Origin of the sequence: Candidatus Planktophila versatilis (assembly GCF_002288105.1) — a bacterium.
Lineage (GTDB): Bacteria > Actinomycetota > Actinomycetes > Nanopelagicales > Nanopelagicaceae > Planktophila > Planktophila versatilis.
This window is the reverse complement of the sequence record NZ_CP016774.1, coordinates 342,878-400,548: the sequence shown is the minus strand read 5'-3', so window position 1 is coordinate 400,548 and position 57,671 is coordinate 342,878. Positions and strand designations below refer to the sequence as shown.

Genomic DNA, 57,671 nt, shown 5'->3' with positions numbered 1-57,671 from the left:
TCGTAGTAAATTCGCTTTAAGAATATGGATTACCAATGAGCAAAAGTGTAATGAAAGCAGAAAAAATTCATGGAGATGCTGAAAACTCAATTGTTATTGCATTAACCGATTCTGGATTTGAGATTGCCGAAGGATGGGGTTCGAAAATTTTTTACCCATGGGCTGATGTTTCAGAGCTTTCAGTAGAGGGACCTGACGCAATTCAAAAGAGAATTACAGCTAGCAGGCTCCTTTTGACCGGCGTTTTTGCATTTGCGTTTAAGAAAAAAACTGGTGAGGCCTTCGCTTTTATTGACTTTAAAAATAGTAACGACCCTATTGTTTTGCGTTTTCCTAAAAAATCAGAGCCAGAAATTAAGGCCTTTTTTGCACCTTTCAAATCCAAGATTTCTAGTACGCCATCGAATAAGCTGGATAATTCTGGCCCTGACACTATTGAACAACTGGAGAAATTGAGTGATTTATTTGAACGGAAACTTATTGATGAAGCTGAGTTTAAAGCTTCTAAGGCAAAGATTTTAGGTTTAACTGACTAGTAAAAGGGATTTTAAGACTGGGTCATTTAGGTGCGAAATCCGATTATTGAGCGTTTGCTAGGCTCATTGCAAACAGAGGTGTGTGATTAGTAGTGCGTAAGACCTTACTTCCCGCTAACACTTAACTACCGCCCGCTAAACGCCGCCAGGATATGAGGCGCTGCCTTCTTATATAAGTTAGCAACTGACATGCCTAAAGATGCCTGGATGTTGTCTTCAAAGGTTTCACCAGTCATCTGGTTTTCTAGAATCTTCTTATAGGCATCAAATCCATACTCGGCAATTACCCATTCATAGAGCAGTGAACCAAGTGGATATGAAGCCTCATGGGCCTCTGAAAATGTGCGCCTATCTTCAATCTTCTTCAAGGCTTTTTCAACGCTCAGCGTTGAAGTCAGCGTTGTGATCAGTTTTAAATGGCTGTAATTCTTTAACTCGGTTATGAAATAGCGGTATAGCTCTAGATACTCTTTCTTGGTATTTGCGGCCATAGCAAAGGAGATGGTGTTTGCTGAGCCTTCTCGGAAGGTGGTTGGGAAGTGCAGGGTGTAGAAATCTAGGCCATCTAAACTCTTATCGGTTCTTGCTTGGAATTTATCTTCAAATGTAGGTCTGAAGTAGTAATCCTGCACTACATGCCAATACTCATGTGGCATCACTTGAATTGCATACTTACGCATCGTTTTGGCAGATGCCTTGCTTGAGGCTAGAACACCGGCGTGACCTGCTAGGACTCCAGGAGGGCCCTCCTTAAACCACGCTGCCAGTCCGAGGTTATGTTCTTGATCCTTGCCTTGGCGCCAAGCTTGAAACCAAGGAAGATGCTCATCTAGAAATTCAGCCAAGATCGGTTGGGTGCGTAAGTATTTTTCATCTTTCTCGGTATACATGTAGATATTGACTACCTCTTTTTTAGCAAAGAGTGAGCCATAGAGTTTGGAGGCATACTCCACTTGGGCGGTATAGAGCTGCTTTAGATCCTTGGGGAAGCTACTGCTGATGTGATAGACCAGCTCGACGTTATCGAGGTTTCCAGAATCTGCTCCCGCGCGGATTTGCGCATACGCCTTTAACTTAGTCTTCTCATAGTTGGCTGCTTGTGAGCTCCAGCTGAGCTTCTTACCGCTTTGTAGGCAGATGTAGTTCACACCAGACGAAGTTGCTACTTGATTCAGTTTCTTGCATTCAGCACCTGGCTTAATCGAAGCAGCAGCTGAGGCGGAGGTGGGTGGAATGGCAATGCTGAGAGCTAAAGCGATTGCAAGCATTGGCTTCATACGCGAAATGGTAGCAATGCGGTGCAAAATGGCAGTCCACGCCTGCCAAGTCTTTATCAGCAGGGTGTAATCATCTTGGTATTACCTAGGGATAGCACTTGATTGTCAGTCCCCACACCTAGGCTGAGGCCATGACTGAATCACCTGCCACCAAGTTCATTGCCGCAATTCTGATCGTTGTTGCTCCCTTTGCTATGGGCGCCTTCTTCTTAGCCTGGGGACCCGCTGGTCAGTATCAATTGACTAATCCGCAGGACGATGGATATGTGCAGCCGCGAGATGTGGGTGGGGTTGTTAGCAAGACAAGTGAGTCAACTGTCTCAGTCTTATGTGATGTTCCAGGTAAAGGAAATATTGGATCGGCGTGGGCGGTCACTCTGAAAGAGGCTGCCTATAAAGATTACAAGCAGGTATACATCACCAATCATCATGTGGTGGCGGACTGTATTGGTAAAGAGAAGTACTTAAGTGTTGCCCGGGCATATAAGAAGCCGGTTGCTGCGCGCATTGTGACTTTAGATAAAGAGAATGATCTAGCCGTGATTGTCTCTGATTTGAAGGTGCCATCACTGAAGATTTCAGAGAACCCGCCATTTCCGGGCTATTGGGTAATGACTTCCGGAAGTGCTGATGCCTATGAAGGTTCGGTTACTTTCGGTGCCGTCCTGAATACAAATGAGAGTGAGATTCTCTTTACCGCCAACGTTTCACAGGGCAATAGCGGAGGACCACTTGTTGATAACGAGGGCTTTGTCATTGGCACAGTCAGCTGGATTTCAAAAGTAGAGCAGTACAACGGGGCGAAGATGATTGATGCCATGTGCTCAAAGATTCTTAAATGTGATGGTGAGTATTACTGGGAGTGGTAATCACTTTTTCTTCAAAGTGACCGGAACGCTCACAACTTTCTTGTTCTTGGTTGTTACTTTAATTTGGTAATTACCCGTCTTGGTTCCCTTCGGAAACTCAACGCTTACTTTTCCTTTACTTGAAATCGTTACTTTGATTCCCTTAATTACCTGACCTTTTGAATCTACTACCTTTGCTGTGGCACCAGAAATTTTCACATTTTTTGGAAGAGATGTAGAAACAGTGGATTTGGTTGTTATCGGAACTGGTTTGGGTTGCACCGTTGAAGGCTTAGGTGATGGGCTAACTAAAGGTTTTGGAGTTGGCGTAGGTGCGATTGCCGGTGATGATGAAGGTGCTGGTGAGGCAGATGCACTCGCACTTGGTGATGGTGATGCACTGGCACTTGGTGATGGTGATGCACTCGCACTTGGTGATGGTGAGGGCGAGGCAAGAACCGGGGCTCCGCCGCCTCCGCCGCCTCCTCCGCCGCCTCCTCCACCTGAACCACTACTTCCTTGACTAGAGGCTTGAACTGCCGGTGTTACTCCTTCGATATCTACTCCAGCAGGTTCAAGAGATCGTGCGCCAGAACCAATAACGTTTTTTGCCAGAACTTGAGCTGAGTAAGTTCCAGCAGAGAGACCATTAAACAAAGCTGAAGTAGCTGCTACATCGGTTACTTGTAACGTCTGAAGATCTGCGCCACTTTGGCGCAGAAAGACTTCAAACCCTGTGAGTACCGAACCGCCATTGCCTGGCGTATCCCAGGTGACGCGCAGCTGGTCTTTGGTCGATGTTTTAGCGACAACCAATCCGCTTACTTGACTCGGAACGCTAGGAAGCGTTGTCTCGTCAGAATTAGCTGACGCTGTTCCTTCTGCCGTTACTCCATTGATTGCACGTACATTGAACTTTACTTTCGCACCGCTAGCTAAATCATTGAATTGGGCGCTGTATGTGGTCGCATTCGTGGTCTGAGTGCGCCCAGAATTTGCTTCAGTGACTACGTATGACGTAATTGCAGCTCCGCCATCAGAAGGTGGCGCAGCCCATCTGGCGGTCGCATCAAGTAATGACGTTGAGTGTGTCGGTTTGTTAGGTGTGGATGGCGAAGTAATCGGCATCGCGGTGACCGCACTAGACCATGCGCTGACCGCTGAACTGGAAATAGCACGAATCTTAAATGAGTAGGTGGTTCCACCCTGCAATCCGCTGACGACCGAACTTGCAGTTGATTGCCCAAGTGCTCCGGTCAGAGTTCCAACCTGAACACCATTCAAAATAGTTTGAATTGCATAACCATTATCTGCACCAGTTACTGGTGACCAAGTGACTGTCACAGAACCCTCGTTGTAATCACCCCCACGGTTACCCGTCGTTGCAAGCCCACCAGGAACATCAAGTGCGACCGCACTGGGTAAGGCAGAGAAGAGCGAGAAAACAATGACTAAGGAAAGGGTTGTGGTTAATTTTGCTCTCATGCAGTTGTGACCGTGACCGCGTTACTACTTGTTCCGTTAGGCGTAAGGGTTGTTGTTCCTAGTTGGCCAGTTGATGGATCTACGGCGTTAATTGTCCAGCTCACCCCAGAAGTAAGGTTGAGCGTGAATGAGCCGTCATTCTTTGAAATCGTCTTCACTGTTGTTTCACCTGCGGCAGTCGCAGTAATAAAGGCGCAGGCAATATTGGCAGCCGAGGAATTCTTTGCTAAGCCCTGGACATTTCCGGCAGCTAGCGTGATTGTCGATTCCAGAACACCCGTGGCCGGGACCGTAATACTCGTGATCGTACGCACTCCACTTCGTTCATTGGCTGGTTGAATTTCTAAAGTGTACGTACCCGGCGTTAACGAGAAACTGATTTTTCCAAGTTGAGAGATCCAACCCTTACCAGTATCCACATAATTTCCATTCGAATCCTTCACATGTAAATAACCATTGTGATTAGGACGTCCCTCTAAGTCATTAATGATCAATTTAACGTTGGAAGTATTCAGTGCGATATTTATCGTTGTTATTCCGGATGCTCCGACAGTTACTGTCTCAGAGGTTGCCTTGGAATAGCCAACGGAGTCCCAACGTGGGTTTGCAATCACGCGATAGACACCAGCACTTACATTGAGACCAAAGGTTCCATCTTGGCGAATGGTTTCACAACCACTCCAACCCCAGTTGGCCCCATCCTGTTTCTCAGCGCAGACCGACCCCCACATTGCCGCACTGGAAGGTGCCACAGTTCCCCGAAGATTAGATTCAGTGAGGGCGAAGTTAAAAGTTGTAGCACCAGAGACCACAATGTCTGAGGTTGAAACTCTTGAAAGTCCAGAGATTAACGAATCGACCTGATAAATCTCGATTCGGTACGTTCCATTTGGCAGGTATGTCGAGTAACTTCCGTCTGCGAATACGGTGATGTACTTATTAATCCAATTGTAATTCGCACCGTTCTTCTTGAGAATATAACCGTAAGCGGCGCCGTAGTACTGTGGTTGACCATTGAGTTTTGAGTTATCGACAGCGGCAACTAAGTTGGTAACAACCCCTGATAGGTTTGGTGCTGCCAAGGTCACATTCACAGTGACCTGCGTAGATGCAAAAGTGAAGTCTTCGGAAGGAGTTTCAACTACTCCACTAGAGCGCCATCCCGGTGAAACAATGAGTCGATAAGTGCCCGGATCAACCTGAAGTCGATACGTGCCATCTTCTTGAATTTGGCTTCCGAACGTTGTCCAATCCCAATAATCTCCATTCTTCTTCTCCACCCGGACATAGCCTCCGGCAGAGTTTGCAATGGAAGAAATGGTGCCTCGGACGTTTCCTTCACTCAAACTAAAGCTGATGTTTGATGTGGTGCCAGTAACTACAGTGAATGAATCAGAGACAGTTTTTGTTACTCCGGTTGCGTCATAACGAGGGTAGGCAACAACTCTTGTTAATCCGGGATCAACTTTCATTGCATAACTACCGTCAGATTTGATGTTCGAATTAGTGGCAACACCAGGCGCTCCAGTCCATCCCGACCAACCACACTTACATGCGTACTGTTCTGCATGTACCCAACCAAATGCAGACTTTTCAACTGGACTGACTACACCAGCCACGTTAGGTGCTTCGAGAGTTACATCCACTACGACATTAGAGCCACCAATCGTGAAATCAGTTGTCTCAGTTCGAACCACCCCGGTTGCATCTTCTCGAGGGAAAACTTGCAGTCTGTATTTACCACTCGGCAGCTGAAGTGCGTATTTTCCGAGATCCGAAATATTTGCACGATAATTTGTCCACTGCGTATAAGAGCCGTCAGTTTTGAGCGCCTGAATCCATCCGCCCGCGGACTTTGCGATGTCACTGACTGTCCCCGAAAGATTCCCAGTAGAAAGAGTGATATTCACAATCTTAGTGTCGCTTGAAATAACAAATTCATCTGAAGTCGTTGTTGTATAAGGAGAATCCATTTTTATATCGGAGATATACCCACCCTTGCCTCCGTACAAGACTGACGCAGGTGTCACAACTACTCGATAGGTTCCATTTTCAACTTTGAATCCATAATCACCGTAGTAGTCGAGTCTCTTACAGCGTATGGAGAAGAAATTATCCCCTTCCTTTCTCTCTATACACGCTTGGCCCTGCACCGCATCAGCTCTAGGAGTGACCGATCCCGAAACATTCGGCGTATCTAATGCAAAAGTAAGAGGGATGGGGAAATCAGCCGAAGAAGGCATGTCGAAGGCATTTGAAATTGTTTCAACATATCGCCCTCCGTGTGGCTCAAACCGCAATCGGTATTTTCCATTTGGTAGATAAGCTTCAACAATTCCAGCATCATTCACCTGCGTCCATTCGTAATGCTGGAAATAACCTTGAGACTGCAGTTTCTCGATTGCGACTTGAACCCCACGCGTATATTCGGCAGGGGTGACGGTGACGGAAAAGTTTGAATTGGGAAGAGTGAAATTAACAGTATTGGATCCGCTGACTACGGTAAATGAATCTGATTGCAGTTGGAAAACTCCCGTGGCTTCCCAGCCTGGATGCACAATAGCTCGGTAAGTCCCGAGCGGTAAGTAGACAGAGTACTGCCCTGCTTGATTAATTGAGAATGTAGTACCGGCATATTCCCATCGGCCACCGACGAGTACTTCGATGTTTCCGTATCCGTCCTTCGATTTATTCGTGGGATTTACAGTTCCGGATACATTTGCGGCTTGCAATGTGAGGTCCACGACTTGCGGAGTTGAAGAAACCGTGACCACATCAGAGGTCACACCAAAATAGTTACTCCACTGACCTGCCGGATTGGGTTTAAATTTATATTTTCCTGCCGGCAGCAACATTGAATAAGTGCCATCACCTCGGATGGGTGCCCAGTCGTCGAAGTCCTGTCCAGTTTCAGCATCCCGCCAAGCCACATAGACGCTGCCGTATGCGGCTCGATTTGTGGGCGACACAGTGCCTGTGACATTCGCAGTTCTAAGAGTTATATCTGCAACTACATTGGTGTTACCCACAACGAATTCAGCGCTTGGAGATCGCACAAAGGATCCATCCCCCGATTCAGCCCAGATTCGGTATGTACCCGGTGCGAGTGCAAGTGAGTATTTACCATCCTCGTCAATTTTTGCGCCTATATTTAGGCGTTTCCAATAGACCTTAACGCCTGTAATTTTCTGCTCTGGGTATACCCAACCATTGTCAGAATCTGACGCCGGTGAAACTGTTCCTGAAACATTGCCTGCAGCGAGCGTCACATTAACTGTCTGCGCAGCGCCAGTGACAAGTAAAGATGCTAAAACTGTTAACCCTGCTGTTGGAGATGACTCTCCCGGTGAGATTGTCACGCTATACGTGCCTGCAGGTGCCGAAACAAAGCCTATTCCTTGTTCACTTATCCAGCCAGAATACTCATTACCAGTTGAATCAGTCAGCGAAATATTTCCCCACTTCGAATTCTCAGTGGGAGAAACAACAAATTTCAAATTAGCTTTTTCAAGGGAGAGCGTTCGCACAACATCGGATCCACCTTGAGTAACAGTGAACTCTTGGCCTTGCGTAAGAACATAACCATCTCCGTTTTCATTAGGATGGATTTTTAATCGGTAGGTTCCTGGCTCAAGGAAAAGGTTTACTTTGCCGTCAGGTCCGACCATGGCTCCGTCCAGGTAATTGAAATAGGTGCCCTTTAAGGGATGCGTCATTTTTTCTTCCACATTAACCCAGCTGCCGCGAGCATTTATTGCTGGCTCAACTGTGTATATGACATTGGCATCGGTAGAAATCGCAAAGTTGATGGTTAGCTGTGAGGAGGCGACCGTGAAAGAATCTGAATAAGTACTGACAAATCCAGTTGAATTGTTACCATCCATGTTGGGTACTACTGCAAGCCGGTAAGTACCAACTGGCAAATTCATTGCGAATTGGCCCGCATTGTTTGTCGAAAAGCCATCTTTGACTGTTCGCCAATTGGTTGATGTTCCATCGGAAATCCTGGATTGAACGCGTCCGTTAACATCTGCTTTTGATGTTATCCCCGAAATAGTACCTACTACGTTCGGTGTAGCAATGGTTATCGGTACTGTTTGCAAGGTACTCGTTGCCGTTACCGCAGAAGAGAAGGAAATATCACCATTGCACTTTCCTTCAAGATCGAAGGAATACCCGACTGGAAGAGATAAATTCACGGTTCCAGTTTCATTCATTTGGGCCCATAATCCGAATTTATCGGACGTACCTATCGTCGAAGATTTTACGTTAATAGATCCGCTTGAACAGGCAAGTGGATTGGAAACATCGACCTTAAAGTTTGCTGCCGTCAATGAGAAATTCTTTGTGATAGCGGTACTTGTTACAGTAAATGAATCTGTTCCTGATAGATATCCAGAACCAGTCGATCCAAACTGTGCCCAGATTCTGACATCTGATCCACTAGCTTCACCTAAATTGATTTTGTAGCCCTGGCCCTTATAAAGATCCTTGGTATAGGAAGTAGTTATCTCAACCCATTCACCAGAAATATATTTCTCGGCCCAAGCAATTCCGTAAGAATCATCAGGAATACCGCTAATTGTTCCAGTTACAACAGTTGGTGCGGCGGAGGCCTGGTTCGAGGATGAAAGGCCGAATAGTAAGGATACGAATAGGGTTAAAATCGAATAGAACAAGACTCGGAAGAAGGAGAAAGGAGAGACTTTCGAACTCATATGCCTCCTTTTAACGTCACCACTGTAGGGCTAGATACTCACCAAGTAAGAGCAGACTCGGGTGTGCAAATAGGATTTTCCACCATGCCGAGTCCTATTTCAATGGGGCAGCCCCGGTATCACCCCCAATTTAATCCAATCCCTGTTCATGACAACACACCCACTTAACCTGACACTTCGGACAATAATGTGATGACCTGTTACCAAAAGCAATCCTTCTAATCCCCCGACCACACCGTGGACATGGCTCACCTTCTTGGCCGTAAGCAGCTAAGGATGTTTCAAAGAATCCACTCTCGCCATTGACGTTGATATAGAGCGCATCAAATGAGGTGAACCCAATTCCTTGCCTTCTACTTGAAATCTTTCTTCAATGGATCGGAGACAGAGCCTATGCAGTGCCATTCAATTTCTTTATATAACTGCTTCACATCACCGTTAAGTATCGCCGCCAATAAGTGGGCGTGATTGGGGGCTTGTTCGGCAAGGACTGGGTGTGGGCCGACTCGATAAAGCTCTAAACGAATCCGTGACATAACACTTTTCCATAAATGAAAAGTCTGCTGCGTAGCTGCAGTTTGCATCACGATCATGTGGAATTTCATATCAGCTTCACTTACCGAGTCAATATCCTTCTTTTTGGCACCTTTACGCATGATCTCAATTTGCTCATTGAGTGTCTCAATGACTTCTGGGGTGAATTTCTTCGCCGCGTGTTTCAAGGCAAACTTTTCCAAAACAACACGGGCTGGCAGTAACATCTCAAGATATTCTTCTTTGGTAATTTGAGTGACAAAGACTCCACGATTCGGAAAATGCTCAATTAGCCCTTCGCTCTCAAGATCGCGCATCGCCTCACGAACTGGGCCTGGGCTACATTCAAACTTCTTACCTACTTCATTCTGCTTTAGTTGCGTGCCAGGCTTTAACTTTCCTGAAACAATCGCCTCACGCAACATATGAGCGACATGGGTGCGCTGGGATAGGTTGTTACCACTAGATAATTTGAAGAAATCGGTAGACACCTTTTTACTCTACCAGGTTGAATAAGGAAACGACTTATCGCCAATTTTTTCTGACCACCCTCCATCTAATTCAAGCCTGCTATCGGCACAGGGTTGGAATCTGACGACGCTCGGGATGCATTAATTGCCCAGCGCAAGTTGCCTAGCCATTACGCATAGCTAGCAACGTGTGTGATATCTATTCCGCTAATTGCCTGAGTGGCAGATCCCCCGCGACTGAATAAATAGCGGGTGAAAATAACTCCAACTACGCCGGTATCTGCTTTGACCGCAACCAAAGTATGGACAGCGCTTACAGGTTCAAGTTCTGCCCTCCAGCCCCCTTCGTGCCTGGCTCCATGCGTAGCCGCGAGCCTGGCCTCGGGTATTTGGGCAGCTTTTCGTCAGAATTATGTAGGGCAAATCCAGCTAAATCTTATTGACAGATTATAGATAATCTGCGAATCTCCTTCCACTTATCGATCCGAGTCCCCTCTTGGATAGAAGAGGTGACACCGGTCTTGGTTTGGCTCGATGTCACATGTGTTGCTCTCGGGAATCTACTAACTTCAAAGTAAGGAAAGGGTAAAAATGAAAATGAAATTTCTTGCTCAAAATAAATTCGCTAAAACGGCAATCATCGGATTTGCAACTATAGGTTTGGTAGTAGGGCTCTCCCCTACGATCGCCCAAGCTGCTACCGATGCTCCAGCCGCAGTTCAGCCAGATAAAGAGTATTTTAAAAAGCTTGGATGGGATATTGAAGCCAATTCAAGCCCAGATATGGCTTGTTCCGATACCTCCTTAAAAAGAGTGATGAGCCGTGGATTAAAACTTGGAATTTACCAAGACATTCCATTCTTTAATATCCAATCAGGCAAAGAGACTACTGGTGTCGATTGGGACATAAACATGGCAGTTGCGAAATACCTCGGTATTAAAAATGTTAAGTCCGTGGTACTCCAGTGGCCAGAAATGGTTCCAAGTCTTCTTTCAAAGAAGATTGACATTATTGGTGGAAATATCCACGGTAACCCAGATCGATATAAGAACTTTGCATTTACCGCTCCAGCATGGTGGTATGCAACTGTTGTTGTTGCACAAAAGGGAAATCCAAAGGGTATTAAAGCTTGGGCAGATCTGACCAAGCCTGGTATCAAATTGGGCGTTGTCGCTGGAACACAAGCCGCAGCATGGGCAAAGGATGCCAAGATTGCCGATGTGAGTCAGTTTACAACCGGAGCATTGCAATTTGCCGCACTTGCAGCTGGTCGCATTGACGCAGTAGTTGAGGCCGAACCACCAAGCGTCGTCTTCATCACTGAAAACCCTAAAGCGGATGTACAAATACTTAAGGGAATGAAAGATGTTCCGTCCGCAGTGTGGGCAAACTACGCTCGTTACGGTACCCGTTTCCAAGACTGCACGCTCAATATGGCATATTCAAGAGCACTTGGTGAACTGATTATGCACGGTGTGATTGGTCGAATTCTCGAAAAGCATGGCTTCGCAGCATCTGAGAATATCTTCGAACCAGAGCACAATCCGGCGTTCTAAAGATAGTAACCAGCCACAGGCGCAAGCCTGTGGCTGGTTCTTTCAATCTCACGCATTCTGACGATATCTAGAGATGGGGAAATCTTGGAATTTTTTGATTTAATAAAACCTGAAATAGCTTTAGATGCGCTACCGACCATCCTGACAGGTTTGCTTATTACTCTCTTAGTGACATTACTTTGTGGAATTTTTAGTTTAACTCTTGGGGTACTAGTCGCATTTGGCCGGAAATCAAAGAGTAGAGCTCTTCGGCTATCGCTCGGAGCCTATGTTCAGGTTTTTAGATCAACGCCTTTTCTGCTTCAGCTAGTTTATATCTACTTTGTACTGCCTTTTTTTGGTCTCGAGATTCCGCCTCTACCTGCCGGTATCCTCGCTTTAACCCTGCATTACACCGCTTACTTATGTGAAGTGTATAGAGGAGCTATCGAAGCTGTCCCCAAGGGGCAGACTGATGCTGCAAAGGCCTTAGGTATGCGCAATAGAGTAATCATGGTGCGTGTCATCATGCCGCAAGCAATTAGAACAATCATCCCCGCGCTTTGTAATTATATGGTCTCCTTAATGAAAGATACTTCTCTGCTTTCTGTCGTCACAGTTCAGGAGATGATGTTCAGAGGTCAAATTTATGCAGCTGAGACTTATGATTATTTCACCATTTATACAATGGTTTTTCTGATTTATTTTGCCGTAGGTTTTCCTGGAGTCAAATTAGTTGACTACTTAGAGAAGAGAATGAAAAAGGGTTACGCCTCTAGAGGCGTTGTGACATCTTCTGAAGAAACTCTGATTGCCGGAGGAGAAAAGCGATGATCAAAATAGATAACCTCTGCAAAAGTTTCGGAAAAGATGAGGTCTTAAAGGATATTTGCTTGACAATTGATAAAGGTCAAGTTTTAGGCATTATCGGCCCATCTGGTAGTGGTAAATCAACCTTACTTCGCTGCATCAATAACTTGGAATTCCCCACCAGCGGCACGATTCGTATCAATGGAAAGTTGGCTTACCGAGATGAGTCTGGAAAGGGTTTCTCAGAGACCGAGATATCTGCTACTCGCAGTAAGGTCGGGATGGTCTTTCAACATTTCAACCTTTTCCCACATATGTCCGTTTTACAAAATGTTGTTGCAGGTCCAAAACATGTGCTGGGTCTGAATGAAAAAGAGTTCCGTGAGGAAGCTATAGCACTTCTAGAATCTGTTGGATTAGCAGAAAAGCGGGATCAATTTCCTGAACAGTTATCCGGTGGCCAACAGCAAAGGGTGGCGATTGCTCGTGCTCTTGCCATGAAACCTGATGTCATGTTATTTGACGAAGTGACAAGCGCGCTTGACCCTGAATTGGTGGGAGAAGTTTTGGGCGTACTTCGAAAGCTATCTGAAGCAGGAATGACAATGCTTATCGTTACCCACGAGATGGGCTTCGTTCGCCAAGTTGCAGATCGTGTGATTTTTATGGACGCAGGTAGAATTGTGGAAGAGAATAGTCCAGCGGAATTCTTTGACAATCCTCAAAACGAACGGACGAAGTCATTCTTGGCTTCAGTACTATCGCACACTGATTAAGGCATGTGGATCTAGGTAGGCGTTAAATAAGTTTGTAAAGCACTTAAGGGCTCAGAATGGAGGTTGGTAAATGAATAAGATAGTTCGAGTTGAGGCATTTCCGATGCAATACCCGGAGCCAAACAATGACAACAAGATCAGATATGTCACGCTGACTCGCATTGAAACCTCTGACGGAATCGTTGGATGGGGAGAGTGTATTTCGCAGTGGCCTGAAGCCGCACTGGCCGTAAAAACAATTATTGATGCAGGCTTTGCCAAACTCTTAATGGGAGAAGATGGAACTCAAGTAGGTCGTCTCTGGCAAAAAATGCGAAATCATGCATATTGGCATGGACATGGGGGCATTGTCTCTTTTGCAATCTCAGCCCTAGATATAGCTCTCTGGGATATTGCGGGCAAAGCCGCCGGGCTGCCGGTTTCAGCAATGCTGGGTGGAACGTTAATGGAGAAAGTTCCCTCTTGTGCTTCAGTGATTCTGAATACTCTGGATTTAGGAGCCTTACAAGAAGAGTTCACTAGCTATCGCGAACGTGGTTTCTCTGCCGTTAAGGGTGGTTGGGGGCAAGTTCCGGAAGCGGGATTTGGCACAAACCGAGTTCGAGATATGAAAGTTGCCCGTACTGTCCGCGAGGCAATTGGCCCAGATATGGGAATGGCGATAGATGTCTCTGCTCTTGCAAAATGGAGTGCAAGTCACGCTGCCACAATGGCGGAAGATTTACTAGAAGTAAATCTGACCTGGTTTGAAGATGCGCTACATCACGACGATCATGACGGCTATCGACAAATGAAGTCAAGAGTTCCCACTGCCCTTGCCACTGGAGAACGCTGCTGGACCTTGCATGACTATCAACGCTTAGTGCGTAGTAAGGCCATTGATATCATTTTGGTTGATCCTGGACGCGTTGAAGGAATCAGCGGAATGAAAGCCATCGTTGATGATGCCCTCACCCAAAGAGTGCGTTTTGTGCCTCATTCTTGGTCCAGTGCCATCAATACTGCCGCCTCACTTCACGTCTATGCGGCCTCCACAAATGGAGAGGTCTTTGAGCTAAAGCCAGCACCATCTCCTATGCAACATGAATTAGTTGAGAACCCCATTGAACAAAAAGATGGCTGGATTGCTGTACCCAACACTCCTGGTTTGGGTATAACCATCGATGAAAAAGCAGTAAAGAAGTATCTCTACCAAGGCTAACTCCACAAAGGGGATCACAACATGACCATCGCAACAAACCGAAAGGTTCTCATCACTGGGGGCGCTTCCGGCTTCGGGCTTGATATCGCTCGGGAAATGATCTCTGCGGGTGCCAAAGTTGCCCTGGTTGATAACTCGGCTCCGAATCTAGCCTTAGCGGTAAAGGAGTTAGGCTCCAATGCAATCTCTATTGAAGCTGATGTCAGGAATCAGGCAGAGCTCATAGCTGCAGTCGAGCGTGTAAATAAGGAGTTCAAGGGATTGGACACCTTGGTGATTTCCGCTGGCGTTATACATATCAAGCCAATGAATGAAGTCAGTGAAGCAGATTGGGATCTCACCCTTGATGTAAACCTAAAAGGTGCTTTTTTTGCCATTCAAGCCGCATCTAAACACCTCATTGATAGCGGTCGAGGACGAATAGTTGCAATCTCTTCAGATGCCGGCAAACGAGGCTATGCTCAAGTTCAAGCCTACTGTGCCTCAAAATTTGGGCTTATTGGTTTGATTGAATCATCTGCAATCGAATTGGCGCCTACTCAAGTCACGGTCAATTGCGTCTGCCCCGTGGGAGTTCCAACCACAGGAATGGGCCAACAAGTAGCAAATTGGAAATCTCAAACTGGGAATATATCTGTAGAGCAAGTTAAATCTGCGGCAGCTGCTGCCTTTCCATTGGGGCGCAATCCCACTGAAGCTGATGTCACAAAGACTGTTACTTTCTTTATTTCAGATGAAGCAGCATTTCTTACCGGCTGCGCGCTAGATGTAGATGGTGGAGCTCATTTAGGTTATATGCCGGCAGTCGCTAAGAATTAGCACAAACTGGGGCTAAGACTCGCGACATTACTAAATGGTCTACTGATCTAACCAACAATTGTGCATTTTGCGAGTGCATCCTCGTTAATCTCAACACCAAGACCGGGCGCTGTTGGCAAGATAATTTTGCCCTGATCAAACTTAAACAGATAATCGCTATTTAGAATCCGTTTCAGGGGTGAGTACATCTCTTCTGGTGTGAGAGGCGGAAAAACAAGTGCAACTTCCATCATCCGACAACTTGGAATAGTTGCAGCAACTTGTAAAGATGCCGCTAAATCTGGGCCGTTGGTGCCATGCAGGATGCAGTCAGTACCGTAAGCCTGTGCCAGCGCTCCCACCAACCGAGTTGGCCAGATGCCACCAGCAATACAGACATCAGGCTGAATGATGTCCACTGCTCTAGTGGAGATGTATTCGAGAAAAATTGATAAATCATATGTCCACTCACCACCGGTGATAGGTATCTCGACCTCCTTAGCCAAGCGCCGGTAGGAATCTAGATCATCTTGAGCAAATGGCTCTTCCAGCCAAGTTACATCTAATTCTTGGAATCTCATTGCAGCATCAAGTGCCTCTTTATAACTCCAAACCCATCCGGGGTAATGAGCGGTGCGGTCAATCATCAATTCTATTTTGTCGCGACCACCCACCAATTCGCGAATTTTTCTTACTACTTCGACATCAATTAATGGATTTTGCCGCCAGCTACGGAACTTAAACTTTCGATGCCCCATTGCGTAATAGATGGCAATTTGCTCTGCCTGTTGATCAGGTGAAAGGTGTGACTGATCATCTTTACCCGGCCACACACAGGTAAGGTAATAATCCATTGATTCTTTTGTCGAACCTAAAAGATTGCGCACGGGAACTCCCGCGACTTTGCCAGAGATATCCCACAGTGCATTTTCTAAGCTAGCAAATCCTTTAAGCAGGCCGGCGCCAAGAATTTCAATGATATTTCGAGGATCTTTGCCAATTAAACCGGGTTTGATTTCTTTGATGAGCGATTCATTATCAACATCACAAAATCCATACCCAGTAACTCCTTCGTCAGTTAAGACTTGGGTAATGCGAATGCGGGTGTAACGATAATCAGCCGAGTTAGATGGTGCCATCTCATAGATGGCACTTTTGATCTCAGTAATTTTCATAAGTTTTTTACTTGAGAGACGGCAATTTTCCCAAGTGATGCACTTTGGTAGGCAAGTTCTAACGCTTCTACTGTCAGCGCACCCAGCTCACCGGGTGCTCGATTAGCTTGCAGATTACCTAGCGCGACATCAACTAGCGCATTTGCGGCGGCAAAGTTATCTACTGCTCCAGCATTAGGAGGTAGTTTCATATTTATCTCTGTTCCATCGACGTACCAAAAATAGGCACATTCGCGATGGAGATCAATTAAGAATTGTCCTTGATCGCCAATGGCTCGTACCTGTAATTCGTCCTTGTTCTGCCATGCACCCATATGGCTAGATCCGCCCGAGAGTGTGCCAATGGCACCATTTGAAAACTTATAGGAAATTGCATCATGGAGTTCAACGGGTGCATTCCGTGGTGAACTCATAAAGGCAAAGGCTTCAGCGACTCGTTGCGGTTGCAGGCGAAAAGCTAAACCGAGTGCATGAGATAACTGTGCCTGACCATAGCCGCCGCCGGAGTTCTTTGGATTGGTCCAGGTATCTTGCTCAGGAACTTGTTCAGTAGAAGCTCCCGGATATGGTCCGAGGTTGGCCAACAACTCCCGAGTTTGTGTTGCCATTTGCATACTCATTTGTTCTAGTTCGCCGATGCCCTTACGTTGGAGCTGTTCATATGCTTGCTGAACCATTGGCATGTAGTTCCAGCTAAATCCTACGAGCAACTCTCGCTTCACTTCCTTCGCAATCTTTACTAGATCCCAGCTCTGCGCTGCAGAAATTGTCATTGGTTTTTCGCATAGTACGTGGGCTCCGGAACGAAGGGCGGCCGCTGCATGCTCATGATGAAGGTTGGGCGGGGAAGCGACGATGATTACATCCAGCTCTTGATTTACTACATCCATATAATCTTCAGAGGCAATGCCTACCGAAAATTCCTGCTTTAGGCTGGCGAGCAATTGGTCACCTTTTCGACACACTGCGACTATCTCAACATCATCTCGATCCCGCAAAGCAGGCAGATGAGCCACTGCTGCCCAAGAGCCAGCACCGATGACGCCTGCTCGAATCTTGCTCACTCTCTTGAATTCTTCATTTTAAGATGCCATACCTCAGGGACATTGATCAAGCCACCATTTTCACCAGCAGCATTTTTAATGACATGTATTAGGGATGCATTCCACTTATGTTCAACATCGAAGGTAGCCATCTTTTCTAAAACCGTCTCTATATCCGGTTCGCATTCGGCATAGCCCACAGCAAGCTCTCCCAGCCTAAATAGTGAGTAATTTCTAAAGCCAGCGGCTGCCACAGCTTCCTCCATTTCTGGCCAAATATCATCGTGCCTTTGGTCGTATTCTGACCCAGCATCTTCAAACAAATGAATAAGGAAACATAATCTTTCCATCATTTACGACTTATCACGAGAGGAATTATGCAGTTCTCCCCAGATGATTGCGCCCATGAGAACGCAACCTTTCACTGGGAGTTGCCAATAAGAAGGTACACCGATCAGGATAAGTCCATTAGCTAAAATTGCTAGAACGACTATCGCTAAAAAGGTTCCAACAAGCCTTCCTTTGCCACCACTGAGACTTGCTCCGCCAAGAATTACCGCAGTTATCATGTCTAGTTCTGCTCCGATATTTGCACTTGGCTCAGCCTGTCCGGTGCGAGCTACCGTGACGTATCCGGCCAATGCGGCGGTAGTGCCAGAGAATGCATAAAAAACCAGGGTCCATCGATTAACAAAAATACCTGCTAGTCGAGCCGCCCTAGAATTAGATCCGATGGCGTACACATACCTGCCAAAGTGTGTTCGCGGCATGAGGAATCCGACACTTAAAAAGAGAGTGACAAATATCCAGACCGTCAAGGGAACACCAAATAGAGAATCTGTGCCAATTGCTAGGAAGGAAGAGTTAGAAACAATCACAGCATCTCCACCACTGATGATGTATGCCAAGCCCCTTACGATAGAGAGCATCGCTAGCGTTGCGATTAAGGGATTGATTCGGAGGTAGCCGATGACAAAACCATTGAGTAATCCAATGACGCAGCCAAGCATCAGGGCTAGCACTACACCAACTAGGTTGGATTGACCTTGGTTGATGACAAAAGCGGCCAACATTCCAGAAGCTGCCATCACTGAACCAACGGAAAGGTCAAAGCCGCCAGAAATAATTACAATTGTGGCGCCAATAGATCCGATACCAATAATGACCATTGCCCGGCCGATATTGGAAAAATTAGTTGAACTAAAGAAATATGGAGATAGGCTCGCAAAAATAATCAGCTCCAGGATTAGCGCAACAAGGAGACCAAAGCCTGTTGGGCCTAAGAACTTCTTAATTGACCGCAAAATTTTTGGAGACTTCTCAAATCTATTGAGCGCTGCAGTGTTCATCCTCACAAGATCTCCTCGCCACTCAAAGCCGTTTGCATAATTGACATCAAATCAGAGGGTTTAGTATCAGCGGGCTTAATCTCAGCGCTAATTTTGCCTTCTCTCATTGCAACAATGCGGTCACAAACAGCTATCAGATCTGTAAATCTGTGACTAATAAAGACGACCGAAATTCCCTTTTTCTTCAGATTCTTCACTAGATCCAATAAAAGATGGATCTTTGTATTTGATAGCGCTGCTGTCGGTTCATCCATAAGAAGGAGTTTTGGTGAGAACTGTAGGGCTCTAGCCACTGAAATAAGTTGCCGCTGTCCACCCGACATCGATCCAACTAGCTGATCTGGAGCGATATCAGCCCCTAGCTCTGCCAGAGCCGCTCTCGCTTCTTGCATCATGCCGTGACGATCTAGCAATCGAGCAATGCCTATGTTTTTCGTAGATTCTCTGCCAAGGAAAATGTTTGAAGCAACATCAAGATCATTACATAGGGCCAAATCTTGGTAGATAATTTCTATTCCTGCAGCTCGGGCATCTTGTGGATTTTTAAATGTTACCGGAGCGCCATTGAAGAAGATTTCTCCCCCAGAAGGTGCATAAACACCGGCAAGAATTTTCATAAGGGTGGATTTGCCCGCCCCGTTGTCCCCAATCAATCCTAAAGATTCATTGGGGTCAACGTGGAAGTCGATTGAACTCAGGACGCTAACACTCCCAAAACTTTTTGAGAGGTTAGCAGTCCTGAGTATCGGGTGTTCTGTCACTTGTATACAGTGCCAATCGTGTCATGGTCTAGGAATGTGTGTTCCATATGTATTTCCTGTGGAACAGCTTTTCCAGCCATAACATCTAGTGCAATGCTGACTAAATAGTCACCATATTTTTCAGGGTAATAGGCCGCGCATCCTAAGAATCTATTCTCTGATGCAGGAGCCATCTTTACGACAGCAATGCCAACAGAGTCGCAACCTTGACCGACGACCATTCCATCTCTCTTTGTAGCAACGAATGCTTTAGCCATTCCGTTTGCTCGCTCATCGTCGATTGTCCCTGAGAGAATATGTTTAGCTTCTGGGTGTGCAGTTAACCAGTCTGTCGTCACTGTGATTGCTTGATCTGCTGTTCCAGCAGATAGTCGCATACGGTCTATCCGATCAGCAGGCAATGCACCGCAAACTTCTTGTACTCCATCAGCGAATCCGACGAGTCGCAAATCTGCCGCTTCGCCCTCTTCTAGGTTCTCTCCCATGAAGACCCAAACATCCTTACAGTCCCAGTTTGCTTTTGCATACTCTCCTGCTGCTTTTCCTCCAACAACTCCAGAGGCATAGTTACTAGCACCGAAGAAAACTGCATTTGGATGGGAAACATCGATAGAAGCTGCTGGAATCTTGGCCTTATCAAAAATAGCCATGATCGCTGCAGCCGCGCCGCCTTGCCAGTTTCCGGCAATTACAAAATCAGGCTTTTGACTTGCAAGAATCTCAGCACATGAAATTGCTTTCTCAGGCTTGAACTCTGCATCACAATAGATGAGTTTCAAACCAAGATCTTTGGAGAGCTTGGCAATACCTTTGGCAATCGGAATGGCAAATGGATTAGTTGCCCAACCATCCATGTGTGCAAGGGTAAAAGTCTTATCTGGCTTCACTAGATTAACTACATAGGACTGAGCATCGCCTTCTGTAGGTGTGTACTTAGCTGTTGCAAAATCATATTTCCAGAGCTTAAGTTCCTCAGGAAGGAGTGCTCCCGGAATTCCACCGGTAAGAACCGGGGTATACGCTCCAGCCTCTTCTGTAGAACCTGCATTTTCATCTGACGAACCTGAACCGCAACCGGTTAGCGCCAATAGTGTTAGCACAACCCCAATACCAACTATAGATTTATATTTTTTCACAGATACGACCCTTTCCGACTCGTGGAATCGTTACTCTAACCCTCGGCTCTGCGTATGAGTCAAGAGATTTCCAACTTTTTTATCAACTATCTACTATTTTCGAAAGACTACGGGTATTTGGTCAGGATAGAAGCAGGTTCGGATTTGGCATGTAGGGCAGGCGCCGTAGCGCTACTCGTGGTGCCTGGGCGCTATAAATCAAGGGGGTGCGCTCTAAGGCTAGGTCCGCACCTGACACTTCGGACAATAATGTGAGGACCTGTTACCAAAGGCAATTCTTCTAATCCCCCGACCACACCGTGGACATGGCTCACCTTCTTGGCCGTAGGCAGCTAAGGATGTTTCAAAGAATCCGCTCTCGCCATTGACGTTGATATACATGGCATCAAATGAGGTGCCGCCTACTTCTACCGCCTCTGCCATCACTTGCACGGCCGCATCTACGAGTGAGCCAATCTTCTTCACACTTAACTCACATGCGGGGATCTCTGGGTGAATCTTTGCTCGCCATAAGGATTCATCAGCATAGATATTGCCGACCCCACTCATAATCTCTTGATTCAGGATCACACTCTTAATCGCTGCTTTGCGAGCTTTCATTCTGGCTATCACCGCGCTGCGATCAAAGGCTGCATCAAAGGGATCTAGTGCGATGTGGCGGGCAGATTGTGGGATGCCATCGGTTAACTGCTCTACCGATAACCAACCAAAGGTGCGCTGATCTCTAAAGAGCAGCTCCTGCTTTTTAAATCCTTTACTTAACTCAAAGTGCGCCCGCACATGGCCTGGTGCTGGGCGATCCTTGCGTGCTACTAGAAACTGACCCGACATTCCTAAGTGGGCAACCAGTGCGAGCTCGCGATCGAGTTCAAACCATAAGAACTTACCGCGGCGATTAATGCCCTTAATATGCGCGCCAACAACAGCTGAAAGTGGTTGCAGCGATGCTGGCTTTACTACTCGGGGATGAAGGCCTTCGGCACTTTTGAATCGGTAGCCGATCAGAAAATGAGCCAATCCTCTGCGTACTGTTTCAACCTCAGGCAGCTCTGGCATGTGGGTAATCCAATTACAGATTGTGTCGTGGTGCAATTTCTGGAGGGCTATTCGTCAGGTAAGCCTGATAGCCTGCAATTGCGTTAAGGGGCTGTTTCAAACACTGAACTACAAGATAAAGACCTCATCAGAAATGGTGGGGTCTTTTTCCTTTGTTTGCTTAGAGTCTTGGTGAGAAGGGATAAAAGAAAGATTACTTCTCTAGTGGTCCCAAACGATAGGAACTGAGCTGGGCTGCAGGACGTGACTGATTGCCATGCTTTGCTGAAAATGCGCTACTTCCATCAGTGCCACATAGACCAACGATTGCACCCGATCCACCTGGGTGGGAATTAATCCATTTTGTTAAGTCATAGACAGAGTCATCGATAACAGACCAGCAGTTGCTGGCAGAGTTATTGGCACGTACTTGTGCCATGGTGTATCCGACCTTTGTTGGTGCTGGTGCTGGTGCTGGAGTTGATGTTGCAGCTGCACTTGGCGTTGGTGTTGGTGTTGTAGCAGGAGCCGGAGTTAGGGAAGGTGTTGGTTTAGCCCCACGCAATACTTCACCAGGTATCTCTTTTACTCCCACAGACAGAATGATGGAAGCTTTTCTTTTGGCTGTCACTAGAAAGCTATATTCACCGGCTTCTGCTACCGCCTGATATCTGGCAAGGTAGAGGTAATTAACTCCACTGTAGGGGAACTTTGTCCGCTCAGTGAACTTGATCGTGAGCGATGTTCCTTTGGGACTAGTCATCACAAGAGTAGGTAGTTGAGTTGGGCGAAGAGAGTTCTCTGGTTTCTTATCAACAATGAGATATTCAACGCTTAGGCCATCTCCTTGGGCAAAAGCTGCCCGAAAGCCTTTCTTCTCTCCTGCCTTGCTAAAGGCTGCGCGAACTGCATATGAAATAGTTCCATCAACTAGGAGTGGACCTTTGGCAGCAGTGGTATCTGTTTTAAGTAAATCAACGGGTTGATGCGCATAGGCGGGTGCACTTGCCATGAAGGCTAATACCAGCACTGTGATGAGCAGTTTGCGCATGGGAAGACGATACCTGAAGATTCTCGCCTTTACTGGTTCAAATTATTGGCTCTGCCAGTGGAGCGCAAAAAATCCCCACTCACTCTGTGGCCCGATTGCACCAAGAATGAGCGGGGATTTTCTACTGCTTTAGATTATGGCAACCAGGTAAAGCGACCTTCTCCGGTTGTCTTGCTATAGCGTGCATCACTTGCTGGTATCTCTGGTAACCCTGCGCTGTTCTTAGCAAAGCTTAAGAGATAGTCATAGAGTGCCTGCTCATAGGAGATTCCGAATCCGACCTTGGTCAATTTCTGGAATGTTGGATAGTTATCTCCACCATCGGCAGTGAACTGATTGGTGACAATTGTGACCGCCGGCGCACCCGCAACAACTGCTCCATCTTTCACAAGAGCGCGGCCATCACTGAGTGTGATCTCCTTTACTCGCTTGCCAGGTGTAGTAATTGTTCCGGCATATGCATCTCCGGTTGGAGTTGAGATCACAGTTGCACTCTCAGTTCTTGAGCACGATACCTTCATGCCACTAAATTGAAGGAACTGTCCGCCACCTGAGGTGCTGACCGAACATGATCTTTCGAATATCTCTTTCATATCTGTTGCGCTGACATTTGTCACCGCGACCAGGCGATTATCGAATGGAAGTAGATCAAAGGTATTGCCTCGGTTAATTGCCCCGACTACACCTGTAGTAGGCAGTGTGGTTCCACCACCTTGTCTGATTCCGCCACCGTTTTGCACAGCAACAAGTGGATTAGCAGTTCCAGCAGCAGGCAAACCAGCTGCCGCAGCTCTACTGGAGTAAGCCTGCACGAATGAGTCAGCAACTAGATTGCCACCATTGGTCTCAGCAGTTCTGACACCCAAGACAGTTGCACTGCCGCGATCTGTGGCCAGAACAATCTGACTTGAGGCAATTGGCTTAGCAAATCCGGTTAGGCAGGTGTTGAGTGGCTTTTCCACTGCTTCCACGATGCGCTTATCTGGAGCGACTGCATCAGTCACGCCAAGTGCGCCCGCAACTGATGAATAAGGGATAACTCTTCGTGGATATGAAGTGGTCTTGTTATATGAGGACAGCTTGCCATCGGCATCGAATGAGATATCAAAGCGACCGAGGTAGTTGTAGTTGCCCTTGGTGGTGATAAGTGGAACATCGACACCATTAGCATCCTTAACCATCTCTGGGTACTTACCAACAGGCTTACCTTCACCTGGAATGAGCTGAATACTCTCAGCAACATCTGGGCTGGTGAGAAGGTCATCGCCACCGCCGGCGACCGCAACATCTACATTCTTTAGTAGCGCTACTAGCTCCTTGTCATAGGCAACGCCCTGCAGATGGCTCACCAAGATAATCTTATTGACACCCTGTGCTTCTAGCGCCTCTACCTGCTTGTTTAGTAGTGCCGCTGTGGCTGGAATGTCTATCGTTGTGACTTTAGTTGTTCCTGGTGAGGAGATTGTGCGAAGAGTTGGAGTCACCGCGCTTACTACTCCAAAAATGGCTCCAGTTGTGTAATCCTTGTGTATATATGACTGTCCGACTTTCTTGCCAGTGTGCCGTGCCCGAATAATCTGTCCTGACTTTGAGGTCATGGGTGAAAGATCAGCGTTCTTAGAAAAATCTAAGTTACCAGAAAGGAACTGGTAGCGAAGTTTTTGGGTGAAGGAATTGATGTAACGGTTAAGAAATCCGGTTCCGTAATCAAATTCATGATTTCCCAAGATGTGCGCGTCATACGGCATCATTGATTGCGCCAGTCCGTCATAAACAGGGATAGTTGAAGCACTGTTTGCTGGATCTGAACAAATTAGATTTTTACTAGCAAGAAAAGAGTCTCCGGCATAGAGTGAGACCACGGCGTTGCCTCTATTCTTAGCTGAGCTAATTTCTCGTTTCATCACAGTTGAAAATGCTGCCGCACTGCCGTAAATCAATTTACCTTGGGGCAGTGTGTATGACTGCTCAGGTAGGAGTGCGGACTCACCATCGTTATTATGTAAAATAGTCAGAGTTACAGGGCTTCCGGTATCTGTAAACGTGCTTGCATCTGCAAGTGACATCGGAGCAACTAGTGCAGTCACTGCTAATGCCGCAATGGCATTCTTGATTTTCAAAGTATCCTCCATGAGATTTAAGTGGTTTTTAGCAAGTGAGAGGCTAACTTTCAAGCATGATTGCTTTCCGGTGACTTTGGTGAACAGAATTTGAACTCTTAGTGACAAATGAGGTTAAATCATGGCTACCCCCGGCCTGTGAAACCTCTGCGAATCAATCCTTCCCCTCTAATTCAAAGGCCTCCTCCACGCTGTGACCTCGAGCGCAGTGACCTACCATTGCCCTCATGTCCAAGAAAGATGCACTCAAGCGGATTATCTATATCCCATTCGACCACCTGCATCGCAACTTTGGCGCCTTAAAAGAGGCCAACCCAGCCACTGATCTGATTGCCATGGTCGAAAGTGCCCGCATGACAACTGGGCGCAATTGGCATCAAGAGCGGCTCTTCTTTCTCATCTCTAGTGCTCGCCACTTCGCACAATCATTAGAGACCGAAGGCTTCACAGTGGAATACGTTAAAGCGCCGACCACGATCGCTGGCTTGAAAGAGATTGCAAAGAAATATGCAGCACTTCCCGTCATCTGCGCCGAGCCAAGCTCTTTTAGGCATTATGAAGCGCTTCAAAGCTATGGCGCAGAATTTGTTGACAATGATTTCTTCTTAACTCCTCGCCCGCTCTTTACTCAATGGGCTGATGAGCAAAAGTCTTATTTGATGGAGAACTTCTATCGCAAGCAGCGCACCCGGCTAAATGTTCTGATGGATGGCAAAGAGCCCGAAGGTGGTGCGTGGAATTTTGATAAAGAGAATCGGCTGCCACCGCCTAAGAAATATGAGGGACCGGCATATCTAGAACACAAGCGAGATAAGATTGATCTTGAAGTAGCGAGTGAACTTTCATTTACCGTCACCCCAACCTGGGCCACTACTCGCAAGGGCGCACTGAAGGTGCTGCAAAACTTTATTGACAACCACTTCGCTGAATTCGGTCCGCTCGAAGATGCCATGACAACTGATAACTGGGCGCTGCATCATTCACTTCTCTCTCCTTATCTGAACAATGGCCTCTTGCATCCCAGTGAAGTCATTCACGCTGCGATGAAGGCATTTAAGACAGGTGCTATTCCAATTGCATCAGCTGAAGGTTTCATCCGCCAGCTCATTGGCTGGCGCGAGTATGTCAATGGTATGTATTGGTTTCTTGGCCCTGATTACCGCAATAACAATCAGTTAGCTGCCACCAGAAAACTACTGCCGCTCTTTTCTGACCCGTCTGCCACGCAGATGAATTGCATGAAAGAGATTGTGGGCGATATCCAAGATCGCGCCTGGGTGCATCACATTCCACGGCTGATGGTGATCTCAAACTTAGCGCTAGTTACTGGCACAAACCCGCAGGAATTCCTTGATTGGATGCGCGAAGTTTTTATCGATGCCACCGAGTGGGTGATGGTGCCCAATGTGATTGGTATGGGAGTGCATGCCGATGGCGGGGCGATGATGACTAAGCCCTATGCCGCAGGTGGTGCCTATATCTCTCGTATGTCTAACTACTGCAAACCATGCGTCTATGACCCAAAGTTACGAGTCGGCGCTAAGGCCTGTCCCTTTACGACTTTGTATTGGGATTTTCTCGATCGTCATAAAGAAACTTTTGCTAAAAACCATCGCATGAGCCAACAGGTGTATGGACTCAATCGCTTAAGTGATCTGCCAGAGCTGAAAATGCGGGCGAAGGAAGTACTTAAAGGGTTAGAGCAAGGAAGGATTTAGTTTTCTAAAATCCTGGAAAGAGCCTTGACCGGCCATGAGTTTCTATGTCCGGCCACCCAGCGATAGCCAGTGCGACCAATGGGGCCAGAAAGAGTAAGCAGCGCTGAAAGAACTCTGTTACCTCGCACTTTAAGTAAGAAGGCAACTGCTTGCGCACCGCTATAGCGCTTGACTTCGGTGATCACAAAGACCTCACGCGAACATTGCTCTGTGCTCAACTGGAATTGAGCGAGGTCTGCGGTGTGAAAATCTAGCGCGGTAATGGTTAATTTCTTACTTACCCAAGAAATGGAGTTTTTACATAACTGGCACTGGCCATCATAAATGACTGTTATCTCAACCATCTTTGAGTCACCCCATATCTTCACGCTCCAGAATTCTAACTCACCTAGTGAGTTCAAGGCGAGTAGAATCTAATCAGTGCGAATGGAGAACTGAAAATGCAATTACGTGAATTAAGCGATATTAAAAAGTTTGACCTTAATCTGATTACATTTTTGAATAAGGTGAGTTTGCCCGCGCTTCGAATCTCACTTGGTATTGTCTTCATTTGGTTTGGCGTGCTGAAAGTTTTCGGTGATAGCCCGGCTAATGATCTCATTACAAAAACCGTCTACTGGTTTAACCCAGATATTTTCATTCCCATTTTGGGTATTTGGGAGGCCGCAATCGGCCTCTGTCTGCTGGTGCCTTCATTTATCCGAGTTGGGCTATTTCTGCTTGCCCTACAAATGCCCGGCACCTTCTTACCGCTGGTACTGCTCCCCGAGGTCTGTTTTATAGAAATACCTTTTAACTTAACTCTCGAAGGTCAGTACATCGTCAAGAACTTGGTTCTGATTGGAGCAGCGATGGCAGTGGGAGGCAGACTTACCCCCATATTAAATGCGAAGAAAAGTACTTAGTTATTCTTCACAAATTCAGAGGCATGTGGAAAGCCAGCAGCCTCTAACTTCACAGCTAAATCTTCTTTGACGGCCTTTACGACCTTATGTGTTCCATCGCAATTCTTCTCTTCATCTCTGGTGTGACCGCACTGACAAGCGCCCATGATTTCCTTCTTTCCTAATTAGTCTTTCCTGATTCACTACTGGCCGATACTACAGCTACTTGCCTGCTTTACATTTCTCGGAACAATATTTCACATTCTCCCAATCACGGGCCCACTTCTTTCGCCATTCAAACTCCAAATTGCATCGAAGGCAGACTTTGGGGGCAAATCCGTTCTTGGTCTTTGCTTTCATATCTTTAGCTACCGCTTTAACGCTTTAATAATTGACCAAGCCCAATAGAACAATCCAAATTGCAGAGGTAGCCGTGCGAAAGCGATGAGTGGATATGGCATCGGGCGATCACGCCAATCGATAGCCATCTTGATATTTGCAGGATAGACGGCGATAAAGAGAAAGAGTGCGGCATAGACAGCAAGCAGTCGAATAGATATTGTGCCGATCTTCATTGATAGTGGCGCTAGCAGTGCCAGGCCAATTGCAATCTCTGCCGCGCCACTTAAGTATGTCCAAAGGCGTGGGCCGCCAGGTAGGAATGCCGGAACGATGGCATCAAGTGATTTAGGAGCGATGAAGTGGGCAATACCAGCGATGAGCAGCATCGCTGCCAGGGCGCGGGTTGCCAGGGTCATGGGCAGAGCATAGTTCTGACCTGATGTCAGTGCCCAGATCTAGAGTCAGCTCATGTTCAACTGGTTTCGACATAAGGCGATGGATCGTGAGTTAACGCAGATCCTGGATAGACATCAACAGGTGCGCCGTGATGCCACCGATATTCGTGAATATCTCTTACGAGTTCTAGCTGATAATCGCAATGACTCTGAAAAGTTTAGTGATGAGGCACTTGAGCGAGCAGCCGAGCTGATTGAACAAGTGGGTCCGGGCGCTTTTTATTGGATGACAGATATAGCAGCGCAGATGGTCTTGTTATCAGAGGCCACACTGCGCGGCTTTGCTACCAACGTCAGCGTTGAGTTAGGTGCTGCGGCAACTGCCGAAGAGATAGTGGAGAAGGTGGTGCAACTGCCGTAGTTAGCTTTCGACGGCAGAGTGAGCATGGTTTCTCGTGGAAAAGGGATTCTCAGGAAATATTAGTAAGCCATGTTGCCCTTTTTCCCAAGAAGTCGGGTAGGTGGCTGTAATAATTTCGGCATGCCTTCACTCGAGGGCGAGCCAACTCGGAGGTTATGTGAAGATGCTAGAAGGACTTATTGAAAAGATTATCTTTGCCAGTCGCTGGTTACTTGCTCCCCTGTATTTAGGACTCGCACTTGCCCTAGTACCAATCTTGTTCCGCTTCTTTGACGCCTTCTGGCACATGATTACTCACCTGACAGATCTCACAACCGGAGAAGTAACTCTTGAAGTACTTGAACTTCTCGACACAGTGCTACTGGCCAACTTGATCATCATCGTGCTCTTTGCTGGGTATGAAAACTTTGTTTCGAAGATGGCAATTGCGGAAGGCTCTGAAGATCGGCCACACTGGATGGGTCACGTTGATTTCAGCGGCCTCAAGATCAAGCTCATTGGCTCGTTAGTTGCAATCTCAGTCATTGAGCTTCTCAAAGACTTTATGCAAGAAGGAACTTATGATGCCAAGCGTGAAGGATGGCGCATTGGTATTCATATGACATTCGTTGTCTCCGGAGTGCTCTTTGCGCTCATGGATATGATGGCTGATCGGCATAAGTCGCAGCGTTAGAATTCACTTATGGCCACACAAAGCGGGGATCGCTCCGCCTTCTTTCCTGCAATAGAGAAGAAGTATGGCCAGCCGATGTCTTATTGGTTTGGGCGCCTTAAAGAGCTGGATGCAGATAAATATCCAGCCCAGATTGCCTACTTGCGGCAAGAGCATGGCTTTAGTCAGGCACACGCCAATGCAGTGGTGATGTCACACCGAGGTTCGAGTACTTCAAAGCTGTTTACCACTCTGACAAGTTATCTCGAGCCGCACGATGCGGTGAAGAAGAAGACGGTGAAGGCAATCTTTAAAGCAATACAGGTGAAATATCCCGAAATGAAAGTCGTCATTGCTTGGAATCACCCAATGCTTAAGTTAGGCGAAGATTACATTCTGGGTGTTTCAGTATTGAAAAACCATCTTCTAATTGGTCCGTGGGGTGATGGAATCATCGCTAAGTTCGCACCTAAGCTCACAGAATACAAAGTAAATAAGAAGACGATTCAGGTTCCCGTTGATTGGGATGTCGATGCCAAGTTATTGGTTGATATTGCAAAGACTCGTGTTGCCCAGCTGTAACTGAATTAGCTGTGCGCCACAGTCTTTGAACGTATCTCGCCAATGCCCTCAATACCGGTAATCACTTCTTGGCCTGCACGTAGGTACTTAGGTGGTTTAAAGCCAAATCCCACACCTTCTGGAGTTCCAGTGTTGATGATATCTCCTGGGTGTAGCTCCATAAATTGGCTGACATACCAAACAATGTGACTGATTCCGTAAATTAGATCGCTAGTGCGTGAATCTTGGCGCTTCTCGCCATCAACCGTGCAATACACGCGCACATCATCAGGTTCGAACTCATCGCCAGTAACAATGACAGGCCCCATCGGGTTATAGGTTGGAAACGATTTACCCTTAACCCATTGTCCGGCCCGCTCAATTTGCCAGTGGCGTTCGCTGACATCTTGACCTATGGAGTATCCAAGAATGTAGTCGCGAGCTTCTGCTTCACTCTTTAAATACAGCGCGCGCTTTCCAATCACAATGGCAAGTTCTACTTCGTAATCAGTAGCTGTTGAATTCGGTGGAATAACGATGTCGTCATTGGGTCCTACTAAACAATCGGGCGCCTTCATGAATACAACAGGCTCTGGTGGTGGTGTCATTCCTGATTCAGCGGCATGGCGCGCATAGTTAAGTCCAATGCAAATGAGCTTGGTGGGGCGTGCTACTGGGCTGCCAATACGCAGGCCTGCAATATCAAATGACTCTAGGAGGGAGAGATCTGCTGAGCGCACTTTTTTAAGCGCTCCGGCTTCCAGCTCATCTCGATTCCAATCTTTAATCAGAGAATCGACATAGACAGCTTTGTTATCGCTGATCATTACCGCTGGGCGCTCGGAACCAATTTTACCAAATCTTGCTATCTTCATACTTTTACTCTACATCAACACTTTGAAAAAACCTAGAAAATAAAATTAGCTAAATATCTTTCCAGGATTCAAAATGCCGTTGGGGTCAAGGGTAGCCTTAATCGCGCGCATCACCGCAACCGAAGCCGCACCCGCTTCTTCTACCAATGAATCAATCTTGCCGGCACCAATTCCATGTTCGCCCGTGCACGTGCCCCCCATTGCAATAATCTGAGAAGTCATCTCATGGGTGAGTTCACGTATCTGTTCTAACTCTTCTGGCTTTGTGGGATCGGTAATGATAAACGAGTGGAAATTACCATCTGCCACATGTCCCAGAATTGAGAAGGGGAAACCAGATTCCTTGAGTAATTTCTCTGATACCGCAACAGCTTGTGCTAGTTTTGAAAGTGGAACAGCGGCGTCAGTACTGATGCCACGCTTTCCTGGGTGTGCTGCAATTCCTGCCCAATAGGCATTATGACGCGCTTGCCACAATTTTCTGCGTTCGCCCTCTTCGGTCGTCCACTTAAAGTCAGTTCCACCAAATTCACTGGTGATTTCTTGCACCAACTGTGCATCTTCTTCCACACCACGCGGAGAACCATGAAATTCAAAGAGCAATGTGGGCGCTTCCTGAAGAGATATTCCGTCGTGGCTATTCACATTTCTAATCGACTGCGCATCAAGAAATTCACAGCGCGCGATGGCAACACCTGATCGCACAATGGCAATCGCTGCTTGCACGCCATCTTCCAGGGAGGCAAAGCAAGAAACGGCAGAAGCCATCTTCTCTGGAATTCCAAAGAGACGTAAGGTAATTTCGGTAATGACCGCCAACGTTCCTTCGGAGCCAACAATCAGACGGGTAAGGTCATAGCCGGCGGAGAGCTTTCGGGTCTCGCGCCCCACTTCTAAAATCGTTCCATCTGCAAGTACCGCAGTGAGCTTTAATACGTTTTCTCGCATGGAGCCATAACGCACCGTTGTTGTTCCAGCTGCTCCTGTTGATGCCATTCCACCGATAGTGGCATCGGCGCCAGGATCTACCGAGAAGAACAAGCCTTCGGAAGATAACTTCTTATTCAGCGCCATACGCTTGACGCCCGCTTGTACTTTGACGGTCAAGTCATCCGGAGAAATGGCAAGAATCTGATCCATCTCACTTAGATCCAGTGAAATTCCGCCAAAGAGTGGAAGGACGTGACCTTCTAAGGAAGAGCCAACACCGAATGCGACAACCGGAATCTGCTCTTGATTGCAATATGCAAGGACCTTTGAAACTTCTTCAGTGGATTTAACGGTGACGACTGCCGATGGTTGCACTGGCGGGAATGCTGATTCATCGCGCCCATGTGCATCAAGCACAGATTGATTTTGTGAGATTCGCCCACTCACTAGCAATGAGAGGGCAGCAACTTGTTCGGCGTTAAGGTCAACGCGCGCTGTTATCGCCAATGCAATCTCATCTCCGTAGATGTTAGTGCCTTACTGTAGCCCCGAAGGGATTCGAACCCTCGTAGCTGACTTGAGAAGCCAGAGTCCTAGGCCGCTAGACGACGGGGCCGTGCCAAAAAATAACTAGGACAAACATATTTAGTTGTATTAGCTGGGGTACCAGGACTCGAACCTAGACTTACTGAACCAGAATCAGCAGGGCTGCCAATTACCCCATACCCCAATATTAAATTATTTCCATGTGGCAAGGTAGGAAGTTTACCCCACCATCACGCCAGAAATTACAGAGCCAGAGCTGCAGAAATACGAGTCAGGCAGGCCTCTTTACCAAGTAACTCCATCGATTCAAATAAAGGTGGGGAGATGGTGCTACCTGTTGTTGCAATACGAAGTGCGGTAAATGCAATACGTGGCTTGAGTCCTAACTCCTCGATCAGCGAGGTGCGCAGAGCGCCTTCAATCGATTCGTGGTTCCAATCAGCCAAGGCTTCTAGCTCTTTCTTTGAGCGCTTAAGAATATCTTTGGCTGCATCATCACTGATCTTTGCCACCGCATCTGGGTCAACTGCAAACTCTTTCACAAAGAGGAAACGTAGCAGCGCTGGCGCCTCATCGAGCTTAACGATGCGCTCTTGAATCAGAGGTAGCGCCTGCTTTACCAACTCGATTTCTTCAGCACTTCCGGCAATCACGTTGGCTTTTATCAAGAAGGGCAGGGTCCAGGTGGTGAACTCTTCGAGTGAGAGCGCACGGATTTTATCGCCGTTAATCGCCTCCAGCTTTTTCATATCAAAGCGAGCAGGTGATGAGTGCACTTTTTCGACAGTGAAGAGCTCGGTGAGTTCTTTCATGGAGATATTTTCCCGATCATCGCCAGGTGACCAACCAAGCAGTGCTAAGTAATTACAGATTGCTTCTGGCAAATAACCTTGTTCGCGATACCAGGCGATAGAGACTTCACCGTTTCGCTTAGAGAGCTTGGCATTATCTTGACCCATCACAAAGGGAAGGTGGGCAAAGACGGGGTAATCATCTAACTTCACGCCCATCGCCTGATAAACGCGAATCTGGCGCGGGGTTGATGAAAGTAAATCTTCTCCGCGCAGCACATGGGTAACACCCATGAGGATGTCATCGATAGCAACGGCCAAGGTGTAAAGAGGTGAACCATCTGCGCGCACTAAGACGAAGTCCGGCACAAACTTATGATCGAAGGTGACATCTCCGCGAATCTCATCAGTAAAGGTGGTGCTGCCATCAGGCATCCGCATACGCACTACCGCTTCTCGGCCCTGTGCCTTAAAGGCGGCAATCTGCTCGGTAGTTAAATCGCGACAGTGTCCGTTATAGCCCGGTGCCACATTTGCTTTGCGCTGTCCTTCGCGCACCGCTTCTAACTCATCCGGTGAGCAGTAGCAGTGATAGGCATCGCCTTGGGTAAGAAACTTCTGCGCCCACTCGGCATAGATATCAAGTCGCTGTGATTGCAGGTAAGGACCATTAGCCCCACCTACCTCTGGACCTTCATCCCACTGCAAGCCAAGCCATTTAAGTGTGTCGATGGCAGCCTGAATGTATTCATCAGTAACGCGAGTGGTGTCGGTATCTTCAATCCGGAATAAGAATGTGCCACCAGTGTGACGGGCATATGCCCAATCAAAGAGTGCGGTGCGAATATTTCCAACGTGTAAGTCTCCCGTTGGCGATGGCGCAAAGCGAACTTTTACGGCTCTCTTTGTACTCATAGTCGCGCACTCACTTTATTTGTTAACTCGCCCAGGCCCTCAATAGAAACTGTGACGGTAGATTTTTCAGGTAGCGGACCAATTCCAGCAGGTGTTCCAGTAATGATCACATCTCCAGGTAGCAGGGTCATCACTTGGGTAACGAAGTGCACGATATCTTCAATACCGAACATCATCTGTGAAATTGATGCGTCCTGCTTGATTTCACCATTAACAGTCAGCGAGATGCGCTGGGTACCAGGCACAAACTCAGTTTCAATCCATGGGCCTAAGGGACAGAAGGTGTCGAATGATTTAGCACGAGTCCATTGTCCATCGCGCTTTTGTAGCTCACGCGTAGTCACATCATTTGCCATGGTGTAGCCAAAGATCACATCTTTCACGCGCTCCTTCGGAACCTCTTTACACACTCGACCAATAACTATTGCCAGCTCTGCTTCGTAATCAATCGTTGGCGCCATCGCCGGCCAGACAATGGTGTCGCCGGGGCCAATGACAGATGTATTTGGTTTTAAGAAGATGATGGGTTCTGTCGGAACTTCACTGCCCATTTCAGCGGCGTGGTCGGCATAGTTCTTTCCCACGCAGACAATCTTTGAGCGCGGGATGACCGGGGCCAACAGGCGCACCTTTGCCAGCTCCACTCTTGCTGCCGTTTTTTGAATACCGTGATAAATCGGATCTCCGGAAATGATTGTTATCTGATCATCATCTTCCAGAATTCCAAAGAGTGGGTCGTTTCCTAGTCCAGCATCAGGTGAAGGAGTAAATCGAACGACGCGCATTGGACAATCTTATCTTTTCCTAGCGCCAGATGCCTAAAGCGAGATAACTTCTCCGCTTACTGCAACGAAAAATACGGTCGCACTTGGTGTGAAGTCTTTAATTGCCTTCACATTTTCAGGCCTTGATCCAGTTGCCACCACGCTTTCAATTCCAGAAATTCCAGATGCGAGGGCAACTGTGAGCACAGCTTCAAAGGCATCGAGGTTCAGTGATGGTGATGTGACATTGACTGCCACATAGGTGCGCCCGGTTGAATCACGCAGCGCTGCCGCTTGTTCGGCTCCACTGCGAGCAAGAGTTGATGTGGCAAGGGTGACCAGCTTTGCATCTTCTGGATTATTCATGCTCATCAACCTCCTTATCCAGCCGCTCAATAATAACTGAGCTAATTCGGCGACGGCGACCTAAGGGGCGCTCAGAGGTAATGGAGTAACCATGTAAGTTGATGGTCGAACCAGCAATCGGAACGCGGCCAAGTTTTTCAGCCATATATCCGCCCACAGTATCTACATCTTCAAACTCATCGCGGTCCATCTCAATTTTAAGTTCATCGGCTAAATCTTCAATATGCATCGAAGCCTTAGCGCGCGCCTTTGTCTCTGATATCCAGTTAAATTCTTCAATGCCATCGTCATATTCATCGGCAATCTCGCCCACGATTTCTTCAATAATATCTTCAATGGTGATGATGCCCGCGGTGCCACCGTATTCATCAACCACGATTGCTAAGTGAATCTGATCGCGCTGCATCTCTTTAAGTAGCTCTGCCGCCTCTTTATTTTCCGGAACAAAGACAGCCGGGCGTATGTGTTGCTCTACTTTTTCAGTGGTCTCAGCTTCATGGTGATCCAGCGCACGCTTAGCTAAATCTTTCACATAGGCAATGCCAATGATGTTATCGATGTTTTCACCGGTGACTGGAATACGTGAATACCCAGAGCGCAGCGCCAATGAAAGTGCTTGGCGCAGTGATTTATCTCGTTCAATCCAGACCATATCTGTGCGGTGGACCATCAGTTCGCGCACCAAGGTGTCACCTAACTCAAATACATTTTGTAGCATCTCGTGCTCATCAGATTCCACCAGGCCTTGAACGTGGGCGTGATCCATCAGTTCTCGGAACTCGTTCTCGTTGGTAAATAGGCCCCACTTAAATCCTTTATCGGGAGTAATGAGATTACCGAGTGCAATCACACCCTTAGCAATCGGGGTGTAGATAAATGCCAGGGCAAGGCTGATGCTCTTTCGAACTTGGTTCACTTCTGTGACCACTCCTTCACAATCTTCTCTTGCAGGGCAAACATTACTTTCTCTTCATCAGGATCTGCGTGGTCATAACCAAGGATGTGAAGCAGACCATGGGTAGCAAGGATATAGATTTCTGCTTCAGTGCTGTGACCAGCATCTTTTGCTTGCTTAGCTGCAACAGCTGGTGCAATGACAATGTCACCAAGAGTCACAATCTCACCATCATGTTCTGGAAGATCCATCGGAAAAGAGAGCACATCGGTCGGTCCAGATTCATCCATCCATTTGATGTGGAGCTCTTCCATCTCGGTGACATCAACAAAGGTCAGTGAGATTGCGCAATCAGGGTGGAGTTCCATATAGGTGATACCAAAATTAAGAAGTGAATGCATCTGCTTTTCTGGCACCAAAGCCCCAGAACGATTTGTTAACTCAACGCTCATGACAGGACTTAGTTGCTACGAAGTGAACGAGGAGCCGATTTGGTTGCATCATAGGCATCGTAGGCCTTCACAATGTCACCAATAAGTCGGTGTCGAACTACGTCATCTGCAGTGAGCTCCATAAAGGAGATGTCATCAACGCCATTTAAGATGTCGCGAATAATGGCAAGACCGGAACGCTGACCGTTGGGAAGATCGGTCTGAGTGACATCGCCGGTAATGACCATCTTGGAACCAAAGCCCAGGCGGGTTAAGAACATCTTCATCTGTTCTGGCGTTGTGTTCTGTGCTTCATCCAAAATAATAAATGAGTCGTTCAACGTGCGACCACGCATAAAGGCAAGCGGTGCTACCTCAATCACACCTGATTGCATCAGGCGCGGGATTGAATCGATATCAATCATGTCGTGTAGCGCATCAAAGAGTGGGCGCAGATAGGGATCAATTTTTTCATTGAGCGTTCCAGGCAAGAAGCCAAGCTTCTCTCCTGCCTCCACAGCAGGACGTGACAAAATGATGCGGTTAACCTTCTTCGCTTGCAGCGCAGCAACAGCCTTTGCCATTGCAAGGTATGTCTTTCCGGTTCCAGCTGGGCCAATTCCAAAGGTGATGGTGTTTTCTTCAATCGCATCGACATAGAGCTTTTGATTGGCAGTCTTGGGTCTAATCGTGCGACCGCGATTAGAGACAATATTAAGTGAGAGCACTTCACCCGGGCTCTGCTCTGGGATCGCTTCTAACATGGCAATGCTGCGCGAGACCGCATCCACATTTAGTGTTTGACCGGAGCGAATAACGACCATCATCTCGGTAATGAGCTTTTCCATCGCAATGCAATCGATATGAGGACCGCGCAAGGTAATTTCATTGCCGCGCACGGTGACATTTACGGAAGGAAATGCGGCTTCGATTGCCAACATATTTGCATCGCTTATTCCGAGCAGTGAAACCATCGAGATGGCGGGAGGTACTGTGATCAACAGGCGTTCCATATAACTGAAAATCTATCGTTAATAGGGTGAATTCACCACACAGAAAGCGCTGTGTTGATGGCAGAAAGTGCGGCTAACCCAGCATGGGCCGAGCGCAGAATTGGGCGCCCCATGAGCGCAACCTTTGCACCAGCTGCTGCAAAAGCATCGATTTCATCATCTGTTAACCCACCTTCGGGTCCAATAATGATGGCAATCTTCTTCGCCCCTGGAACTATCACTTCGGAAAGTTTCATCGTGGCGCTCTCATGAAAAACAACTGCCAAATCAACCTTGGCAATCTCATCGATGATGTTGGCAGTCGTTGCCACCCCAACAACGGCTGGAATCCGAAAGCGGCGTGATTGTTTACTTGCCTCACGGGCGGTGTTCTGCAACTTATCTATTTTGTCATCAGATTTTCCAATACTTCGCGCTGCTTTCCACATCACAATGCGATCGGCGCCCCCTTCGGTGCAGAGTTCAATTGCTTCCTTGATGCGATCACCCTTAGGGATCGCTTGAATGATGGTGAAGGTAGTTTCAAGTGGCTCCTGGAATCCGGATTCAAGGACAATAACTGTCAGATGTTTCTTATGTACTTCCAGAATCTCAACGTGGGACCAGTTACCTTTACCATCACTTAAGTTGAAGTAACCACCGCTTTGCATACGCAGCACGCGAATAGCGTGGTTGGCATCCTCGTTCGCAAATTCATACTTGGTGCCCACTGTGGTGGGCAAATCATCAACAAAGAAAAGAGTGAGCACTTAGCGACCGAATGAATCTCTAAATTTAGTAAAGAGACCCTCTTTATGTCCCTTAATCTTCACATCGCCCGCTTTTTCACCACGTGATTGTGCAAATTCCTTAAGTAACTTCTCTTGCTCTCTCGATAACTTATGCGGGGTTGCGATATCAACATGGACAATCAAGTCCCCACGTGTGGTGGTGCGAAGGCGAGTCATGCCCTTGCCTTTAATGGGAAGTGTGGCACCGCTCTGCGTGCCCGCCTTTATTTGTAGGTCGACCGGGCCTTCAAGGGTTTCCACCTTCACGGTTGTGCCAAGGGCAGCTGCCGCAAAGGAAACTTCAATAGCGATATGTAAGTTATCGCCATCACGCAGTAAGAAGTCGTGGTCAGTCTCCACAATTTCGACATAGAGATCTCCTGCTGGCCCCCCACCGGCGCCTACTTCTCCGCGTCCTGCCATCTGAATTCGGTTTCCAGTTTCAACACCGGCTGGGATTTTCACATTAATAGTCTGGCGAGCACGTACTCGGCCATCACCAGCACATTCCCGACAAGGATCGGTAATCACCGAACCGTAGGCAGAACAGTTATTACATGGACGAGATGTCATCACTTGACCAAGGAATGACTTCTGCACAAACTGTGTTTCACCACGACCTTTACATACCGGACACATCGATGGCGCGCTGTTATTGGCGGTTCCCTGCCCGGTGCACTTCTGACAGACAACAGCTGACTCCAAGGTAATTTCGCGCTCCACCCCAAAGCACGCTTCAAAGAGATCGACTTCAATGCGAATTAAGGCATCTTGTCCTTGGCGCATACGTGGACGTGGTCCGCGGTTACCACCGCCACCAAAGAATGCATCCATGATGTCGCTAAATCCGCCACCAAAACCACCTTGGGCGCCCATGTCATATTGCTGACGCTTTTGTGGATCACTTAAGGTGTCATAGGCAGCAGTTACCTCTTTAAATTTATTCTGAACTTCTGGATCAGGATTAACATCCGGGTGTAGTTCGCGGGCAATCTTTCGATAGGCCTTCTTAATATCATCTTGTGATGCACCGTGATCAAGACCAAGCAAGCCGTAGTAATCAGCCATTACCTTGAGCCCTCAGTGATATATCGACCGATATAGCGAGCAACAGCTGAGACTGCCGAAATTGATCCTGCATAATCCATACGAGTGGGACCGATAATTCCTAGCGCCCCCATTGGTGATTCGCCTTGGCCATAGCCAACTGTGACAAGCGAAGTTGTCTGCAAGTTTGCTTCGTGCTGTTCACTTCCAATAGTCACGTGCACAGTGGGGTGAGCATCGCTAAGCAGGCGCAGCAAAACTACCTGCTCTTCTAGCGCTTCTAGAATGGGAGAAAGGGTGGAACCTAAATCATCACCTGAGCGGGCAAGGTTTGCCGTTCCTGAGATAGCCATCATGTCGCGGCCGTGAGAATCACCAAGAATTGGGTACTGCACAACTGCTACCTGCTTGGTGATATCTGCAAGTAACTTCGCACTGCGCTTTACAACGTCATCTAGATCGTGTGCGCCACCAAGAAACGTTTCAATGGCGCGACGTTCGGCGGTGGATAGTGGCTTAATAGTTGATAACTTATCGACGAAGAGTCGGTATCCCAGATCTGTTGGTATGCGCCCGGCGCTGGTGTGAGGCTGGGTAATAAAGCCTTCTTCTTCCAGTACTGCCATCTCATTACGAATAGTTGCTGGGCTGATGCCAAGGGCGCGTTTATCGGCAATCGCCTTTGAGCCCACCGGTTCTTGGGTCTCTACATATTCATCAACGATTGCTCGAAGAATCTCTAGGCGTCTATCGGTAGTCATGAGGTCTCAATCTTAACCGGTGCGCCTTAGCGGAGCATTTCATGTGTCAGGCGGTCGGCAATCAAGCGACCTGTCGGGGTCAGCGCCAGCGCATCGTGCTTTTCAATCACATGCCCGCTCTTGATGTACTCCATCGTGCGCTCGTATTGCGCCACAGTCAGTGCTGCCTTCTTCACACCTTCTGGCATGCGAAGTGCGAGCATGATGTATTCAGATTTTCTCTGATCATCAGTTAACATTTCCGAATCTTTAATTGGTGAATCACCGGCAAAGACCTTCTCTTTATAAGCATTTGGATGTTTCACATTCCAGAATCGTTTACTATCAATATGAGAATGTGCACCTGGGCCAAGTCCCCACCAGTTATTGGATTTCCAGTACGCAATATTGTGTCGACATTGATGGCCAGGCTTTGACCAATTTGAAAGTTCATACCACTTCAAACCTTTTTGTAAGCACTGTTGATCAATAAGTAAATACATATCAGCCATCAAATCATCATCAGGCATGGTGTATTCACCGCGTTTAATCTGGGCAGCTAACTTTGTGCCTTCTTCCACAATGAGTGCGTAAGCACTGATGTGGTCGATATCAAGCGAGAGCGCTTCTTTGATAGTTGCTGCCCAATCAGCCAATGACTCTCTGGGGCTGCCATAAATCAGATCGACTGAAACGGAAGAAAATCCTGCTGCGCGCGCCATATCAACAGCCTTGCGAACATTCTCCGGATTGTGGGTGCGATCTAGAACTTTTAACACTTCTGGATTAGATGATTGCATACCGAAGGAGATGCGATTAAATCCTGCAGCAATCAGCTGATCCAACTTTTCTTGCGTCACTGAATCTGGATTTGCCTCAAGGGTAATCTCACAATCTTCGGTGAGGCCATTACGCTCTTTAATCGCGGTAATAACCCGGCCTAAATCTTTCGGTGGTAGCAGTGATGGAGTTCCGCCACCAAAGAAGATTGTCGGCACTTCATCTCGTGGGGCTGCTGCCAATTCTTTGAGCACGGCATCGATGTAATCACCGGAGACTATTTCTAGCGTTGCCCCATCTTGGAGCTCTGATGGTGTGTAGGTATTGAAGTCGCAATACCCGCAGCGCCTAACGCAATAGGGAATATGGACGTAAAATGAAAGATGCATCATGGTCATCATCTCATCTTCCTCGTAAAAGCAAAATCTGGAGCACTGTCCAAGTTCATAGACTTAAATCAGTCTGCACCATAAATAGTGCGTGCTCTCACATGAGTTCAATTAGGACTGCGGTTCTTGAATCCACATTTTCACTGATGATAGTCGTTCTGGGTGCCAACTCTTTGGATAATAGATGGATCCCTCAACCTTGAAAGATTGATTCGGATAAATGGGTCCATTAATGAAAATGGTGTCCCCGCCCACGATTGCATCATAGGGATCCAAAAATAAAATATAAACCATGCAGCTGTAGTTGTCGTTCTTGCATCGAATAACATCAGGGTAAAGATTAGTGGCCTGAGCTGAATAGCGTAAAGAGTATCGATCGCTACCTTCATCCTTAACCACAGGAGCAGTCAATTCAATCAGTTTTGCTGTAGAACCCCTAGGGCTGTCGTTGCACTTAATTTTGTAAGACCAGCCAGAAAGTTCTTTCGATTCAAAATCTTTCCCGATTCCCACTAACTGTCCCGCCGGAATTCTACTAATTTCAAGCAAAACATCCTCTGACGTTCCATCGGTGTAGCGCAAATTTGCAGTGATTAAAACTAAGGTTGCGTCTCGATCGGGAGAGCTATTCCTGACATAAAAGCCCATTTTCCTTTGAATGGTAGTTTCTTCCTCATATGTGCGAGTCCAAGAATTACTTTTTGAAGATTCAACAGTGCATGTGGCTGGAACATCTTGTCTTACTGGCGGCTCCCCTTGCCAAGAAATTAAATTGGGAACCTTTCCACTTTGATTCAAGATTACAGCATCACAACGCACCCACTTATTTCCCAAGTTCCACTGCGGCTCAGATGGAAAGCTAAAAATGAAATAATTTTGAGTTATAGATGTAGATGGCTTGTACGACATCGGTTCACATATACTTTTTGCAACGGCAAGAACATTTTCATCCGTATCCTGATACACATCAATAGGAGAACTCCAAACCTGCACCCTATATGTTTCCGCCGTATGTGACAGTTGGCAATTTACCGGTTGGTCGGAAACATTTTTAAACATCGCTTGATCCCAGCCATAGTTAAAGCAATCACCAACTTTTGGCTGGTAGTACAACGGTGAGATGCTTGGTTTTGGTGTGGGAGTAGATTTTGTCTCGACTATAATTTGTGCCCAAAGTAATTTTTTGCCTGTTTTAACACAGGTGAACTTCTTGCCTTGCGAGTTTATAGTCTGGCCCTTCGTTGCGCACTTGGCCCCTGTTTTGACTGCGGCACTTGCGGGCAGTGCCAATGACGCAGCTATAAAGGTTACGACTAAAAATAAAACAAAGTTCTTCTTCATGCCTGTAAGAGTACCCAGCCCTATTGGATTTGTCAGCCCCACTCCTAAGATTTGTCTGCAAAAAAGTATCAGCTTTCTTTACAAGAACTGTGTTCATACTCGTATCGTTTCGCATCTATCTCTCTTGTGTGTGAAATAAAGTCGCAATACCCGCAGCGTCTTACGCAGTAGGGAATATGAACGTAGAACGAAAGCATCACTTTAGGATTCGAGCTTGCGCGCTGCTTTAATCTTGGCGATATCAGCATCGGTGGCAAGGGCAGCGACGAAGGCTTCCTGTGGAACTTCAACGCGTCCCACCATCTTCATCCGCTTCTTACCTTCCTTCTGCTTCTCCAGAAGTTTGCGCTTACGTGAAATATCTCCGCCATAACACTTTGCCAGAACATCTTTACGGATCGCACGAATAGATTCACGGGCAATAATGCGAGAGCCAATCGCTGCCTGAATAGGAACTTCAAATTGCTGACGTGGAATGAGTTCGCGTAATTTGCCGGTCATCATCACACCATAGGAGTAGGCCTTATCGCGGTGAACAATGGCGCTAAAAGCATCAACTGCCTCACCTTGTAACAAGATATCGACCTTGACCAAGTTACCTTCTTCATCACCGAGCTCTTCATAATCAAGGGAGGCATAGCCTCGTGTGCGACTCTTTAGTTGATCAAAGAAGTCAAAGACGATTTCAGCAAGGGGCAAGGTATAACGAATCTCAACCCGGTCTTCTGAGATGTAATCCATACCGAGCAAGACGCCACGGCGCTCTTGGCAGAGCTCCATGATGGCGCCAATAAATTCAGCCGGTGCCAGAATCGTTGACTTCACAATTGGCTCTTTCACGCTATTGATCTTGCCATCAGGAAATTCAGAAGGATTGGTCACAACAAACTCTTTGCCATCTTCCATTGTCACGCGATAGACCACGTTTGGCGCCGTTGAAATAAGATTCAGTTTTGCTTCACGCTCTAAACGTTCGCGCACAATTTCCATATGCAATAGGCCAAGGAAGCCGCAACGGAAACCAAAGCCGAGAGCGGCAGAACTCTCTGGTTCATAGACCAGGGCGGCATCGTTGAGTTGTAATTTCTCTAACGCATCTCGCAGCACTGGAAAATCTGCGCCATCAAGTGGGAAGAGACCAGAGAAGACCATGGGTTTCGGATCTTTATAACCACCCAGTGGATCTTTCGTTGGCCGCACAAAATTAGTAATCGTGTCACCCACACGTGATTGGCGCACATCTTTTACGCCAGTAATTAAATATCCCACCTCGCCCACACCCAGACCCTTAGATGGCAACGGTTCTGGTGAAATCACGCCTACCTCTAGTGCCTCATGTTTAACACCAGTAGAAAACATTTGAATCTGCTCGCGCGGCTTAATGTGTCCATCGACAACGCGAACATAAGTAACAACACCTCGATATGAGTCATAGACAGAATCAAAGATCAGTGCGCGCGCTGGAGCATCTGGATCTCCCACAGGTGCCGGAATTTGAGCAATGATTTGATCAAGAAGATCGGCAACGCCATCGCCCGTCTTTCCAGAAACGCGCAATACATCTTCTACTTTGCAACCAATCAGGCCAGCAAGTTCTGCCGCAAACTTCTCTGGTTGCGCATTAGGTAGATCAATCTTGTTAAGCACCGGAATAATGGTGAGGTTATTTTCCATCGCTAGGTAAAGGTTTGCCAGCGTTTGTGCTTCGATACCTTGCGCGCAATCCACGAGCAGCACCGCACCTTCACAGGCAGCAAGAGAACGAGAAACTTCATAGGTGAAGTCCACGTGACCTGGAGTGTCAATCATGTTCAGGATGTATTCCTGGCCATCAAGTGCGCTGCGCCAGGGCAAGCGAACTGCTTGGGATTTAATGGTGATGCCGCGTTCACGTTCGATATCCATCCGGTCTAGATACTGTGCCCGCATATTGCGTGCTTCTACTACCTCGGTAATTTGGAGCATGCGATCGGCCAACGTTGATTTACCGTGATCGATATGGGCAATGATGCAGAAATTTCGGATCTGCGCTGGATTAGTTGCTGCTGGTTGCGGCGCCTTCGCAATGGATATTGCAGGCACTTATGCGACCTTTATCTTTCTATCGTGAATTGATAGATATGAATTAACGTGCGCCGGCTTTAGCAGCAGCCTTAGCCATAGAAGACTTCTTATTTGCAGCAGCGTTCTTATGAAGAACACCCTTTGCAACTGCAATATCAAGAGCCTTTGAAGCTGCGCGTAGTTCAGCAGTTGTTGTTGCAGCATCACCTTTGGCAACTGCGTCGCGGAACTTGCGGACAGCAGTCTTGATAGATGATGAGACAGACTTGTTGCGAAGGTATGCCTTCTCGTTTGTCTTAATACGCTTGATCTGCGACTTGATATTTGCCACGTTGATAGCTCCGTCTGTGTGTTTTTAGCCAAACCTTGTGATTTGTGCAGAGGGGTAGGTTATCAGCGCAGGGGTATCAGCCCAAAATCGAGAAATTGGGCCTTAAATTAGCGCGCAGCGCGAGCGGCGGCGATGGTCGCCAGCGCCTTTTCCAGGGCAAATATCGGATCCGATGCCGCCCCCTTCACATCGGCATCTGCCTTAGCAATTGCTTCAACGGCCGTTGCTATTCCTCGAGGTGTCCAGGATTGCAACTGACGACGGGCTTTATCAATCTGCCATGGCGCCATTCCTAGTTGGCCCGCTAATTCAAATGATTTGCTTCCCTTATTTGTGCCAGAGACTTTAGCCAAACTACGCAGCGATGATGCGATGGCGGATGTGACCATCACTGGATCTGTTCCGGTTTCAAGTGCACTACGCAGAGTGACAAGTGCCACCGGCAGATTGCCATCAATAGTGGCATCGGCAACATCAAATCCCGTTGTTTCAATTCTGCCCTGATGAAATTTATCAACGATTGCTTCATCAATGGCACCTGCTGGTGCATCAAGTGAGATTTGCGAAACGGCTGATTGCAACTCGCGCAGTTCATTACCCAGTGCGTTCACTAAAGCTTTGATGGCACCTGGTGTTGCCTTGCGCCCAGCATCAAGGAATAGATCTTTCACAAAGCTCTCTTTATCAGCCTCTTTCTTCATCGCCTCACAGGCGATGATTTCAGGCTTCACTTTCTTAATTGCATCCAGCAGCGCTTTGCCTTTGACGCCACCTTTATGCACGAAGACCACGGTCATGGTGGGATCCGGGGAATCTAAATAGCGAGTAATTTCATCTTTTGACTCTTCCGGCAAATCTTGCAAATCTTTAATAATCAGCGCGCGGCGTTCGGAAAATAGTGATGGTGCTAGGCCATCTGCGATGTCGCCCACGATGGCATCGGCGGCACTTACTGTTGTGATTTCGGCGTTCTCGTCTTTAAGTTGGGCTAGAAGTTTGGCCAGTGCGCGATCAGCCAGTGCTCCTTCCGGGCCGAGCAGGAGATAGAAAGCGTTCATTTCACCTGCCTCCTAGCTCCAAGAGAAAAATCTAAACCAGCGCTTGCTGCGTTGTAGTGAAAATTGATGGTTTGTTGCTTTGATTGCTACTGCCCCATCAATATCCGTACGCAATACCTTAGCGCCTAACTGCGTCAAGGCCGAGATGGTGGCAGGTGCAGGATGTCCATAGGTATTAGTTGCGCCTACGCTGATGACTGCAATCTGCGGTGAGAGTTCTCGCATCAAGGTGAGATCTTGATAGCGAGAACCATGATGGGCCACTTTATAGATATCTACTTCGCCAATGTGTGAGACCAGTTGGCTCTGCACCGGCGGTTCAATATCACCGGCGGCAAAGAGTGTGAAATCTGGTGAAGTAAAGAGCACCGCAATGCTGGAGTTATTTGGCGTGTATTCACCCGCGCGATCAGGCCACTTCACCTCTATCTTCACATCTTCAATTGTGGCTCGGGTGCCAGCAAATACATCTCCATACCAAGTTGTTCCGATCTTTCTATTCTTTCCCGCACCCGCCAATCCACCCACATGATCCGCGTGGATATGGGTCAATATCAAGAGCGGAATCTCACGTACTCCAAGCTGGCGCAAACACCTATCAATTAATTGTGGATCAGGGCCCACATCAATAACTATTGCGCGGTGGTGCTTCAAATTAATCACCATCGCATCACCTTGGCCAATATCGCAATTAGCAATCTGCCAATCCCCTGCCGGAAATCGCTGCGCCCAGGAAAAGGTAATAACAACGATGAGTAGCGCGATTGCGACCTTCGCTCGACCGAGATAGATAGCAAGAATGAGAACGGCCACAATGAGGAATCCATAGAGCCCAGTCTTTAAGGTGAAGACTGGAAAACCGGCACTCCAGGATGCAACCCAGACAATCCAGATCGCAAGTGGCTTCACGCACAGAATAAGAAGATGCGAAAGCCAGGGTGCAAAGGGTGAGATAAGGGCGGCCATGAATCCAACAATGGTGATGGGAGCAACGGCGGGTGCAGCTAAGACATTGGCAATGATGCTCATGGGGCTGATGTATCCAGATAAAGCCACAATGACTGGCGCACAAAAAGCCATCGCTGCAATGGGGGGTGCTAAGAACTTCGGTTTTATCTTCGGTGCCAGAAGTAATAACCCAGCTGTTGCTAAAACAGAGAGAGCAAAACCAGCATCGCGTGCTTGAAAGGGATCTAAAATCACTACAGCTGCGATAGCAAAGCCCAACGCCGGCAGCGGATCTCGCCCTTGTCTGGTGCCAAATGCAACAAGTAAAACTGCAGCCATGGCTGCGGCGCGCAAGACAGAAGGTGATGGCCGCACAAGTGCGATAAATGCAGCCAGTGCTATCGCAGTTGCAATCAGGCGATAATTAACTTTGCGGAAAACAAATTGCATGCCCCATAGAACAAAGGCTGAAACGATGGCGAAGTTAGCACCACTGACAGCCACCAAGTGGGTAAGACCAGATCTGCGCATCTGGTTCTTAAACTCAACGCTCTGCTTACTAGTATCGCCAATCACCATTCCAGGAATGAGCGCACCAGCATCTTCGCCGCCAGTTGCACTGCGCAGTCCTAGGCGAATACGCGCCAATCCTTTCGCCCAGCGCGAGGGTTGAGTGAGTACTTCAACGCGTTGCTTCACAATCAGTAGAGCTGCAACTCGTCCCTCTTTACTCTCCAACACTTTAGCCTGCACCCGAATCTTCTGACCGGGCAACAAGCTTTCCACGCTTTTATTAGAAACAATGACGCGCGCTGGGATGCGCATGGAATATCTATCATCAACTCGGAGCGCTTGGCCCATAAATGAGTAAGAGATAGGTGCAAAGGAGCTACCAAATACTTTTGGAACCACTCGATTAGGGTCTGTCGTTACCTGTAGTTCAACAGATGTAATCGCGCCCCGGAATTGGTTTATCGCACTGGAATCAAGGGCAGCAATTCTTATCGACATAATCGTTGCACCCAGCACAATGGCGATAAGTAGAACTGCCAAACGCCGCTTGTTAAATAAAATAACTGCGGCAATCACAGCAATAGCTGCCACTACCCAGGTTGGACTCCAACTCTGCGCAAGCGCCCCCACCCACACCGCGCCCCCCAATGCGAGGGCGCGGCTATCAATTAGACGCGCAGCTTCTCTTTGAACTTTGCGAATGTTCCCGCTCCAATTCCGGAAACCTTCATCACATCTTCAATTGCTGTAAATGGACCATTGATCTTTCGGTATGCCACGATGCGATTAGCCAGCACTGGCCCGATTCCATCGAGTGCTTCAAACTCTTTCACTGTTGCCCGATTAATCATCACGGGTCCGTTCTTGCGCACCACCCTCTTTGCCATACCACCGGAGGATGTTGCTGCGGCAAATACATAAATCTGCTCACCATCTTTAAGGATGCGGGCCTGATTAATATCTGAAGTATCAGCCCCTTTCTTCAACCCACCAGCAGCTTTGATTGCCTCCACAACGCGTGAGTTAAGAGGTAATGAATACACACCGGGAGTTATCACCGCCCCTGCAACATCGACGATGATTTCCTGAGTAATTTCTTGCACTTCAAGTGCGATAGGCGCCGCAACAACTTCTTGCGAAGCACCGCGGGCGACAAAGAGGCCGGAGATAAGGAGAACGAGCAGTGCAACCAGTGCCAACGCTCTTTTTTGTGTTGATGAATAGTGGAGATCACTCCACCAGTTATGTGCCTTCTCGAGATATTGATTTTCCATCCGCAGATGGTGGTCTAGATCTAAGTAGGAAAATGGTGAATCGGGTGTGGCTGTTGATTACAGAACGATGTTGACCAATTTCGGTGCGCGAGCAATCACTTTCTTAGGCGTGGCACCCGCTAGCGCCGCCACAACTGAAGGCAAGGCAAGCGCGGCAGCCTCAAAATCAGCATCACCAATTGTTGGTGAAACCTTCATCCGATCAACAATCTTGCCGTTGATTTGAATAACTGCCTCTACTTCATCATCGACCAATAGCGCTGGGTCAACTTCTGGCCAGCCAGCAGTTGCAATCGCTGGTTTGTGTCCAAGTCGCTCCCACATTTCCTCTGCTGTAAAGGGAGCAACGAGTGAGAGCATGATGGCAATTGCCTCTGTGGCTTCGCGCACCGCAGGATCTGCCGGTCCACATCCGGAATCAATTGCCTTACGGGTTGCATTCACTAACTCCATCACACGAGCAACAGCTACGTTAAATCTAAATGATTCAACAGCGAATGCGGCATCGTTCAACGCTTTATGTGTTGCTTTACGCAGACTGATTTCACCTGATGTGAAATCAACTCCGGTAGCTGATGTGACATCTCCTGATAAACGCCAAGCACGGCTTAAGAACTTAACCGAGCCAGATGGTGAAACATCAGACCAATCAACGTCATCTTCTGGTGGACCTGAAAAGACCATTGATAAGCGAATGGCATCGACGCCATGGTTTTCTAGTTCATCAGAGAGGCGCACGAGGTTGCCGCGAGATTTCGACATCGCAGAGCCATCCATGACCACCATGCCTTGGTTAAGCAGGCGCGTAAAGGGCTCAATAAATGAGAGCATCTTCATATCAAAAAGTACTTTGGTAAAAAAGCGCGAATAGAGCAGGTGCAAGATGGCATGAGTTACTCCGCCGACATATTGATCCACAGGCAGCCAGGTATCGATATCGCCACGATTAAATGGTTCGGTCGCATTCGTTGACGATGGATAACGCAGGTAATACCAAGATGAATCAACAAAAGTATCCATGGTGTCGGTATCGCGCATGGCCGGGCCCGCACACTTAGGGCACTTCGTATTAACCCACTCAGTTGCTGCAGCCAGTGGTGATTGACCTTTTGGCTTTAAATCCAGTCCCTTTGCATCAGGCAAGAGCAATGGAAGCTCTGAATCTGGCACAGCTACTTCGCCACATTTATCACAGTGCACGATCGGAATAGGTGTGCCCCAATAACGTTGGCGAGATACAAGCCAATCGCGCAGGCGATAATTACGCGCACTCTTACCAAGTCCATCGGCTTCTAGCTGCTTATTAATTGCGGCAATTGCAGCTGCCTTGGAAAGGCCATTAAGTGAACCAGAGTTAATAATTTTTCCATCACCTGTTGTGGCAATGCCTGTCTCACTTGGATCTTCTTCACCAGTATCAACGACAACCCGCACGGGCAGCTTCATCGCTTTTGCAAAATCAAGGTCGCGCTGATCGTGGGCCGGAACCGCCATGATGGCGCCGGTGCCGTAATCAGCTAAGACATAATCTGATGCCCAGATGGGTAACTTCTCACCATTTACTGGGTTAATTGCAAAGCGCTTGAGGTCAACACCTGATTTAGGTCGGTCTGTCGCTAGGCGATCAATATCTGAAGCCGCTTTAATTTTCTCTAAGTAAGAGGTGAACTCGGCTTCAACTGGTGTGCCACTAGCAAGTTCGGCGGCTAACGCTGAATCTGCAGCAACGACCATAAAGGTTGCGCCATATAACGTATCGGGGCGGGTGGTGTAGATGGTCACGGGTTCGGTGCGACCTTCAATCACGAATTGCACATTGGCACCCTGGGAGCGGCCAATCCAATTGCGCTGCATCATCAGAACTTTCTCCGGCCACTTACCTTCTAACTCAGACATGTCATCGAGTAAGCGATCGGCATAATCAGTAATCTTGAAATACCACTGATTCAATTTCTTCTTGGTTACCGCGGTATCACAACGCTCACAGAGCCCTGCTACTACCTGTTCATTGGCAAGAACTGTCTGACATCCGGGACACCAGTTAACGGCAGAGTCTTTGCGATAGGCCAGGCCACGTTCATGTAATTTGGTAAAGAGCCATTGGTTCCACTTGTAGTACTCGGGATCGCACGTATTAAAGACGCGATCCCAGTCGAATGAACATGCATAGCGACGCATAGATGCTTTCTGCGTTGCGATGTTTTCATAAGTCCAAATACGTGGATCTTCATTACGTTTGATTGCCGCATTTTCGGCCGGCAGCCCAAATGCATCCCAACCAATCGGGTGCATGACGTTAAATCCTTTTTGAATCCAGTAACGAGCAATTACATCGCCGAGTGCATATGCCTCGGCATGGCCCATATGGAGATCACCGGAAGGATAAGGAAACATATCCAAGACATATTTCTTAGGACGCGTATCTTCTTTTCGACCAGATTTAAATGGTTGGAGTGTGTCCCAGATGGGAAGCCACTTCTCTTGCACGTATGCAAAATCGTAGGCCGCGTGTTCGCGTTCAGTACTCACGTGGAGATAAGGGGAATCGAACCCCTAACCTCTTCCATGCCATGGAAGCGCGCTACCAATTGCGCCATATCCCCGTTGTCGTTCAGGAGTGCGAACTTTACCGCACTGAATCCGGGATAACTCCGCCGGATTCTTCACCCATTACAGGCTCTGGAATAGATCCAGCGTTATGTTCAACCAAAAGCCAACCTTTTGGTGATTCTTCCAGAATCGACCATTGCGCATTGGAAAGTCCGCCGATGCGTGACCAGAATGGAATGGGAAGGTCAAGATAGGTGCCAATGATTGTGCGCGCTGTTCCACCATGTGTTGCAACAACAAGTCGTTGATTATTTTTGCCGACAAGGGCGGCGTTAATCGCTGCCACACCACGTGCTCCTACTTCACTGCGACGTTCACCAATTCCACCGGCTGGGTTATCTCCGCCCATCGACCATTGCCGTAAATTATCGAGATCTACTTTACGAATTTCATCACCGGTCAGACCTTCCCAATTTCCGCAGTTGGTCTCGCGCAATCGTGCATCGGTTAATACTTCAAGTCCGGTGAGTTTTACTAGTTCGTGCGCGGTGCTCTGTGCTCGCACTAAATCACTAGCAATAATCATGGTCGGGGTTATAGCTGCCAACATCGGAGCTGCATGCTGTGCTTGAAACTGACCCACTGCGTTGAGTGGAATATCAGTATGTCCCTGAAACTTATTTGCAACGTTCCAATCGGTTTGGCCGTGACGCCAGAGAATTATCTGATTACCCACGTGCAACCTCTTCTTTGACCACTTCTAACTCAATCTTGGGGCAGTCATTCCACAGCCGATCGAGCATGTAGTAACGACGAAGCTCACTGGACTGAATGTGGACAACAAGATCTGAGTAATCAAGCAAAATCCATTCCGCTGTTCCTTCCCGGCGAAGTGGCTTATCACTAGCAAGACGTAACTTCTCTTCCACCTCATCGGCGATCGAATCAACCATCTTGGTATTAGTTGCCGTAACAATTAGGAAGACTTCACTCAGGACAGATTGCTCTGAAAGGTCGAGTGCGACAAGTTCGGTTCCGAATTTGTCGGCGGCAGCGCGAGCGGCAATCTGGGTGCGTTCAACGCAGGCTTTACTTGCTGGCATAGAGATTGTGCTCCTTTATATATGCAGCAACTGCTGCGGGTACTTCATCAGAATGGTGTTCGCGGATCTGGGTTGCCGATACTGCAATAGCAGCGACATCAAGGTTGGGCGTGCCAGGAAAATTTGGGCGATCAATCACAACGAACTCAACCATTTTTTTGAGCTCATCGGCGCGATGCCAGTGATCGATATTGGTATAGGCATCGGTTCCCACAACGACAACGATGGAATCATCTGGGTAGGTCTGCGCAACTGCTTCCACGGTATCAATGGTGTAGCTCGGGCCCTCGCGCAATACTTCAATCGGATTAACTTCCACCTTGCTTTTAATTTCTGGGGCTAAAGAATTAACTGCTAGCTGACACATCTGCCGGCGCTCAGCCCCGGTTGCCTTTGGTTCATGTTCGCGAAGTCGCGGTTGTCCGGCTGGCACAACGAGCAGACGATCAACAATATTGCGCCCAATTAATTGTTCAATGACGTGAACGTGCCCGTTATGAATCGGGTCAAAGGTGCCGCCGTATAGCCCTACTCGCAAGGGCGTTACTTATCTAAGCGAAGAGTGATGTAGAGAAGGAAGCCGAAAATCCCAAATGCAACGAGTCCAAATGCGTAAGGAGGCATTGGAAGTACCCGGGTCGCTTCTTCACTAAGTCTTAACATGGGATGAAGATTACTACTTACCTGCAAGAAGTTCTAAAAAGCGCGCTTCATCGATGATCTTGACGCCTAACTCTTGTGCTTTTGCCAGCTTAGAACCTGGGTCGGCGCCGACTAATACATAGTCCGTCTTTGCAGATACTGACGATGATGGCTTTCCACCATGTGCGGTGATTGTCTCGGCAATCGAATCACGAGTGAAATTCTCTAGCCCGCCGGTTACGACAATGGTGAGTCCGCCCAAGGTTTGCGGCAGATCCGCGCCCTTGGCGTTAACCATCGCCACCCCAGCCTTTGTCCATTGGGTAATGATGTTGCGATGCCAATCAATTTCAAACCACTCAATAACTGATTGCGCAATGACCTCACCCACGCCATCGATGTCGGCAAGTTCTGTGACCGAAGCCTTCGAAATGGCATCCATACTTCCAAAATTCGTGGATAAGGCTTGCGCCGCGGTGGGCCCAACATGGCGAATCGAAAGTGCCACAAGTGTGCGCCAGAGCGGTCTGCTCTTTGCTTCTTCTAACGCTGCCAATAGCTTTTCTAAATTCTTTCCAGCTGTGCCATCTTTTTTAAGAAAGAACTGAGATTTCATCAGCGACTTCTCACTCAAGTTAAAGATGTCGGCTTCATCAGTAATAATCGAATCAGTCAGCAGTGCAACAGCCGCTTCATAGCCCAGCACATCGATATCTAGTGCTGCGCGCGAGCCTATGTAGTAAATACGTTCGCGTAATTGCGCAGGACAACTTCTAGTATTTGGACATCTAATATCCACATCGCCTTCAGTTATAGCGCGTAGTTCAGAAGCGCACTCAGGACAGTGCGTAGGCATCACAAATGCTTTTTCACTTCCCGTGCGCTTATCTCGTACCGGTCCTAGTACTTCTGGGATGACATCTCCTGCTTTGCGAATGATGACAACGTCGCCAATTAATACGCCCTTGCGTTCAATCTCTTCTTGATTGTGCAGGGTGGCATTGGTGACTGTGGAACCCGCCACCTTCACTGGTTCCATAAATGCGAATGGAGTTACGCGCCCGGTGCGACCCACACTGACTCTGATATCCAGTAACTTGGTAGTTACTTCTTCCGGTGGATATTTATAGGCAATTGCCCACTTCGGGGCGCGGGATGTGAAACCGAGTTTTTCTTGCTCTGCCAACGAATCTACTTTGATCACAACGCCATCAATCTCGTGCTCCACATCGTGGCGGTGCAGGTTGTAGTTCTCAATAAATGCCAGAACTTCTGCTCGACTCTTGCACACCTTAAAGCGAGTAGATGTGGGAAGACCTAGGGCTTTCAGCTTTGCATAGGCATCAGATTGGGAAGCAAATGAAATTCCTTCGCAGGCGCCAATACCGTGCACCACGACATCTAGCGCACGAGATGCGGTAATTCTTGGATCTTTCTGGCGCAGCGATCCGGCAGCGCAGTTACGAGGGTTAGCAAAGAGTGGCTTACCTGCTTCTTCTAGTTCTTCATTGAGTTGGTTAAAGGCGGCAACCGGTAAGAAAACTTCACCGCGCACCTCTATCAGTACTGGAATGTTGTTGCCGGACAAAGTATGTGGCAGGCCCTTAATCGTTTTCACATTCAAAGTGACATCTTCACCGGTAGTTCCGTTACCACGCGTAAGTGCGCGGGTGAGCTGTCCGTTTTCATAGAGCAAATTAATTGCCAGGCCATCTACTTTAAGTTCACATAAGAAAGCACCGACTGCAGATTCTTTTTCAACCCGTTCAAACCAGGTATCTAACTCAGCGTCATCAAAAACATTATCTAAACTCATCATCTTTTCGATGTGATCGTGTTGATCAAATGTGGTGGAAAATCCCCCGCCCACACCCAGCGATGGGGAATCTGGTTCAAGTAATTCTGGGTGCTTTGCTTCCAGTGCTGCTAGCTCTTTGAGCAGGGCATCGAATTGGGCATCGGTAATGGTGGGCGCATCTAGTACGTAATATTTAAATTGGTGATCACGGATCTCTTGCGTTAATTCAGTGATGCGATGTCGCGCCTGTGTGCTCATGCGGTCTCGCAGATTGTGGCCGACCCCACGACGCGATCGCCATCGTAGATAACCATTGCTTGCCCTGTAGCTAGTCCAAGAAGAGGTTCATCTAGTTCTGCAACCAGGTGCGCTCCATCTAAGTAATAGGTGCAATCAAGTGCTGCGCCATGTGCGCGCACCTGAACAAAGCCGCGTGTGGGCGCAGCTCCTACCGCTGGACCACAGAAGATAGGTCTCTCACCTCGCATTGAACTCACAGCCAAATCTTCGCGCGCACCTACGACAACCGTATTTGTCACAGGCTCAATCTTTAAGACAAAGCGTGGAGAACCATCAGGGGCGGCAACCGAGAGACCCAGACCTTTACGTTGTCCGATGGTGTAGGTGTAGGCACCGTTATGTTCACCGATTTTCATTCCATCTTGATCAACAATCGGCCCCACTTCACTACCGAGTCGATCACGTAACCAACCTGCGTTATCTCCCGATGGCACAAAGCAAATATCGTGGCTATCTGGTTTCTGCGCTACGGCTAACCCGCGCTTTTCGGCTTCAATCCGGATATCAACTTTTTCAGTATCACCCAATGGAAAAATAGCACCATCAATTTGTTCGCGATTAAGTACTGCCAGAACGTAGGACTGATCCTTCAAAGGATCTACGGCGCGATGTAGCGTGCGCCCAGCATCGCTCTCGCGCGTGCGCGCATAGTGGCCAGTAACAACACCATCAAAGCCCATCGCTTTTGCGCGATCTAGCACGGCGGCAAACTTAATCTTTTCATTACAGCGCAGACAAGGGTTAGGTGTGCGCCCTGCGGCATATTCACTCATGAAGTTTTCAACTACTTCATCATGGAATTCATCGGCCATATCCCAAATATAAAAAGGAATGCCGATGACATCGGCAGCCCTGCGCGCATCATGTGAATCTTCAATCGTGCAGCAACCGCGCGCACCGCTTCGATATTTCTGCGGGTTAGAAGAAAGAGCTAAGTGCACACCGATAACTTCATGTCCGGCCTCTACTGCGCGAGCTGCCGCAACTGCAGAATCAACGCCTCCGCTCATGGCGGCAATAATCTTCATTTCTTACCTACCGCGTTTGCCGCAAGTCCACGTTCAATGACAGTGGGCAAGACCGAGAGCGCATAATCAACATCTGCTTGGGTATTAGTGGCACCAAATGAGAAACGCAGCGAAGATTGCGAGAGGACATCGGTAAGGCCCATCGCCATTAATACATGGCTAGGTCTATGAACACCTGCGGTGCAGGCAGCGCCGGTGGAACAGGAGACTTTCTCTGAATCCATCAGCAACAACAGTGAATCACTCTGTGTTCCAGGAAAAGTAATATTTGAAATTCCAGGTAAGCGCGGTGCACCTTGGCCATTAATTACAGCATCAGGGCGAGCACGTAAGACACCTTCTTCAAAGTCAGTACGTAATTTTGCTACCGCCGATGCATCATAAACACCTGCCGCAATTGCGGCAGCAAGTGCCACAATCGATGGCGCATTTAGGGTTCCACTTCGAATATCGCGCTCTTGTCCCCCACCATGAAGAAGTGCTGGAATCTCAACTGCCCGGCGCAAGATCAGCGCACCAATTCCGAGTGGGCCACCAACTTTGTGGCCACTAATTGTCATGGCATAGAGGCCGAGTTCCTTATAAGAAAGAGGCACCTTAGAAAAACTCTGCACGGCATCGGTATGCACCGGAATACTTCCGGCCACATTTACTACTTCAGCTATCGGTTGCATAACCCCGGTCTCGTTATTGCTATGCATCACAGAGATCAGTGCAATTTCTGAACCGCGCGCGGCAACAAGTGCGCGCAAGAATTCAAGATCAATAATGCCATCGGTTGTCACTGGAATCTGAATCAGTTCGGCGCCTTCATGTTCAACGAGCCAGAGCGCCGGATCTAGAACGGCATGATGTTCGATGCTGGAGATAACAATGACTTTCTTCGGAGAATTCCAGAAGAGACCTTTAATTGCTGCGTTATTTGCCTCTGTGCCAGAACCGGTAAAGATCACTTCACTGGGTTGGCAGTGCACAGCACGTGCAATCTGCTCGCGCGCATCTTCCACATCTTTGCGAGTAGAACGACCTTGCGTATGAAGTGATGAAGGATTACCTAATTTGCGAAGAGCGGTATTCATGGCGCCAATTGCCGATTCACACATCGGCGTAGTGGCCGCGTGATCGAGATAGACGCTCATGGGAGCATTCTAGTTCGTCTGGCCTACTTATCCTTTTCGAGCAACCACGCCTTCGGTGGCCTTAGGTAGCACGTTAAACAAGTCTCCGACTACACCAAAATCTGCGATATCAAAGATGGGCGCTTCTGGATCTTTATTGACCACCACGATTGTCTTAGAAGTCTGCATTCCGGCGCGGTGTTGAATTGCGCCAGAAATTCCGCAGGCAACATAGAGCTGCGGGCTTACTGTCTTTCCGGTCTGTCCCACCTGATGTGAATGTGGATACCAACCAGCATCGGTTGCAGCGCGTGATGCACCTACCGCTGCGCCCAATGAATCTGCAAATGATTCAACGGCCGTGAAGTTGCCATCTGTTCCACGTCCACCTGAGACAACAATGTTGGCTTCGGTTAACTCTGGTCGACCACCCTTTACCGGAGGTTGAGTAGATGAAACCGTTGCTTTCTTTGCATCGGCGCTAATTGTGGCAGTTGCATTTGTAATAGCAGGTGCGCACGATGTGAAATCGGCATCGATGCTATTGGGGCGAACCGTAATAATTGGTGTGCCATGTGAAACTTGTGAATGCACCGTGGTTGATCCACCAAAGACTGATTGTGTGGCACTGCCATCACTTGCAATATCAATGGCATCGGTAATAATCCCAGAATCACAGAGCACTGCCACGCGCCCAGCCATCTCTTTACCGAATGCAT

At 47.8% G+C, this 57,671-nt stretch carries 56 protein-coding genes, 3 tRNA genes and 1 pseudogene (1 of these 60 cut by a window edge); 12 read left to right on the top strand and 48 right to left on the bottom strand.

The window, feature by feature from the left end:
- Positions 1-35: 35 nt before the first annotated feature.
- Entirely contained in the window at positions 36-536 is a 501-nt protein-coding gene (locus A1sIA79_RS06960) for an SHOCT domain-containing protein (RefSeq protein ID WP_223298367.1), read from the top strand.
- 125 nt (positions 537-661) lie between these two features.
- On the opposite strand, the gene A1sIA79_RS02075 is transcribed toward A1sIA79_RS06960, so the two are convergent.
- Positions 662-1,813: a hypothetical protein gene (locus tag A1sIA79_RS02075; protein ID WP_150122975.1), complete on the bottom strand. Its 1,152-nt coding sequence runs from the start codon at positions 1,811-1,813 to the stop codon at positions 662-664.
- Positions 1,814-1,944: 131 nt separating this feature from the next.
- Between A1sIA79_RS02075 and A1sIA79_RS02070 the strand changes: the two genes are divergently transcribed.
- Complete coding sequence (locus A1sIA79_RS02070; protein ID WP_095674580.1) at positions 1,945-2,682, top strand: S1 family peptidase; 738 nt, start codon at positions 1,945-1,947, stop codon at positions 2,680-2,682.
- Here the strand turns inward: A1sIA79_RS02070 and A1sIA79_RS02065 are convergent, their stop codons facing one another.
- From A1sIA79_RS02065 to A1sIA79_RS06995, 5 genes and pseudogenes are all read right to left on the bottom strand, one after another.
- A complete protein-coding gene (locus A1sIA79_RS02065; RefSeq protein WP_095674579.1) occupies positions 2,683-4,146 on the bottom strand; it encodes a fibronectin type III domain-containing protein in 1,464 nt (487 codons plus the stop codon).
- Positions 4,143-8,864 (bottom strand): hypothetical protein, encoded by a 4,722-nt coding sequence (locus A1sIA79_RS02060; RefSeq protein WP_095674578.1) that lies wholly within the window; start codon positions 8,862-8,864, stop codon positions 4,143-4,145. The genes A1sIA79_RS02065 and A1sIA79_RS02060 overlap by 4 nt, the downstream gene beginning before the upstream one ends.
- A gap of 130 nt (positions 8,865-8,994) precedes the next feature.
- Positions 8,995-9,204 (bottom strand): annotated as a pseudogene (locus A1sIA79_RS07010) (zinc finger domain-containing protein); the annotation flags it as partial.
- A 13-nt stretch (positions 9,205-9,217) separates the two neighbouring features.
- Positions 9,218-9,889 (bottom strand): GntR family transcriptional regulator, encoded by a 672-nt coding sequence (locus tag A1sIA79_RS02050; protein ID WP_095674577.1) that lies wholly within the window; start codon positions 9,887-9,889, stop codon positions 9,218-9,220.
- Positions 9,890-10,038: 149 nt separating this feature from the next.
- Entirely contained in the window at positions 10,039-10,167 is a 129-nt protein-coding gene (locus A1sIA79_RS06995; RefSeq protein ID WP_257789623.1) for a hypothetical protein, read from the bottom strand.
- A 292-nt stretch (positions 10,168-10,459) separates the two neighbouring features.
- Between A1sIA79_RS06995 and A1sIA79_RS02045 the strand changes: the two genes are divergently transcribed.
- The 5 genes from A1sIA79_RS02045 (at position 10,460) to A1sIA79_RS02025 (ending at position 15,010) form a co-directional block, all read left to right on the top strand.
- Positions 10,460-11,425, top strand: coding sequence for a substrate-binding periplasmic protein (locus tag A1sIA79_RS02045; protein ID WP_095674576.1), 966 nt, complete (start codon positions 10,460-10,462; stop codon positions 11,423-11,425).
- A gap of 84 nt (positions 11,426-11,509) precedes the next feature.
- Positions 11,510-12,238, top strand: coding sequence for an amino acid ABC transporter permease (locus A1sIA79_RS02040; protein ID WP_190277077.1), 729 nt, complete (start codon positions 11,510-11,512; stop codon positions 12,236-12,238).
- Entirely contained in the window at positions 12,235-12,990 is a 756-nt protein-coding gene (locus A1sIA79_RS02035; RefSeq protein ID WP_095674574.1) for an amino acid ABC transporter ATP-binding protein, read from the top strand. The genes A1sIA79_RS02040 and A1sIA79_RS02035 overlap by 4 nt, the downstream gene beginning before the upstream one ends.
- 70 nt (positions 12,991-13,060) lie before the next feature.
- Complete coding sequence (locus A1sIA79_RS02030; RefSeq protein ID WP_095674573.1) at positions 13,061-14,191, top strand: mandelate racemase/muconate lactonizing enzyme family protein; 1,131 nt, start codon at positions 13,061-13,063, stop codon at positions 14,189-14,191.
- A 21-nt stretch (positions 14,192-14,212) separates the two neighbouring features.
- Positions 14,213-15,010 carry an SDR family NAD(P)-dependent oxidoreductase gene (locus tag A1sIA79_RS02025; RefSeq protein ID WP_095674572.1) on the top strand — a complete coding sequence of 266 codons (798 nt, stop codon included), beginning with the start codon at positions 14,213-14,215 and terminating at the stop codon, positions 15,008-15,010.
- A 47-nt stretch (positions 15,011-15,057) separates the two neighbouring features.
- Here the strand turns inward: A1sIA79_RS02025 and A1sIA79_RS02020 are convergent, their stop codons facing one another.
- The 9 genes from A1sIA79_RS02020 to A1sIA79_RS01980 form a co-directional block, all read right to left on the bottom strand.
- A complete protein-coding gene (locus A1sIA79_RS02020) occupies positions 15,058-16,164 on the bottom strand; it encodes a mandelate racemase/muconate lactonizing enzyme family protein (protein WP_095674571.1) in 1,107 nt (368 codons plus the stop codon).
- On the bottom strand, positions 16,161-17,228 hold the full coding sequence (locus A1sIA79_RS02015) for a Gfo/Idh/MocA family protein (RefSeq protein WP_095674570.1): 1,068 nt from the start codon (positions 17,226-17,228) through the stop codon (positions 16,161-16,163). Before A1sIA79_RS02015 ends, A1sIA79_RS02020 begins: the two co-directional genes overlap by 4 nt.
- Positions 17,225-17,560 carry an L-rhamnose mutarotase gene (locus tag A1sIA79_RS02010; protein WP_095674569.1) on the bottom strand — a complete coding sequence of 112 codons (336 nt, stop codon included), beginning with the start codon at positions 17,558-17,560 and terminating at the stop codon, positions 17,225-17,227. Before A1sIA79_RS02010 ends, A1sIA79_RS02015 begins: the two co-directional genes overlap by 4 nt.
- Positions 17,561-18,556 carry an ABC transporter permease gene (locus tag A1sIA79_RS02005; RefSeq protein ID WP_095674568.1) on the bottom strand — a complete coding sequence of 332 codons (996 nt, stop codon included), beginning with the start codon at positions 18,554-18,556 and terminating at the stop codon, positions 17,561-17,563. It abuts the gene before it with no gap.
- Between the two features lie 2 nt (positions 18,557-18,558).
- Complete coding sequence (locus tag A1sIA79_RS02000) at positions 18,559-19,317, bottom strand: ATP-binding cassette domain-containing protein (protein WP_223298178.1); 759 nt, start codon at positions 19,315-19,317, stop codon at positions 18,559-18,561.
- On the bottom strand, positions 19,314-20,453 hold the full coding sequence (locus tag A1sIA79_RS01995; protein WP_095674567.1) for a sugar ABC transporter substrate-binding protein: 1,140 nt from the start codon (positions 20,451-20,453) through the stop codon (positions 19,314-19,316). The genes A1sIA79_RS02000 and A1sIA79_RS01995 overlap by 4 nt, the downstream gene beginning before the upstream one ends.
- Positions 20,454-20,672: 219 nt before the next feature.
- Entirely contained in the window at positions 20,673-21,509 is an 837-nt protein-coding gene (gene mutM, locus A1sIA79_RS01990; RefSeq protein WP_095674566.1) for a bifunctional DNA-formamidopyrimidine glycosylase/DNA-(apurinic or apyrimidinic site) lyase, read from the bottom strand.
- Between the two features lie 193 nt (positions 21,510-21,702).
- Positions 21,703-22,539 (bottom strand): cytochrome b5 domain-containing protein, encoded by an 837-nt coding sequence (locus A1sIA79_RS01985; RefSeq protein WP_095674565.1) that lies wholly within the window; start codon positions 22,537-22,539, stop codon positions 21,703-21,705.
- Positions 22,540-22,673: 134 nt separating this feature from the next.
- Positions 22,674-24,659: a bifunctional metallophosphatase/5'-nucleotidase gene (locus A1sIA79_RS01980; protein ID WP_190277076.1), complete on the bottom strand. Its 1,986-nt coding sequence runs from the start codon at positions 24,657-24,659 to the stop codon at positions 22,674-22,676.
- Positions 24,660-24,886: 227 nt separating this feature from the next.
- On the opposite strand from A1sIA79_RS01980, the gene A1sIA79_RS01975 reads away from it, so the two are divergent.
- Positions 24,887-26,377, top strand: coding sequence for a cryptochrome/photolyase family protein (locus tag A1sIA79_RS01975; protein ID WP_095674563.1), 1,491 nt, complete (start codon positions 24,887-24,889; stop codon positions 26,375-26,377).
- On the opposite strand, the gene A1sIA79_RS01970 is transcribed toward A1sIA79_RS01975, so the two are convergent.
- Positions 26,374-26,721, bottom strand: a complete 348-nt coding sequence (locus A1sIA79_RS01970; protein WP_190277075.1) for a thiol-disulfide oxidoreductase DCC family protein — start codon at positions 26,719-26,721, stop codon at positions 26,374-26,376. The two genes, A1sIA79_RS01975 and A1sIA79_RS01970, sit on opposite strands and share 4 nt — an antisense overlap.
- 162 nt (positions 26,722-26,883) lie before the next feature.
- On the opposite strand from A1sIA79_RS01970, the gene A1sIA79_RS01965 reads away from it, so the two are divergent.
- Positions 26,884-27,282: a DoxX family membrane protein gene (locus A1sIA79_RS01965; RefSeq protein ID WP_223298366.1), complete on the top strand. Its 399-nt coding sequence runs from the start codon at positions 26,884-26,886 to the stop codon at positions 27,280-27,282.
- Here A1sIA79_RS01965 and A1sIA79_RS06930 read toward each other — a convergent pair.
- Genes A1sIA79_RS06930 through A1sIA79_RS01955 form a run of 3 tightly spaced genes read right to left on the bottom strand, consistent with a single transcriptional unit; the run spans position 27,279 to position 28,019 of the window.
- Complete coding sequence (locus tag A1sIA79_RS06930) at positions 27,279-27,428, bottom strand: hypothetical protein (RefSeq protein WP_190277074.1); 150 nt, start codon at positions 27,426-27,428, stop codon at positions 27,279-27,281. The genes A1sIA79_RS01965 and A1sIA79_RS06930 overlap by 4 nt on opposite strands.
- A 55-nt stretch (positions 27,429-27,483) precedes the next feature.
- Positions 27,484-27,621 (bottom strand): DUF2256 domain-containing protein, encoded by a 138-nt coding sequence (locus A1sIA79_RS07025; protein WP_095674560.1) that lies wholly within the window; start codon positions 27,619-27,621, stop codon positions 27,484-27,486.
- Positions 27,622-27,629: 8 nt separating this feature from the next.
- Positions 27,630-28,019: a DoxX family protein gene (locus A1sIA79_RS01955; protein WP_095674559.1), complete on the bottom strand. Its 390-nt coding sequence runs from the start codon at positions 28,017-28,019 to the stop codon at positions 27,630-27,632.
- Between the two features lie 52 nt (positions 28,020-28,071).
- Here A1sIA79_RS01955 and A1sIA79_RS01950 point away from each other — a divergent pair, with 52 nt between their 5' ends.
- From A1sIA79_RS01950 to A1sIA79_RS01940, 3 genes are all read left to right on the top strand, one after another.
- Entirely contained in the window at positions 28,072-28,419 is a 348-nt protein-coding gene (locus A1sIA79_RS01950; protein WP_190277073.1) for a hypothetical protein, read from the top strand.
- Positions 28,420-28,576: 157 nt separating this feature from the next.
- Complete coding sequence (locus tag A1sIA79_RS01945) at positions 28,577-29,092, top strand: TIGR00645 family protein (RefSeq protein WP_420021873.1); 516 nt, start codon at positions 28,577-28,579, stop codon at positions 29,090-29,092.
- A 9-nt stretch (positions 29,093-29,101) separates the two neighbouring features.
- Entirely contained in the window at positions 29,102-29,653 is a 552-nt protein-coding gene (locus tag A1sIA79_RS01940; protein WP_095674557.1) for a DUF4287 domain-containing protein, read from the top strand.
- A 5-nt stretch (positions 29,654-29,658) separates the two neighbouring features.
- On the opposite strand, the gene A1sIA79_RS01935 is transcribed toward A1sIA79_RS01940, so the two are convergent.
- The 29 genes from A1sIA79_RS01935 to A1sIA79_RS01795 form a co-directional block, all read right to left on the bottom strand.
- Complete coding sequence (locus tag A1sIA79_RS01935; protein ID WP_095674556.1) at positions 29,659-30,507, bottom strand: fumarylacetoacetate hydrolase family protein; 849 nt, start codon at positions 30,505-30,507, stop codon at positions 29,659-29,661.
- A 45-nt stretch (positions 30,508-30,552) separates the two neighbouring features.
- Complete coding sequence (locus A1sIA79_RS01930) at positions 30,553-31,944, bottom strand: FAD-binding oxidoreductase (protein WP_095674555.1); 1,392 nt, start codon at positions 31,942-31,944, stop codon at positions 30,553-30,555.
- Between the two features lie 36 nt (positions 31,945-31,980).
- Positions 31,981-32,053, bottom strand: a tRNA-Glu gene (locus tag A1sIA79_RS01925).
- Between the two features lie 42 nt (positions 32,054-32,095).
- A tRNA-Gln gene (locus A1sIA79_RS01920) sits at positions 32,096-32,167 on the bottom strand.
- Positions 32,168-32,225: 58 nt separating this feature from the next.
- On the bottom strand, positions 32,226-33,689 hold the full coding sequence (gltX, locus tag A1sIA79_RS01915) for a glutamate--tRNA ligase (RefSeq protein ID WP_095674554.1): 1,464 nt from the start codon (positions 33,687-33,689) through the stop codon (positions 32,226-32,228).
- Positions 33,686-34,474 (bottom strand): fumarylacetoacetate hydrolase family protein, encoded by a 789-nt coding sequence (locus A1sIA79_RS01910; protein WP_095674553.1) that lies wholly within the window; start codon positions 34,472-34,474, stop codon positions 33,686-33,688. The genes gltX and A1sIA79_RS01910 overlap by 4 nt, the downstream gene beginning before the upstream one ends.
- A 33-nt stretch (positions 34,475-34,507) precedes the next feature.
- Positions 34,508-34,819: a cytidine/deoxycytidylate deaminase family protein gene (locus A1sIA79_RS01905; RefSeq protein WP_095674552.1), complete on the bottom strand. Its 312-nt coding sequence runs from the start codon at positions 34,817-34,819 to the stop codon at positions 34,508-34,510.
- Positions 34,812-35,735: a hemolysin family protein gene (locus tag A1sIA79_RS01900; protein ID WP_223298177.1), complete on the bottom strand. Its 924-nt coding sequence runs from the start codon at positions 35,733-35,735 to the stop codon at positions 34,812-34,814. Before A1sIA79_RS01900 ends, A1sIA79_RS01905 begins: the two co-directional genes overlap by 8 nt.
- A complete protein-coding gene (gene ybeY / locus A1sIA79_RS01895; RefSeq protein WP_095674550.1) occupies positions 35,732-36,166 on the bottom strand; it encodes an rRNA maturation RNase YbeY in 435 nt (144 codons plus the stop codon). Before ybeY ends, A1sIA79_RS01900 begins: the two co-directional genes overlap by 4 nt.
- A gap of 8 nt (positions 36,167-36,174) precedes the next feature.
- The gene (locus A1sIA79_RS01890; protein WP_095674549.1) at positions 36,175-37,158 is read right to left on the bottom strand and encodes a PhoH family protein; all 984 of its coding nucleotides are present in this window, start codon (positions 37,156-37,158) and stop codon (positions 36,175-36,177) included.
- 32 nt (positions 37,159-37,190) lie between these two features.
- The gene (locus A1sIA79_RS01885; RefSeq protein ID WP_095674548.1) at positions 37,191-37,907 is read right to left on the bottom strand and encodes a 16S rRNA (uracil(1498)-N(3))-methyltransferase; all 717 of its coding nucleotides are present in this window, start codon (positions 37,905-37,907) and stop codon (positions 37,191-37,193) included.
- The gene (gene dnaJ / locus A1sIA79_RS01880) at positions 37,908-38,996 is read right to left on the bottom strand and encodes a molecular chaperone DnaJ (RefSeq protein WP_095674547.1); all 1,089 of its coding nucleotides are present in this window, start codon (positions 38,994-38,996) and stop codon (positions 37,908-37,910) included.
- Positions 38,996-39,736, bottom strand: coding sequence for an HrcA family transcriptional regulator (locus tag A1sIA79_RS01875; RefSeq protein WP_095674546.1), 741 nt, complete (start codon positions 39,734-39,736; stop codon positions 38,996-38,998). Before A1sIA79_RS01875 ends, dnaJ begins: the two co-directional genes overlap by 1 nt.
- A gap of 26 nt (positions 39,737-39,762) precedes the next feature.
- Positions 39,763-40,896, bottom strand: coding sequence for a radical SAM family heme chaperone HemW (gene hemW, locus A1sIA79_RS01870; protein ID WP_223298365.1), 1,134 nt, complete (start codon positions 40,894-40,896; stop codon positions 39,763-39,765).
- Between the two features lie 99 nt (positions 40,897-40,995).
- A complete protein-coding gene (locus A1sIA79_RS01865) occupies positions 40,996-42,225 on the bottom strand; it encodes a hypothetical protein (protein WP_150122973.1) in 1,230 nt (409 codons plus the stop codon).
- A 201-nt stretch (positions 42,226-42,426) separates the two neighbouring features.
- On the bottom strand, positions 42,427-44,307 hold the full coding sequence (lepA, locus tag A1sIA79_RS01860; RefSeq protein ID WP_095674544.1) for a translation elongation factor 4: 1,881 nt from the start codon (positions 44,305-44,307) through the stop codon (positions 42,427-42,429).
- 43 nt (positions 44,308-44,350) lie between these two features.
- Positions 44,351-44,620 (bottom strand): 30S ribosomal protein S20, encoded by a 270-nt coding sequence (gene rpsT / locus A1sIA79_RS01855; RefSeq protein WP_095674543.1) that lies wholly within the window; start codon positions 44,618-44,620, stop codon positions 44,351-44,353.
- A gap of 107 nt (positions 44,621-44,727) precedes the next feature.
- Positions 44,728-45,678, bottom strand: coding sequence for a DNA polymerase III subunit delta (gene holA / locus A1sIA79_RS01850; RefSeq protein ID WP_095674542.1), 951 nt, complete (start codon positions 45,676-45,678; stop codon positions 44,728-44,730).
- A gap of 12 nt (positions 45,679-45,690) precedes the next feature.
- The gene (locus A1sIA79_RS01845; protein WP_223298364.1) at positions 45,691-47,730 is read right to left on the bottom strand and encodes a ComEC/Rec2 family competence protein; all 2,040 of its coding nucleotides are present in this window, start codon (positions 47,728-47,730) and stop codon (positions 45,691-45,693) included.
- Between the two features lie 77 nt (positions 47,731-47,807).
- Positions 47,808-48,413, bottom strand: coding sequence for a ComEA family DNA-binding protein (locus A1sIA79_RS01840; RefSeq protein WP_095674541.1), 606 nt, complete (start codon positions 48,411-48,413; stop codon positions 47,808-47,810).
- 57 nt (positions 48,414-48,470) lie between these two features.
- Positions 48,471-50,942 carry a leucine--tRNA ligase gene (leuS, locus tag A1sIA79_RS01835; protein ID WP_095674540.1) on the bottom strand — a complete coding sequence of 824 codons (2,472 nt, stop codon included), beginning with the start codon at positions 50,940-50,942 and terminating at the stop codon, positions 48,471-48,473.
- 1 nt (position 50,943) lies between these two features.
- A tRNA-Ala gene (locus A1sIA79_RS01830) sits at positions 50,944-51,016 on the bottom strand.
- Between the two features lie 23 nt (positions 51,017-51,039).
- The gene (locus A1sIA79_RS01825) at positions 51,040-51,699 is read right to left on the bottom strand and encodes a histidine phosphatase family protein (protein ID WP_095674539.1); all 660 of its coding nucleotides are present in this window, start codon (positions 51,697-51,699) and stop codon (positions 51,040-51,042) included.
- The gene (gene rsfS, locus A1sIA79_RS01820) at positions 51,692-52,066 is read right to left on the bottom strand and encodes a ribosome silencing factor (protein WP_095674538.1); all 375 of its coding nucleotides are present in this window, start codon (positions 52,064-52,066) and stop codon (positions 51,692-51,694) included. The genes A1sIA79_RS01825 and rsfS overlap by 8 nt, the downstream gene beginning before the upstream one ends.
- Positions 52,053-52,604, bottom strand: coding sequence for a nicotinate (nicotinamide) nucleotide adenylyltransferase (gene nadD, locus A1sIA79_RS01815; protein WP_095674537.1), 552 nt, complete (start codon positions 52,602-52,604; stop codon positions 52,053-52,055). The genes rsfS and nadD overlap by 14 nt, the downstream gene beginning before the upstream one ends.
- 138 nt (positions 52,605-52,742) lie before the next feature.
- On the bottom strand, positions 52,743-54,764 hold the full coding sequence (gene ligA, locus A1sIA79_RS01810) for an NAD-dependent DNA ligase LigA (protein ID WP_095674536.1): 2,022 nt from the start codon (positions 54,762-54,764) through the stop codon (positions 52,743-52,745).
- Positions 54,761-55,834, bottom strand: a complete 1,074-nt coding sequence (gene mnmA / locus A1sIA79_RS01805) for a tRNA 2-thiouridine(34) synthase MnmA (protein WP_095674535.1) — start codon at positions 55,832-55,834, stop codon at positions 54,761-54,763. Before mnmA ends, ligA begins: the two co-directional genes overlap by 4 nt.
- Complete coding sequence (locus A1sIA79_RS01800) at positions 55,831-56,973, bottom strand: cysteine desulfurase family protein (RefSeq protein WP_095674534.1); 1,143 nt, start codon at positions 56,971-56,973, stop codon at positions 55,831-55,833. The genes mnmA and A1sIA79_RS01800 overlap by 4 nt, the downstream gene beginning before the upstream one ends.
- Before the next feature lie 27 nt (positions 56,974-57,000).
- Positions 57,001-57,671 carry the 3' portion of an electron transfer flavoprotein subunit alpha/FixB family protein gene (locus A1sIA79_RS01795; RefSeq protein ID WP_095674533.1) on the bottom strand. Its footprint extends 283 nt past the window's final position, so the window shows 671 of its 954 coding nt (coding positions 284-954); the start codon falls outside the window, past its right edge — the gene reads right to left on this strand; the stop codon is at positions 57,001-57,003.

Bases quoted from the DNA above. Each gene is read 5' to 3' on its own strand.
- A1sIA79_RS06960 (WP_223298367.1), top strand. From the start codon at position 36: ATGAGCAAAAGTGTAATGAAAGCAGAAAAAATTCATGGAGATGCTGAA.
- A1sIA79_RS02075 (WP_150122975.1), bottom strand. From the start codon at position 1,813: ATGAAGCCAATGCTTGCAATCGCTTTAGCTCTCAGCATTGCCATTCCA.
- A1sIA79_RS02070 (WP_095674580.1), top strand. From the start codon at position 1,945: ATGACTGAATCACCTGCCACCAAGTTCATTGCCGCAATTCTGATCGTT.
- A1sIA79_RS02065 (WP_095674579.1), bottom strand. From the start codon at position 4,146: ATGAGAGCAAAATTAACCACAACCCTTTCCTTAGTCATTGTTTTCTCG.
- A1sIA79_RS02060 (WP_095674578.1), bottom strand. From the start codon at position 8,864: ATGAGTTCGAAAGTCTCTCCTTTCTCCTTCTTCCGAGTCTTGTTCTAT.
- A1sIA79_RS02045 (WP_095674576.1), top strand. From the start codon at position 10,460: ATGAAAATGAAATTTCTTGCTCAAAATAAATTCGCTAAAACGGCAATC.
- A1sIA79_RS02035 (WP_095674574.1), top strand. From the start codon at position 12,235: ATGATCAAAATAGATAACCTCTGCAAAAGTTTCGGAAAAGATGAGGTC.
- A1sIA79_RS02030 (WP_095674573.1), top strand. From the start codon at position 13,061: ATGAATAAGATAGTTCGAGTTGAGGCATTTCCGATGCAATACCCGGAG.
- A1sIA79_RS02025 (WP_095674572.1), top strand. From the start codon at position 14,213: ATGACCATCGCAACAAACCGAAAGGTTCTCATCACTGGGGGCGCTTCC.
- A1sIA79_RS02020 (WP_095674571.1), bottom strand. From the start codon at position 16,164: ATGAAAATTACTGAGATCAAAAGTGCCATCTATGAGATGGCACCATCT.
- A1sIA79_RS02010 (WP_095674569.1), bottom strand. From the start codon at position 17,560: ATGATGGAAAGATTATGTTTCCTTATTCATTTGTTTGAAGATGCTGGG.
- A1sIA79_RS02005 (WP_095674568.1), bottom strand. From the start codon at position 18,556: ATGAACACTGCAGCGCTCAATAGATTTGAGAAGTCTCCAAAAATTTTG.
- mutM (WP_095674566.1), bottom strand. From the start codon at position 21,509: ATGCCAGAGCTGCCTGAGGTTGAAACAGTACGCAGAGGATTGGCTCAT.
- A1sIA79_RS01985 (WP_095674565.1), bottom strand. From the start codon at position 22,539: ATGCGCAAACTGCTCATCACAGTGCTGGTATTAGCCTTCATGGCAAGT.
- A1sIA79_RS01975 (WP_095674563.1), top strand. From the start codon at position 24,887: ATGTCCAAGAAAGATGCACTCAAGCGGATTATCTATATCCCATTCGAC.
- A1sIA79_RS01970 (WP_190277075.1), bottom strand. From the start codon at position 26,721: ATGGTTGAGATAACAGTCATTTATGATGGCCAGTGCCAGTTATGTAAA.
- A1sIA79_RS06930 (WP_190277074.1), bottom strand. From the start codon at position 27,428: ATGGGCGCTTGTCAGTGCGGTCACACCAGAGATGAAGAGAAGAATTGC.
- A1sIA79_RS07025 (WP_095674560.1), bottom strand. From the start codon at position 27,621: ATGAAAGCAAAGACCAAGAACGGATTTGCCCCCAAAGTCTGCCTTCGA.
- A1sIA79_RS01955 (WP_095674559.1), bottom strand. From the start codon at position 28,019: ATGACCCTGGCAACCCGCGCCCTGGCAGCGATGCTGCTCATCGCTGGT.
- A1sIA79_RS01950 (WP_190277073.1), top strand. From the start codon at position 28,072: ATGTTCAACTGGTTTCGACATAAGGCGATGGATCGTGAGTTAACGCAG.
- A1sIA79_RS01940 (WP_095674557.1), top strand. From the start codon at position 29,102: ATGGCCACACAAAGCGGGGATCGCTCCGCCTTCTTTCCTGCAATAGAG.
- A1sIA79_RS01935 (WP_095674556.1), bottom strand. From the start codon at position 30,507: ATGAAGATAGCAAGATTTGGTAAAATTGGTTCCGAGCGCCCAGCGGTA.
- gltX (WP_095674554.1), bottom strand. From the start codon at position 33,689: ATGAGTACAAAGAGAGCCGTAAAAGTTCGCTTTGCGCCATCGCCAACG.
- A1sIA79_RS01910 (WP_095674553.1), bottom strand. From the start codon at position 34,474: ATGCGCGTCGTTCGATTTACTCCTTCACCTGATGCTGGACTAGGAAAC.
- A1sIA79_RS01905 (WP_095674552.1), bottom strand. From the start codon at position 34,819: ATGAATAATCCAGAAGATGCAAAGCTGGTCACCCTTGCCACATCAACT.
- ybeY (WP_095674550.1), bottom strand. From the start codon at position 36,166: ATGAGCGTTGAGTTAACAAATCGTTCTGGGGCTTTGGTGCCAGAAAAG.
- A1sIA79_RS01890 (WP_095674549.1), bottom strand. From the start codon at position 37,158: ATGGAACGCCTGTTGATCACAGTACCTCCCGCCATCTCGATGGTTTCA.
- dnaJ (WP_095674547.1), bottom strand. From the start codon at position 38,996: ATGGCTGATTACTACGGCTTGCTTGGTCTTGATCACGGTGCATCACAA.
- A1sIA79_RS01875 (WP_095674546.1), bottom strand. From the start codon at position 39,736: ATGACTACCGATAGACGCCTAGAGATTCTTCGAGCAATCGTTGATGAA.
- hemW (WP_223298365.1), bottom strand. From the start codon at position 40,896: ATGATGACCATGATGCATCTTTCATTTTACGTCCATATTCCCTATTGC.
- A1sIA79_RS01865 (WP_150122973.1), bottom strand. From the start codon at position 42,225: ATGAAGAAGAACTTTGTTTTATTTTTAGTCGTAACCTTTATAGCTGCG.
- holA (WP_095674542.1), bottom strand. From the start codon at position 45,678: ATGAACGCTTTCTATCTCCTGCTCGGCCCGGAAGGAGCACTGGCTGAT.
- A1sIA79_RS01840 (WP_095674541.1), bottom strand. From the start codon at position 48,413: ATGGAAAATCAATATCTCGAGAAGGCACATAACTGGTGGAGTGATCTC.
- rsfS (WP_095674538.1), bottom strand. From the start codon at position 52,066: ATGCCAGCAAGTAAAGCCTGCGTTGAACGCACCCAGATTGCCGCTCGC.
- ligA (WP_095674536.1), bottom strand. From the start codon at position 54,764: ATGAGCACACAGGCGCGACATCGCATCACTGAATTAACGCAAGAGATC.
- mnmA (WP_095674535.1), bottom strand. From the start codon at position 55,834: ATGAAGATTATTGCCGCCATGAGCGGAGGCGTTGATTCTGCAGTTGCG.
- A1sIA79_RS01800 (WP_095674534.1), bottom strand. From the start codon at position 56,973: ATGAGCGTCTATCTCGATCACGCGGCCACTACGCCGATGTGTGAATCG.